Annotated in this window: 38 protein-coding genes and 1 tRNA gene; 28 read left to right on the top strand and 11 right to left on the bottom strand. The window is 55.1% G+C overall.

Going from position 1 to position 57,671, the window contains the following annotated elements:
• The first annotated feature begins 364 nt into the window (after window positions 1-364).
• The 5 genes from DHV10_RS07760 (at window position 365) to DHV10_RS07740 (ending at window position 18,656) form a co-directional block, all read left to right on the top strand.
• Window positions 365-7,519: a hypothetical protein gene (locus tag DHV10_RS07760; RefSeq protein WP_162601304.1), complete on the top strand. Its 7,155-nt coding sequence runs from the start codon at window positions 365-367 to the stop codon at window positions 7,517-7,519.
• Window positions 7,520-7,545: 26 nt separating this feature from the next.
• Entirely contained in the window at window positions 7,546-9,054 is a 1,509-nt protein-coding gene (locus tag DHV10_RS07755) for a hypothetical protein (RefSeq protein ID WP_204101365.1), read from the top strand.
• On the top strand, window positions 9,051-14,432 hold the full coding sequence (locus DHV10_RS07750; protein WP_109485795.1) for a hypothetical protein: 5,382 nt from the start codon (window positions 9,051-9,053) through the stop codon (window positions 14,430-14,432). The genes DHV10_RS07755 and DHV10_RS07750 overlap by 4 nt, the downstream gene beginning before the upstream one ends.
• A 64-nt stretch (window positions 14,433-14,496) precedes the next feature.
• Window positions 14,497-15,630 carry a DUF362 domain-containing protein gene (locus DHV10_RS07745; RefSeq protein WP_162601303.1) on the top strand — a complete coding sequence of 378 codons (1,134 nt, stop codon included), beginning with the start codon at window positions 14,497-14,499 and terminating at the stop codon, window positions 15,628-15,630.
• 1,811 nt (window positions 15,631-17,441) lie between these two features.
• Window positions 17,442-18,656 (top strand): heme-binding protein, encoded by a 1,215-nt coding sequence (locus tag DHV10_RS07740; RefSeq protein ID WP_162601302.1) that lies wholly within the window; start codon window positions 17,442-17,444, stop codon window positions 18,654-18,656.
• 671 nt (window positions 18,657-19,327) lie between these two features.
• On the opposite strand, the gene DHV10_RS07735 is transcribed toward DHV10_RS07740, so the two are convergent.
• Entirely contained in the window at window positions 19,328-21,484 is a 2,157-nt protein-coding gene (locus DHV10_RS07735) for a TRM11 family methyltransferase (protein ID WP_239461534.1), read from the bottom strand.
• Window positions 21,485-22,202: 718 nt separating this feature from the next.
• On the opposite strand from DHV10_RS07735, the gene DHV10_RS26985 reads away from it, so the two are divergent.
• Genes DHV10_RS26985 through DHV10_RS07725 form a run of 3 tightly spaced genes read left to right on the top strand, consistent with a single transcriptional unit; the run spans window position 22,203 to window position 23,720 of the window.
• Complete coding sequence (locus DHV10_RS26985; protein ID WP_162601300.1) at window positions 22,203-22,412, top strand: hypothetical protein; 210 nt, start codon at window positions 22,203-22,205, stop codon at window positions 22,410-22,412.
• Window positions 22,413-22,467: 55 nt separating this feature from the next.
• The gene (locus DHV10_RS07730; protein WP_109485791.1) at window positions 22,468-22,785 is read left to right on the top strand and encodes a hypothetical protein; all 318 of its coding nucleotides are present in this window, start codon (window positions 22,468-22,470) and stop codon (window positions 22,783-22,785) included.
• Between the two features lie 53 nt (window positions 22,786-22,838).
• Window positions 22,839-23,720, top strand: coding sequence for an AbiJ-NTD4 domain-containing protein (locus tag DHV10_RS07725; RefSeq protein ID WP_109485790.1), 882 nt, complete (start codon window positions 22,839-22,841; stop codon window positions 23,718-23,720).
• Between the two features lie 319 nt (window positions 23,721-24,039).
• Here the strand turns inward: DHV10_RS07725 and queE are convergent, their stop codons facing one another.
• On the bottom strand, window positions 24,040-24,672 hold the full coding sequence (gene queE, locus DHV10_RS07715; protein ID WP_109485788.1) for a 7-carboxy-7-deazaguanine synthase: 633 nt from the start codon (window positions 24,670-24,672) through the stop codon (window positions 24,040-24,042).
• On the bottom strand, window positions 24,669-25,379 hold the full coding sequence (gene queC / locus DHV10_RS07710) for a 7-cyano-7-deazaguanine synthase QueC (RefSeq protein WP_109485787.1): 711 nt from the start codon (window positions 25,377-25,379) through the stop codon (window positions 24,669-24,671). The genes queE and queC overlap by 4 nt, the downstream gene beginning before the upstream one ends.
• A gap of 106 nt (window positions 25,380-25,485) precedes the next feature.
• Between queC and queD the strand changes: the two genes are divergently transcribed.
• The 9 genes from queD (at window position 25,486) to DHV10_RS07665 (ending at window position 34,966) form a co-directional block, all read left to right on the top strand.
• On the top strand, window positions 25,486-25,872 hold the full coding sequence (gene queD / locus DHV10_RS28195; RefSeq protein WP_275425899.1) for a 6-carboxytetrahydropterin synthase QueD: 387 nt from the start codon (window positions 25,486-25,488) through the stop codon (window positions 25,870-25,872).
• A gap of 93 nt (window positions 25,873-25,965) precedes the next feature.
• Window positions 25,966-26,847, top strand: coding sequence for a hypothetical protein (locus tag DHV10_RS07700; protein WP_109485786.1), 882 nt, complete (start codon window positions 25,966-25,968; stop codon window positions 26,845-26,847).
• Window positions 26,840-27,976, top strand: a complete 1,137-nt coding sequence (gene dbpB / locus DHV10_RS07695) for a DGQHR domain-containing protein DpdB (protein WP_109485785.1) — start codon at window positions 26,840-26,842, stop codon at window positions 27,974-27,976. The genes DHV10_RS07700 and dbpB (DHV10_RS07695) overlap by 8 nt, the downstream gene beginning before the upstream one ends.
• Window positions 27,973-29,217 (top strand): tRNA-guanine transglycosylase DpdA, encoded by a 1,245-nt coding sequence (dpdA, locus tag DHV10_RS07690; RefSeq protein WP_204101363.1) that lies wholly within the window; start codon window positions 27,973-27,975, stop codon window positions 29,215-29,217. Before dbpB (DHV10_RS07695) ends, dpdA begins: the two co-directional genes overlap by 4 nt.
• Window positions 29,214-30,341, top strand: coding sequence for a DGQHR domain-containing protein DpdB (dbpB, locus tag DHV10_RS07685; RefSeq protein WP_109485784.1), 1,128 nt, complete (start codon window positions 29,214-29,216; stop codon window positions 30,339-30,341). The genes dpdA and dbpB (DHV10_RS07685) overlap by 4 nt, the downstream gene beginning before the upstream one ends.
• Window positions 30,342-30,362: 21 nt before the next feature.
• Entirely contained in the window at window positions 30,363-31,178 is an 816-nt protein-coding gene (folE2, locus tag DHV10_RS07680) for a GTP cyclohydrolase FolE2 (protein ID WP_109485783.1), read from the top strand.
• 265 nt (window positions 31,179-31,443) lie between these two features.
• Window positions 31,444-33,144, top strand: a complete 1,701-nt coding sequence (locus tag DHV10_RS07675) for a ParB N-terminal domain-containing protein (RefSeq protein WP_109485782.1) — start codon at window positions 31,444-31,446, stop codon at window positions 33,142-33,144.
• Entirely contained in the window at window positions 33,145-33,912 is a 768-nt protein-coding gene (locus DHV10_RS28190; RefSeq protein ID WP_109485781.1) for an HNH endonuclease, read from the top strand.
• A 49-nt stretch (window positions 33,913-33,961) separates the two neighbouring features.
• Complete coding sequence (locus DHV10_RS07665; protein WP_162601299.1) at window positions 33,962-34,966, top strand: hypothetical protein; 1,005 nt, start codon at window positions 33,962-33,964, stop codon at window positions 34,964-34,966.
• Window positions 34,967-36,241: 1,275 nt separating this feature from the next.
• On the opposite strand, the gene DHV10_RS07660 is transcribed toward DHV10_RS07665, so the two are convergent.
• A complete protein-coding gene (locus DHV10_RS07660) occupies window positions 36,242-38,563 on the bottom strand; it encodes a DUF3987 domain-containing protein (protein ID WP_275425910.1) in 2,322 nt (773 codons plus the stop codon).
• Window positions 38,564-38,951: 388 nt separating this feature from the next.
• Window positions 38,952-39,593 carry a hypothetical protein gene (locus DHV10_RS07655; RefSeq protein ID WP_109485778.1) on the bottom strand — a complete coding sequence of 214 codons (642 nt, stop codon included), beginning with the start codon at window positions 39,591-39,593 and terminating at the stop codon, window positions 38,952-38,954.
• 1,158 nt (window positions 39,594-40,751) lie between these two features.
• On the opposite strand from DHV10_RS07655, the gene DHV10_RS28185 reads away from it, so the two are divergent.
• Both DHV10_RS28185 and DHV10_RS07640 read left to right on the top strand, forming a co-directional pair.
• Window positions 40,752-40,946 carry a helix-turn-helix domain-containing protein gene (locus DHV10_RS28185; protein ID WP_109485776.1) on the top strand — a complete coding sequence of 65 codons (195 nt, stop codon included), beginning with the start codon at window positions 40,752-40,754 and terminating at the stop codon, window positions 40,944-40,946.
• 114 nt (window positions 40,947-41,060) lie between these two features.
• On the top strand, window positions 41,061-42,227 hold the full coding sequence (locus DHV10_RS07640) for a tyrosine-type recombinase/integrase (protein WP_109485775.1): 1,167 nt from the start codon (window positions 41,061-41,063) through the stop codon (window positions 42,225-42,227).
• Window positions 42,228-42,359: 132 nt separating this feature from the next.
• Here the strand turns inward: DHV10_RS07640 and DHV10_RS07635 are convergent.
• A tRNA-Val gene (locus tag DHV10_RS07635) sits at window positions 42,360-42,436 on the bottom strand.
• Between the two features lie 187 nt (window positions 42,437-42,623).
• Between DHV10_RS07635 and DHV10_RS07630 the strand changes: the two genes are divergently transcribed.
• Window positions 42,624-44,546 (top strand): glycoside hydrolase family 35 protein, encoded by a 1,923-nt coding sequence (locus tag DHV10_RS07630; protein ID WP_109485774.1) that lies wholly within the window; start codon window positions 42,624-42,626, stop codon window positions 44,544-44,546.
• Between the two features lie 149 nt (window positions 44,547-44,695).
• Here the strand turns inward: DHV10_RS07630 and DHV10_RS07625 are convergent, their stop codons facing one another.
• Both DHV10_RS07625 and DHV10_RS07620 read right to left on the bottom strand, forming a co-directional pair.
• Window positions 44,696-46,483 carry a VWA domain-containing protein gene (locus tag DHV10_RS07625; RefSeq protein WP_109485773.1) on the bottom strand — a complete coding sequence of 596 codons (1,788 nt, stop codon included), beginning with the start codon at window positions 46,481-46,483 and terminating at the stop codon, window positions 44,696-44,698.
• A gap of 135 nt (window positions 46,484-46,618) precedes the next feature.
• On the bottom strand, window positions 46,619-47,323 hold the full coding sequence (locus tag DHV10_RS07620; protein WP_239461529.1) for a hypothetical protein: 705 nt from the start codon (window positions 47,321-47,323) through the stop codon (window positions 46,619-46,621).
• On the opposite strand from DHV10_RS07620, the gene DHV10_RS27710 reads away from it, so the two are divergent.
• The 6 genes from DHV10_RS27710 (at window position 47,297) to DHV10_RS07600 (ending at window position 52,466) form a co-directional block, all read left to right on the top strand.
• Window positions 47,297-47,536: a hypothetical protein gene (locus DHV10_RS27710; protein ID WP_239461556.1), complete on the top strand. Its 240-nt coding sequence runs from the start codon at window positions 47,297-47,299 to the stop codon at window positions 47,534-47,536. The two genes, DHV10_RS07620 and DHV10_RS27710, sit on opposite strands and share 27 nt — an antisense overlap.
• A gap of 783 nt (window positions 47,537-48,319) precedes the next feature.
• Entirely contained in the window at window positions 48,320-48,448 is a 129-nt protein-coding gene (locus DHV10_RS27950) for a hypothetical protein (RefSeq protein WP_275425898.1), read from the top strand.
• Window positions 48,449-48,880: 432 nt separating this feature from the next.
• Window positions 48,881-49,633, top strand: a complete 753-nt coding sequence (locus DHV10_RS07615; protein ID WP_109485771.1) for a gamma-glutamyl-gamma-aminobutyrate hydrolase family protein — start codon at window positions 48,881-48,883, stop codon at window positions 49,631-49,633.
• Entirely contained in the window at window positions 49,630-50,280 is a 651-nt protein-coding gene (rsmG, locus tag DHV10_RS07610; RefSeq protein ID WP_109485770.1) for a 16S rRNA (guanine(527)-N(7))-methyltransferase RsmG, read from the top strand. The genes DHV10_RS07615 and rsmG overlap by 4 nt, the downstream gene beginning before the upstream one ends.
• Window positions 50,281-50,623: 343 nt before the next feature.
• Window positions 50,624-51,469: a ParA family protein gene (locus DHV10_RS07605; RefSeq protein WP_109485769.1), complete on the top strand. Its 846-nt coding sequence runs from the start codon at window positions 50,624-50,626 to the stop codon at window positions 51,467-51,469.
• Between the two features lie 76 nt (window positions 51,470-51,545).
• Window positions 51,546-52,466 (top strand): ParB/RepB/Spo0J family partition protein, encoded by a 921-nt coding sequence (locus tag DHV10_RS07600; RefSeq protein ID WP_109485768.1) that lies wholly within the window; start codon window positions 51,546-51,548, stop codon window positions 52,464-52,466.
• 63 nt (window positions 52,467-52,529) lie between these two features.
• Here DHV10_RS07600 and DHV10_RS07595 read toward each other — a convergent pair whose 3' ends face one another.
• Complete coding sequence (locus tag DHV10_RS07595; protein WP_109485767.1) at window positions 52,530-53,939, bottom strand: serine/threonine protein kinase; 1,410 nt, start codon at window positions 53,937-53,939, stop codon at window positions 52,530-52,532.
• 584 nt (window positions 53,940-54,523) lie between these two features.
• Here DHV10_RS07595 and DHV10_RS07590 point away from each other — a divergent pair.
• Window positions 54,524-54,775: a hypothetical protein gene (locus DHV10_RS07590; RefSeq protein WP_109485766.1), complete on the top strand. Its 252-nt coding sequence runs from the start codon at window positions 54,524-54,526 to the stop codon at window positions 54,773-54,775.
• Window positions 54,776-55,490: 715 nt separating this feature from the next.
• On the opposite strand, the gene DHV10_RS07585 is transcribed toward DHV10_RS07590, so the two are convergent.
• Together DHV10_RS07585 and DHV10_RS07580 are read right to left on the bottom strand one after the other, a co-directional pair.
• Complete coding sequence (locus tag DHV10_RS07585; protein WP_162601296.1) at window positions 55,491-56,168, bottom strand: hypothetical protein; 678 nt, start codon at window positions 56,166-56,168, stop codon at window positions 55,491-55,493.
• Window positions 56,169-56,408: 240 nt separating this feature from the next.
• The gene (locus tag DHV10_RS07580) at window positions 56,409-56,954 is read right to left on the bottom strand and encodes a hypothetical protein (RefSeq protein WP_109485764.1); all 546 of its coding nucleotides are present in this window, start codon (window positions 56,952-56,954) and stop codon (window positions 56,409-56,411) included.
• On the opposite strand from DHV10_RS07580, the gene DHV10_RS07575 reads away from it, so the two are divergent.
• Window positions 56,948-57,382: a hypothetical protein gene (locus DHV10_RS07575; protein ID WP_162601295.1), complete on the top strand. Its 435-nt coding sequence runs from the start codon at window positions 56,948-56,950 to the stop codon at window positions 57,380-57,382. The two genes, DHV10_RS07580 and DHV10_RS07575, sit on opposite strands and share 7 nt — an antisense overlap.
• Window positions 57,383-57,671: the final 289 nt, after the last annotated feature.

Here is a 57,671-nt window from a genome sequence, read left to right as displayed (position 1 = left end):
ACGCAATTAGCCCTTAACCCAAAGGAGCCGCGAAACCGCAACAGAAACTGACGACCTTGGGCCAAGGAAACAGGAGTGAATCATCACTCTGCATAGAGGCGGGCGCTTGCACGCCTCGCATCAGGACCTCAAACAACTCTCTTGCTTCGGACGCTTCCGTCCACAACCGTCAAGAACTAGGATGCAAAATCAACTACGGCCCTTCTGGATTGCTAAAGATCCGAAGCACCTCGCACTTAACGCCGGGCCAAACGTGCAAGCTGGCTATTTCGCTTAGTCGGCTTTGGGCTCGCCAACATTGTACGCGCATGAGTGCGCGCCCGGTGTGTTTTGCACGCCCGGTGTGTTTTGGATTAGGAGAGCCTTGACGCAAAGCAAGTATCGCCCGTTGGGATCCCCACCTACCCCAGCTGTTCTGAGCCGCCGTACTTTCCTGGGCGTGAGCGTAGCAGTTCCCACAGCACTTGCCATCGACAGTTCCGCATGGGCATCCAGTCCGCTCGATCCGCCGTACGATCTACGCTTTGTTGAAGATGCGCAGGGCATGAGCATCATCAATGCGCACGACCAGGTCTGGCGTCTTCATCGCCTCGCTTTTGGCCCCTCCACAACCTTTATGTTACGCACTCTACAGACCGGGAACCGTAAGGGGTATGAACTCCAAATCGGTAATCTTCGGTTTGGTTCCCTCCAAGGGCGTAACCACTGGATTGTCTTTCAACGAATCGGAGATGAAGACGACGGTTGGAAGGTGCGCATGCGGTCCAACCTCTGGTCAGAGCCTCAAGGAGAAGTTACTTCGGAAGATGTTTGGTTCCGCGACTTGCTTGCGCCGCCTTCTTCGTCTTCTTCGGAATGGTTTAACTTTCCCCGCGCCTCCTTCGCGGCTTTACGTGCGCTAGAGCGAGCCGTAGAAGGCCATCTACAGGCATCCGGCAACATCGCAATCACTTTGCGTGCGGACTGCAGCTGGCGTTTCACACCTGGCAGCCGAGGCCGACTTACGATCCTTCCTTACGGGTTCCCGCTAGAAAATTTCACCCTAGCATGGTGTGAGCCGGCTCCTCCCCCGACCAAAAACGCTGGCGCCGCCAAACCCGCGCCGCAAAAAGAGGCTGCCGCGTCCGGCCTGGAACACGGCCTAGTAGCCTTGGCGGCGATCGATCAAGATGCAGAGGTCGCGTTGATCGAGCAAGCAACCAAAGAGGGAACAGCTAAGAAGGAAACGCAGGGTCCCGTTGCGCAACCGATTTTCTGTGCCGCGGGTGACATCAAGGTTGGCGATCAGCGGCTGTTGTTTCGCGGAGATACCTCCTTTTCCCTCTTACTCAAATATCAAAGCGAGCGTGATAAGCCAAGCCTCACCTACAACTATCTGCGGGGGAATTGGGATCCCGGCGTTGATATGCCCACCGGGATCGCCGAGATAGCCGTCAAGACAAAAACACCCGAGGAGGAGAAGAAAAATCCGGCCAGGCGTTGGTCCATGACTGCCTTTGCAGGGCGTCAGGTGACCCTGGGAGAGCTGGCAATCGACGACGCCTTGCTTCGGGTTCGGCGGCGAGCAGAAGGCGGGTTCGAGGATGAGTTTGTAGGATTTGCCGCGCCCCTTGAGATGGGACCGCAAACTGGCAGCGGTACTCTGGCGCAGAGCCCGATCGGAACCGTGCAAATTGGGAACTGCCCTATACAGGAACGCACGTCATCCCGCAATCGGACCAGATTTCAGTCCCGTCACGTAGCTGGATCGACTGCTTCTGGCGGGCCCGGCACGCTGCAGAGTTGCTCCGTACCACTAAATCTGTTTGCCTGCTCGGTGTTGCTTCCCGGCGCGGATTACAGCCAATTCACCTTCAACGCAGCTGCCCTGCACGCCGTTTGGTATCCGGCCGGCACGACTCTGGGTCGCATTCTCGCTGACCTAGAGAGCTATCTTTGGATTGGCAGCCTGGCGTCGGTTCAACATCTCCCGGTAATGAGGCTTGACCTGAGCCGAGCGCGTCTCGCCGCTACGCGAAACGGCGATCTTCTGGAAGTCGCCTTTCTGTTCGCCGACCTCTGGCTAGAGATCCATAAGGGAAAGGTGGAGCTTGTTCCTCCTTCATCTTCTTATCGTGTGCTCCGGCGTGAGATACCCTCTCCTTCCGCCATCAACCGCAACTCCATGGATGAGCGTGAAGACATTCTCGATACCAGGCCCGTGCTGGTAGTGGAATTTCCTCCTCAGCACGTTTTTGAAGAGGCCATCTTTAAGACAGCGGCCAGTGACCTGCCCGAGGTGACGCTTCTCAAAGACAAAACGCCTGCTACTGAATTTCAAGTCCCTGAGATTTCGTCGTTTCCTACCGATCCAGTAGCGTTGGTGGACAGACTTGCAAAATGTGAACGCAGCAAACGAATCACCGTACGCTCCGAACTAGCCCGCCAAAAGATAGCGCAGGAGGGCAGTGGCTTGTTTCAAAAGCTGCATGATCGCCTTTTAGCTATCAAGGGAGAAGATCGTAACTGGGAAAACATTGACGACCAGTTCATTTATATCGGTCCATACGGAATGGATCCGGATGTGCGGGCCAGAGCCCGACGCGAATTGGTGCAGATCGTCAAAGAGCAATATAACGGGCGTTCTGCAAAATTGGCCAGATTCACCTCCCGCGTCACGGATGGCTATTTCAATCCCGGCAGCCAAACGGCTACGCTCCTGAACCAGGCTAACGACCGAGCAAAGCAATTAAACAATCCGGGTTCGTACCCTGAAAGCGATCAAGGTATCGTAGCCAGGTTAGCGAGAAGCCTGCTGCCATCGCGGCATGATGCGAGCGACACTACGCCGAATCCACCGCTGGGACCTGCCGATGCCATTCTGCACGAACAGGCCATTGCCGCTTTGCTCCCAGGCTACGATCTGTTTCGCGATTACTACCGAGAAGAGATGACCCGTAAGTGGACTAACGACGCTACGAACAAGCAGGCAAGTGGCGCGCCGGAATACCTTGAGTTTTTCTCTTTGGACAATCGCGGATGGGCGTCCGACGAGCAGAAGACGAGTATGAAAAACCTGCAAACTGAGATGACCCGGAAGTACGACCTGTCGCTTGCTGTCGAACCAGACTCTAAGACGATCATGCGTGCGCGGCTCGCAAATCCTTCGCGTCTTGCTTTCCGCTTGAATCTTGAACCGGGCAAAGCTCTCGGTTTTGACCTCACCTGTCTACTGGATTGGCAAGCCCACGAGTTGGCCGTCTCCGCTCGCGCACGGGCGGTCACCCCCTATGATCAGCAAGGCCGCCCGCGCTTGTCGGAAGACCCGGCCCTCAAAGAAGACAGCTTGGGCGCGGATTTCCAGAAACTATCGCAGAGCCAGCAGAGCGAAGGGCTAAAACGCGAGGATCAAAAAGATCCCAATGATACCTCTGCGGATACTGAACCGGGAACGGCCGCCCTCTCCGGAGCTGTCGAAGATGTTTCGATGCTTCGGTCACTAGGATTTCACTTCGGTGCGACGGTGACCGCCGAACAACGGCTCACGGACGTAGAGGCTTCTTTACGCAGTCCCGGGTTGCTTGAGACAGCGATTGAACTCCCGGCACGTCTCATACTTTCGCCGTCGCAAGCAGCTAAATGGAGAGTTCCGTGGACGCCCGTAGCGGATGGACCGCATCGCCTTCCCCCCGTATGTCTCCGTCCTCTGTGGAGTGTAGAACTGGTCACGGAGTCCGTGGATCCCGCGGTTCGCGCCATCTACTCACCCGATCTACGTCCCAGCTTCGTTCGCCAGACTCTGGAGCGCGCCGCGGCCGCGGCGGCCAAGCCTAAGAACGGTGTGTCCCTTAGTGTTCCAACAGGGGCGCCGCCCCCCAGGGGACCGCGCGCTCCCTGGACGCTCGGTATCGAAGACGGTGGTCCCAAGCCCTCTTCCTCTGCGGAGGTGGCCAAACAACTTGGCATCCCATTCCCGCCGCCGGTTTCCTGTGAGGAGGCGGGAAAGGGTAAGCCAGACTCTCGATCTGCTGAAGAGACCCTGCCGTCGCTCATCCGATACCTGCGCAGGCGAGAAAGAGACCATAACTGCTACAAAAACAGCGCTGTCTTCCGCTCTTCGCTGGATGCCTACGATCGCCATGAAATCGTCATGCTCTCGTCATCTTACGGTCTTCCAGTTTCCGGCAAGCGTGACGCTAAGGGCGGACTTTTGCCCATTTCGATCTCGAGCCAGGCTGAAGCTCCGGAATTGCTCCAACCCATCGACCTCACGCCAGACAGTGCTCTCTATCGGCCGCGCTCTTTGAAGATTAGGGAATTACGCCTCTCGGCTCTGGGCGGGACGTTACGCCACGATACCGACTTTGTGCCGCCTACTGCCGCGGAACACCTTGTCTACGGACCGCTACACGATTCGCTCTCGGTAGAACGGTGGCAGCATTGGGTGGTTCTGGGCCGCGATGTATTCGCGGAAGTTGTCTACAAGGGTTTCCTCTTCCCTATTGGCCACCGCGCTTCCCTTGTGAAGCAAACGGAACGGATATTTTTGCGTGCCAAGGTACAGCGCGCCAGGGGACAGAAGGACGAGAAACCCGCGAGCGATCCCACAGACGGCAGCTTGAACGGGAGCGTTCGGGCTTATCTTCAGCAACGGATCTTTATACGCATCGGCGAGCCGCTCAAAGCATTTCCTGCTCTGGGGCAGCCCAATCGAGGCAGGCAATTTCCTCCTCGATCCGTTCTCTTGTTGACGACGGTGACTCCTGATCTGGTTGACCCATCTCAGGATGACCCTGGGAAATCTAAGGATGAGGATGGGCCCAACAGCGCGGGCCGCCTGCTTGCCAATTTACCTGGACTGGTTTTTTGGCCTCGGACAGCGCGGATCGCTGGATCGGAAGTACGATTCGAAGCCTTAGTAGACGCATCCTTCGTCAAGTTGCCACTTATCTTTGTCGATAATACCGCGGCGCAAAACGCAGAGACACTTTGTAAGCTGACGCAGTATTACAACAAACTTGGTACTCCCGAGGCAGACTACAACGTCAGGCCGCAAGATCTGCGTACGCTCGACTTACAGCAACAATCACTGCGCTACTGTGACGAGGTAAAGCCGGCTTCGGCCTCGCACCGCACCGTGTACTGGAACCTGAAAGCAAGTGGGGGCTCCGACGCAGGCACCCAAACCGAGGCGACCGTAAACAACGGAGAAGGCAAAAACACGCTCTTTCATAATTCCGCATTGGAAGGTGCGGATCAACCCTCGTTTTATCCTGCAATCGAGTCGGCCTGCATACGTCTCGATCAGCTAGAGCGTATGACTGCGAACAAGACCGAACCTGCCCTGGTGCAATTTGACGGACACTACCTGCAATTTGGGTTTCCCTCAAACTCGACGGATCGATCGTTTGACCAGCCGGCCGCCCAGCCGAGCACGAGCATTAGCGGCAGTAAAGATCAACAGGCCGAAGAAGCGGCGCGACAGAAAGAGGCTGACAGAAACCACCTGGAAATCTACCTTAACGTAATCAACGACGTGTCATTTGGCATGGGCGCCGCGGGCGACCGCAGCGGCGGAGTTTTTCAGCCCGGGGGTGGCGTTGCGGCGCTCAGCAGAATGCGCGGTCCTCTTGGGGGTGATCGACAGAGCCGTGAGCGTGGAAGCATTGTCAACGCATTTCAAGAGCGCAAGACGGCCTACCAGAATTACTTTACGAGCAAATCGGGAGCAGGCACGGGCATTCTGGATACAAAGCTTCTCGGCATCCTGAGCCTTAAAGACGTTGTGGGATTCTGTAAGCAGTTTCGGCCCGCCGCCGAGGGACTGCCGCAACTCCAGGAGGTGTTGGCCTACGGTGCCTCTGCCACTGGGGCGACAGAGCAAACGCTTCGAACCAATATTATTCAGCCGTTGGCCCGCGCTATGGCTGAATTAAACACTCAATGGGAAAAGGTGGATCGGCAGCTATCGGAAGCGCAGGAACACAATAGGATCCTTGCGGTTCACCTCAGCAATATCTTCCCGGAACTAAGCCGTGCTAAGAATGATTTCGCGACTGCACTGGGAACTACGCAGTCTCTTGGCGGCGTCGAGTTTCTTACCTCTCTCGGCGATGTGTACGAAACCGGACTTCGCCTGGAAAGCGCATTGGAACAGGCGTCGACCCATATCCCAGAACGTAGCTTTCTAGCCGTCGCAAACGCATTTCCAACGTTTGTAGCAGAGTATTTCGATCTAGACTTGATTGCTACGGTAGTGCTTAAACCGATCGTAGAGAAGGTCGGTAAACAATCTGGGTCTGCCGGGCTGCCGGACATTCATCGTGCGACCGAATATCTGGCTTCCTTGGCACTCGACTATGACGTCCTCGTGAACCGATTTTTCCCTGGCGCGGGCGGGCTGAAAGCCTCCACAGCCGAAGCGTTGCGAAACAAGAAGCAGGAACTGATTAACGCCTTAAATGGCGTATCGAGTATGGCAGCTGTTCTGGCCGCCCAGCAGTTCGCCCAGGCACTCCTCGCTGAACCTGCATTCGCATCACTTGCCGAATCTTGGGCAAGCACGGCGCTGCCATTGTTTGAGGTGGCGCGCGCCCTCGACCAAGCAGCGGCTGCGCCGAATGATCCACAAAAATGGGCAGCGGCGGCCTCGATCATTTTGACGCAGCTCTGGCCTTTGCCCGAAAAGTTGCGGTGCGGGGAGAGCGCCTTTGTTACGGGCGTCAAAGGCATTCTGAATCAGCTCACCGCGATCACCAAAGGCGTTGAGGACACGTGGAAGGCAGCCGGAAACCTTCACCCAAGCCTTTACAGCATTCAATTACCGCCCTACTGCAAGACAAACAGGATAATCGGAGATGAGACCAAGACAGCGGATGATCTTTGTAGTTTCGCTGCTGCTGCCCGGGAGGCTCTCGCCTCGGTAAGGGATAGCAGCGGCCGCGCATACCTGATTGGCGCCGCCAATGCCGCCTTGAAAACTGAAGAACAAGTGCTCATGCTAGCACGTCTGCTGTCGCAAATGGGGAAAGGAGCCAGGCCGCAGGAGATCGTCGATGTCAGTCCGATTTTCTTAACGTCGGTTTTCGATCAAGTCCAGCAATTGATGGATGCGGTAGCTAGTGCTTTGAAGCTTATGCTACCAACTCTGCTGCCTGCGCTTGAAGAGGTCCAGAATTCAAAGTTGCAGGATCTCGCGAAGACGCTGCATGCGGGTATGTCGTTTCTGCTCAGATGCCAGAGTTCCGCTCTTCAGCTGACGGAGGCATGGGTGAAGAACTGGGTGAACGCCACCACAGATGTCGCGACGCTTGCAGCGCTGAAACAGCAACTGCACGCCAACACTCCACTGCTCGAGAGGGCGTTGCAGACCGCAAGGCAGACCAATTCCTGGCAGGCATGGAGAGAGGTAGATCGAGACACCGTGATTCCGCTGCCTGACGATCTGTTCTTGAAACTTAGTCAGCAAGGCGCGCAGTATTTAAAGCTGGCTTGGTCGCAGGCGCTCGCCGTAGAAAGAAAGTGCAGAGCGATTTCGTAACGATAGCTCATTCCATCTTTGAGTCATTGTCAAAATTCTACGAAGACCTGGACAAAGCACGCGCGAGACTAGCGCATAAACTTCCGGAGGCCGAGGAAGCGGTTTCGGTCCCGCTGGATAGCTCCCGCAAGTACGTTACAGAAGTTGATTTCAACGCCAAGCCTACGACGTTGAATGATCAGTTGTTTTATGACAAAGGAGCTTTGGCTGATTTGCAGACGGACAGTTCGCTGCCAACCAACGATCCCGCATACTATCAATTTCTGGACGAATTTCTCCGCGATTGGGCTAGTGGAACCGACACGCCGCACCGCATATTGAAGCAGATTCAGCAGACTCTAAGCCTGGAGAGCGCACGCGCACGCTTGCTGAGCATTGTTGACTTTTCCCGCTTGCGTGACGAACTCGATCACGCCATCAAGCAGCTTATCCCGCACTCTTCCGAGCTCAAATATGCTTTCGACTTCGCGTTGGACACAGAGGCTGTACAAAAGGCAAGCGTGGGTTTCTGCATTCCACAAGCGGGCTGCAAACTTACCATTACCAGCAAAACCAAGATCGATTTCGAAACCGGTAAAACCGAATTCCATTCCGTAGGAGACCTCGGGCCCTTCGACATAAAGCTTCTGGGCGCTATCGCCGACGCAATCACGTTGAAATTTGACGGTGTTCATTTTGAGTCGGTCGGGGGGCCTGTCAGGTGCGACGTCCACTTTCGCTCGGTCGTCATGGGGCCCATGTTCAAGTTTCTTGAGCAGCTGCAAAAGTTTTTGAGTCCCAAGAAAGGCTCGGGGTTTTATCTTGTGCCTCTTGCGGAAGGAGTGGGCATTGAAGCAGGCTACGGACTGAACCTGGGGACCATTTCTTTCGGCAATGTTTCCTTCGCCAATGTATCGCTGAACGCCGCAGCTCGCCTACCGTTCGACGCGCGACAGGCTACCTTTACCGCGGGCCTTTCGCGGCGGGATGCTCCTTTCACGATTTCCATAGCTCCGTATGGAGGAGCCGGTTTCTTCCTCATAGAGGCTTCCGCGCAGGGAGTGACTTCATTTGAAGCTTCCTTTGAATATGGAGGCGCAGCAGCCTTTTCTTACGGCCCACTGAGCGGTCAAGGAAGGGTGATGGTGGGCGTTTATATTCGCATCGGTAAGCAGGGAAAGATCGCCGCTACGTTCTTTGCCGGAGGCGCGGCATCGCTCTGGATATTCTCCTTCTCCGCGTCGCTCTACATTACCGCTGAGTCAAATTCCGGGGAGAGCGCCATTGTTGGCACGGCTACCTTCACCTTTTCCTTTTCGATCGGGTTTATCGACTACGACTTTTCCGTAAAAGCGCAGCAACGTCTCGAGTGGGGTGGCAAGAAAGATGAGCATGCCTCACTGAGTCAGCCTCAAAGACCGCCCGGCTTTGAGCCAAACGATGCTACGCAGTTTGCGACATTGCGTGCGGATACGTGGTGCCAATCGGAACACTGGGGCCGGCATCTGGAACATTTTGATATGACACTAGCGCAGGATGAGGAGGTGTTTGTATGACGGCCTTGGCGGTTTCCGCAGCTAAGGTGATAGCAACTGGCTTCGCCGGCGACGGCCAGTTGCGGGCCACTGTCATTTTGACGCCGCCCACGAGCGCTGAAGATAATGGCCCCAGCATCTCGAAACTGCTGCAGGCCTGGCCGCTAGAGGTAATTCAGTGGCTGTGCTCACACGGCTACAACATCCTCTTGAAAGCCGGCGCTGAACCTCAGAGTCCATCCGAGAATAACAATCTCATCGCCCATGCCTCCGCTATGGCTTCCCTGTGGGGTTCCGACTGCAATCCCGCTTGGGTACAACGACTGTGGGAACAAATATTTTCCTGCGGTACCGACGGTTGGGGAGCGCTCGCCGCGGTGCTAAGGGAGGCTACTTCTCAAGGCGATAGCACGGCACCCATGCCGGATCACGTGAAAGGCGTGCCGCAGACCGACTTGTCCCTCGCTCTCGAGTGCAACCGCGCCTTGGAACTCTGCAATTCTGTGAAAGCAGTCAGCGAAAAGCTACGGTGTAAGCGAGTAGAGGCAAGACAGGAGGAGATAAAATACCTCCCTTTGCCGAGTGTGTCATCGGATTCAAACCCTAGTACACAGGATATTGAGTGTGAGAGCAGCCTCCATGCGAAGGATTATGCCCTTCGAGACAGTCTGGCCGCTCAAGTAGAGACTCTCATCAAGTGCTACCAGAGGGCGAATGCTCCGGATGAGAAGGAACCGACGTCGCCTCCTCCTCCTCCTTCCGCCACGGGGGGCGGCTCGGAAGTAAAGACCAGCCATCAAGTTCAGACCGTAGCCGATTTTCCAGAAGGGGAAAAGATCCGGCATATCTTTTACGCTCTCCAGTCTTCACCGACGCTTTCCCGGTTGTTTGGGCTGGTCATTGACGTCACTCTTCCAGCTTCTTCTCTGAAAGAGGCACCAGTTTTTTTCTACCTATCTGTGTGTTCGGAGGTGGACAAGCAAAATTCACCCTCAGCGGACAGCAACCAAAAGCTATCCTTCGACCCGAGCCATCCTGAGCTCCTGAAGGGCTTCTTACATCCGATCTATGTGCTCACCCAATACGACAAATCAGACTCTACATCTTTTTGGCCCGCGACGACGGAGGAATCGAAGGGCGCTTCTTCTCGCTGGCTTTATCGCGGTGTGGCCGTAAATACCGATTGGGTAATGGAAAAGAACAAAACGGTCAACAAGCCGCGTTTTGAGTTATCGAGTCTGGACGTGCGCCGTGCGGCCGAGGCTGCGATCGATCGCGAGTCGATCCTTCGGAGAGATATCGACGACAAGGATAAGGCAACTGATAGTGGAGGTCAGATTCGAGAGCTGCAGAATTGCGGGGCGCCACTTCCCGAAGGTGCCAGCGACGACGAAAAAAAGCACTGCGCGGATTTGCTCAGAACTAAAGGCGAAGATCTAACCTGCCGTCTCACCACGAAGCAACTCAGTGAACTGGTGTCGAAAACGGCGCTACGGCCAGCGGCTTTGGCCCGCAAGACCTACCACACCGGCGGTTTTACTCTCCTGGATCGTCACCGAGGCGATCAAGGTCAAGCTCAGCGACAGACTCGGGACAAGCATAAAAACGACGTTGCGAACAATTCCCCTATTGTTCTCTGCGCTAACGACCTGCTAACCGGTTACCGGGTGGACGTAGGCGTTCCCACAAAGGCAGAGGCGAACCTCTGCAAGGCGGAAGGGAGTTATCAGTGGCGGTGTCTCATGGCGAGGCGAGTGGTCTATGGCAATCATGGCCACGCCAGCCAGATCGACCGCGTGGCTCCACGTCTTTTTATCGAAGGTCCCGCCAGCTGTGATCCTGAGATGGGCTGGCGAACATGCCTAGAAGATGGGTATCACGGCCTCACCGCCCGGGTGATCAAAAAGACGGCAACGGCTCATGCCGAGGAAGCACTCTTCGCGTGGGCCGCGGAACCCATGGGAGCCCCCACCTCGGGCACAAGGGACGATAAGGTGACGCTCGATCCCATCGGTTGTGGCCGTTTGATCATCGCACCCTCTGCGACGAGCGACGCTCCTCGCCGGATACCGCCGCTACGTTTCGGGAGCCGCTACGTCTTTGCGCTCAGGGCGGTCTTTCCCGGAGGAATATCCCTACCTCTGGCGGTCGCCAGAAAATTCTATAACCGATCCTGCGCGCAGCCGGTCGCCCTGATACCGGCCTGCGTTCCGTCGTGTAGTTCGCTTACGCCGGTCCGCCGCTTTCTGCGCCATGAGCGCATCGACGCCCCATGGCTGCTACTTCCCGAAGAGGTGGCCATGCGACGCCATGGCCCCATGGGTTATGAGAGCGCAGCGCACGCCATCGTCCGCAGGGTTTTCGGCGAAGTGCATGAGCGAGAGCAGCCTACGTTTACCCAACGAATCTTCGTCGCGCCGGGGGTTAGTCATGCTTTGGCGGCCATGCACGGCGTGTTCGATCAATTCCACGGAGCATATCCGCCGGAGGGTTTAAGCGCATCGCATTTCGGGCCCTCGGGTGTTCGCCGCGATCCGCTCCGTGGCGGATTCCCCATGATTGTTACTGATCACATCACCGGCATCAACGGGTATCCCTATCCCGCCGGCCGGCATACCGCTGCCAGCGCCCTGGGCGACGCGGCGGAAGCGGGAGACATGCTTTACTCCTTCGCACCTCACGCTAAGCCAAACCGCGGCAATCGTGATTATGTCAGTTACTATCCCGATCCCGCGGCTTGCGCATTTGTTATCGGCGTTCGGTTTGCCGGCACCGATACCTACCTGAAGGGCCGCGAGCGCGTCATCGATGCCCTGGCTGGTGGCTATCGTTTTCCAGACACGCGGCCGCTGCTGCTCACAGTGGCGCGGACCACGCAAGACAAGCCTCGCACTAGAACACCCCTTCTGGAGGAGATCGTCAGTGTGCCGGGCGATACCCAGTACCACGCGCACCGGCCTTCGGGCGCGGGACACGTCCCCGGGGCTGTTGAGGCGTTAGTGTTGCTTGCGCCCGGGGATGACTTCGAAATAGACGTCTGGTGCATTCCTTCTAAGGAGACACTCGCGAACCGTTTGGCGCTGCTTGAATCGCTGTCGGCTTTATGCCTTCAGGCCGGAGCAGCTAGCGATTCTGCTTGCCAAGCGGGCGCCGATTTGAAATCCGCATTTCTCGCTGGAGTGCAAAGTTTGTTGCCGTCTATGCACGATGCAGTGGTCGCCAATCTTGCGAAGGTCTTCCTAAACCAGGCTGACGAGGCTGCCGATTGGAAGCAGGCTGCCATTGGCCCGGCTGGCCTTACCATCCCGGGACCTAAGGTCCGTCAGGCTCTGGGAACGGCTTTATTTGATTTTCTCACTCAATATCCGCTCGACGAGATCGCTGCGGTCCGTACGCTGCGTGCTAGCCACGCGACCGATCGGCCCTTCCTCCAGCCGCGCCTTTTGGACGAAGGTCCTGGCATGGAGGTATGTCTCAAGCGCACGCCGGGAGTCACCGCGAACACGTATCCGTGGACTCCTCAGGGCAAGGTGGATTTCGACTGGTCCACGACTTCGTCGCTCGAGTTGACGGCAGCCATGGCGTCCCCGACCTCCGACCGGCTGGATGACGTTCGTCGCGGGCGTAGTCTGTTGCAGCGCAGGCATGGCTTGTGGCCCAAGGATATTCACGGCAATGCCCTGTCGCCCTCAAGAGTGTACGGCTTTCATGTGGACGCCAGTGGTGAAGTAACCCTTTGCAAAACCGAAGGTGTTGCCCTGTATCGCCTCGATGATATTCCCGTGCTCGATCGCGAGCGCTTCGAGAAGGATCAAGGCATGAGCTCCGAGCTCAGCCTGAGTGCACGATTCCAGTCGAGTAGTGAGCCAAGTGGAGCGGCCTGGGTAGGAACGGGCAAATACACTTTTCAGTTCACCGATGGCCTCGCCCGTCAACTGCTCCTATCTGTCAAAGCCTATGCGCGCCACCGCGATCGCATGCGCACGGCAGACCCCGATGCGCACAATGGCAAATGGCTGCACCAGGGCAAACCGCTCACCCCGGAGCAGGGAAGCCTCAGCAGCAAGGACTCCGTCCCAGTGTGGCTCCCTTCAAGCGTGCGTCCGGCCGAGCCGGCGACCCGCACCCCCTTTCCGCTTTTCCGGTTGTCACAGGAGCCCAAAGAGCATCCCTGCGCACCTCGCGGGAAAAAGCCGGTGAAGGCCGGCAACCGGCTTAGCAGAACGGTCATTATTCGTATCCCGATATCCCGGCCTTGGTTCTCTTCGGGCGAGGATGAACGTCTGGGCATCGTTCTCTGGCCGCCGCAAATCTTCGACCACGCTAAAGAAGATTTAGAACGGAACTATATCTGGTTGAAAACGCCGCCCCAAGACAGGTCTGGAGCCGGAAGCGATCGAAGGTGGCTCAAGGTAGAGGACTTTCGCGATGAAGACTTAGGCCCCGGAGGAAAATTTATCACCCGTTGGGGAGGAGATCCGACGCGCCTTCCAGCCGAGCACTTGGAAGACGAAGCTCGACCCACAAACACGCGCACGACGCCTTCGCTCATACCTCCGGAAGCTTTTCTCGATCTCTATCAGCCATCCGAGACCGGATTTATACCTGAAAAAATTTCCAATGTGCTCATGCCGATTCGCGCTGACGAGGACAGCCATCCATCGCCCAAATCGAGACCGTCCCAAAACGACGCTGTTATCCAAACCCTCGCCGTTTCATTGCTGACTTACCGACCGAAATTCGATATTTCGGAGGAGCAGTGGTACGTCGACACGGCCATCGAACATCCTTTTGAAGCCGAACCTTTTGTCCGGCTTGGTTTGGTTCGATACCAGCCCCATGCGGAAGAGCCGCTACGGGTCTCCTACCCGGTGGTGCAGTGGACTCAACTGCTGCCTCGCCGAACAGTAGAAGTTCAGAGATCCGGTCGCACGGTTACGGTTCAAATTGAGGGACTGGCAACCGCACCTAGTCAGTCCGAGCTGGACAAAACGCTCCGGGACAAACCCCGTGGGCTATTAGAAGATGCAGAGGAAAGCTTTCCTGTGAGCCAAATGGTTGCCCGCATCGTTCGCGAAGAAAAATGTCTGGTTGGTGTGCCGACTCGGATACTGGAATACGAGCAGGCGTTTAAGGAAAGCGAAATCCAGTACACCCAACACGGACCTGGCAGATACCAGGCAGTGTGGTGCAAAAAAATGGATCTTGAGCGCTTTGACTCCAGGTTGGGCAAGTATTACGTCATTGTGGAGGAACGCGATATGCGGCTGCCTGCCACCTATCCGAATGAACCCGTTAGTCCCGCGCAAGCCAGGGGGAAGACCGAAAGTGGAGGTGTCGACGCCAGCCTGCTTGTACAGTCGGGAATTCGTTTCTCGGTGAAGATGCTGCTTAAGTAGTCAGCAAGCAACTGGAGCGCTAAGCCAAAGAAGTGAGGCCGATCCGGATATGAACCGACGTGTGATGATTTCCCTCACCACTGCGCGCATGCTGTCTGAGCTGTGCCCCCCGAAGCTGAAACGGTCAGTGAATGACCGAGTAGCTTTGGTTTCGTGCAGTGATTACGGTCAGTTCGAACAACAGCTAGGAACGGCCCTCGATTCTATTGGCGACGTAAAAAAGTTGGTGCACGGGAAGACTGTTGCTGTAAAAGTCAACCTCGCGGGCGATCCGCGTGTCTGGCCGTCCGCAGTTCCGGGTGGGGAAGTCTTCAGAACGAATCCACAAAGTGTGCGAGCTACGATCTCTCTCCTCGTCAAGGCAGGAGCACGTCGCATCCGCATACTTGAGAGCTTTTTCCCTGCCAGTCAGGAACACTCGCTCTGGGCTCGCTACCACCTCAGAACCGATCAGATACACCACAAAGGCGTCCCCATAATATGGGAGAACATTCAAAACCTCGGCAATCATAAACATTACGTGCGTCGCAAGCCATGTAATCCGCTCGTGTATCCTGCTTATCATTTAAGTCCGGCCCTGTTTCAATGCGATGTTTATGTCTCTATGGCCAAGCTCAAACAACATTGGCTCGCCGGTGTAACCATGAGCATGAAGAACAACTTCGGCATAACGCCCTGTTCGCTGTATGGTGGGGACTGCGGCCGGGACGGGAACGAGCAGCCAAGAAAAGAGCGTGCCGACGTACTGCACAACGGGATCATCCCCGTGCCTGCCGGCGTCGATGCCGAACTGGATCCCAACTCGCCTCGCGATCCGGGATTTCGGGTGCCGCGGATTGTGGTCGATCTTCTCCAGGTCCGGCCAATCGATCTGGCGATAGTGGATGGTGTCGATACCTTGAGCGGAGGCGAAGGCCCATGGATTCCCGGCATACAGCAAGTTCATCCGGGCATAATCATCGTCGGTCGCAACGCAGTAAATACTGATGCTGTCGGTACGGCCGTCTTGGGCTACGATCCCCTGTCGGAACGCGGTGAACCTCCATTTGTCCGGAGCGATAATACCCTTCGACTCGCGGATGAGGCCCTCCTTGGAACCTGCGATGTGCGAAAGATCGACCTGGTCGGACTCACCCTCGATGATGCCCGCACGAAAATTAGAATTGGCCAGGGGGAGGGCCGCAGGATGGTGACATAAACCCGCGCAAACCCGAAGCCACCCAGGTTAACGATTATCCGAAGGCGTGCGCCTTCGTTCGAATTTGTCCGGTCGGTTCTCGATGGTTTCGTTGCAGGAAGTGAAGACACACCGAATCCGATCGATGCGCAAAGCGGAGTATCTAAGCTCCGCTTTGGTCGCATCGTACTGCCACTGAGTACGGCTTCGACTGCGAATTAAGGGAGGATCGATTTGTGAATGTCGGAAACCAAACCTCGCCCCGTTTGCGTTTCCAGCGCATTGTGCCTCAGACTGTGAACGATCTTTCTAATCCGGCCAACGGGAAAGCGGGAACGCCGTCGAATTTCGTATCGTTTACGCGATTCCCTATCCCGAAATTTCCAAGAAATGACGAAATGAAGGGAGTTGGTTAAGATCGGTCCAAGCCGGAATGCACGTTTTGTCTCATCGGCTAATTGAGATTTTTTCCAAATGTCTCAATAAGCAAACTGAGCAATTCAACGTCCCGTTGACCCAATGTGCTGCACCTTCGCATTTCTTTGCAATCGATCGCCCCTAACGAGTTCAGCTGGCATTCCAGTCGCACGCCGCAGTTGGAAGCAGGCGTTCCGAATGGATTCGTCCGCCGCGCTATCTACTTCTGGACTTCTGGAAGCCGGCAGTAAGTTGAAATACTCATTAGACTCGCAATCAAATTCGGTGTTGTTCTCGATAATCGACACTCTCCATCGAACGGCTCCAATTCGCCAGTGAATGGCGCATATCTCTGGATTCCCGGCTTTCAGGGATGGCATCTGTGTACGTTTTAACGGGACGGAATCTCGATAGCTGAAAGATATATTCGCAGGTGAAAAGCCCACCGTTTCGAGTCAAGCAACCGCAAAGGCTCTATCCTGCGATAGCTACCTGCTCACGACCCTTCCGTACGGGGGAAGAGGTCGTGATGAATCTTACCTTTTCCGAAAGCAATCACCTATCGAACGTGACACAACGCGACCAGGCCAGCGTCGTGATTGCCGAGGGCGAACGCAGACTCATCGATTCATCCGCTTGATCTTCGAGCGAGTGATAGCTGGCGTGGCGAGCCAGTCTGGGAAGGCCGCGATCAGGGTCCAGTCCCGCCTTAAATCGGTCCGACAAAAGCCCGGAAAAAGCAAAGAAACCGCCACCTAAGCCTCACAAAAAGGATCGGCTGGAGGGCTATTCTGAGTTTGTCGTTTAGCCAGAGCATCGCCGTTCGGGACCCTGTCGTCGTTGGTTTGAAGGACCGATGACAGTCCACTTCGACTAAGCGTGAAAACCCGAAAAAGTGATCTTCACAAGAGTTCTGTGTCACCGTCTACAGAAACAGCCACCCCGAGCCGAGTATCGAGTGAGACAGTCAGGACACAACTCTCCAGCTTGAGGTATGCGAAGCTTTTGAAGATCAACCTCGCCGATCTGCCACAGCTGATACAACTGAAAATCACTCAGCCTGTCTAACTGACGATTGCTATTCTCTAAACGAAGTATACGAACGACTTCCAACTCCTCCGGATTCAGCTTTTTGGGGACAATATACATCTACGTGTTCCTTCGCGCAGCTATTGGCGATGTCGCCAGTCAGATCTAGCAGGTTCGACCTCTGGCACGCGCAGCTACTAACGATGCGATGACCCCCGGCGACTCAAGGGATGCTTCCACAGATTTTCTGGAAACGCTCTTGTGGTTCATATCACTAGCTATTCAAGTTCGGTCGCCATCGCTCAGGAGTAGTCGGGTCAATACACGCGTCGCGACGAGTGCCCGGACAAACCTCACTCAAAACCTGCGATGGGAAAGGAGTGCCTATGGCACGCATATCAAGCACACGTATAGCCCCGGACAGTGGGACTGTCCTGAAGCAGCTTGGATTGTTGGGTGAACTGGTGGGGAACTGGAAGGGACATGGATTCAACCTGATCGCACGTCCCGACTTCCACGATAACACCGATCTTTACCTGCAACTAAATCAAACCCGCGAGACGCTGAAATTCGAAGCGATTGGCTCACCGATTCCGAACCGTGGATTCGGCCAAGACGATATCGAACTGTTTGGGCTGACCTACCTGCAACAGATCGCGGACGCCGGGAAAGACGGGGCGCTCCATATCGAGCCCGGAATTTGGATTACTCAGCCAAACACGAGCTTTCCGCCGGAGAGTGTACCAGAGCCCCAGCAACTGGTCGCGAGAATGGGTACGATTCCTCATGGGAATTCTATCCTCGTAGAGGGGGTGGCAGCGCCTTTCGTGGGCAGTCCCGTTCTGAAATCGGGCGGCAGCCAGTACAGTTTTTCTCTGTTTCCCTCCTTCAACAGCACCCCATTCGGGGTGCAGCCGACTGCACCTGGGGCGGTGTTCAATGCAGCAGGTTCATCTGAGAAGTTGACCGCGCCAACTGTGCCCGCAACACCGTTTCCTCAGTACGACACGACGATCCCAATCGGGCCAATCCCTCCTGGTCCGCTGAATCCTCCGTTCACGCTAAATACCCGTACACCTTTCGACACGAACCCACCTGAGCCTCCGCTGCCAGCAAACATTAATGGTGTTCCGATTCAAGACGTCGTCAACGATCCCATCACGCTTCTACAGAAAGATGTTCAGGATCTGGTCAACCAGGGATACACGTTTGAAGGCGTCTCCTTGAACATCTCTACTGAAACGCCACTGACCTTCCTAACGAATCCCAACTCTGGGCCAGGCGGTCCCAAGACTACGGTGAATGTGCCCCAGTTTGGCGGTGGAATCGAAAACATCCAGTTCCTCGCCGGGGAATCTCAGAACATCGGTGGTACACAGAAGCCTGTCGAGAACGCGGACACAGCAATCGTGTACGCGACGTTCTGGATCGAAAAGGCGCACAACAAGAACACGGGCCACAGCTTTATCCAGTTGCAGTATGCGCAGATGGTGGTCCTGAACTTCCCGATCCTCCACCTGCTCAAAGGGACGCCGCCCACGTATGTCAATCTTGGCTGGCCCCACATCACCGTGGCGACTCTGAAGAAGAGCTTCAGCTAAAGCTGCGTGATTCAACCTTTACTTTTTGATACGGCCGGATAGTGGAGAGGTCCGGCCGTTCATTTTGAGAAGCTTTGAAGATGGCTCCTCCGATGGCTTTCGTCACACCTTTGCAATCATGTGCTTGGACCCTGATCGGAAGTGCGCTGCTCCCTGAGGCCTTAAGTACGTGCTTTCACGGCTTCCCGTATGGGGAAGCGGTGAAGCGCTCATCCCTGCAGAAGGACTGATGGAACCTAAAATCGCTAACTGATTTGGAGTACGCACAATTCGCACGGTGTTTGAGCCGGAACCGGAAGTGATGATCTCGAACTCAGCAAAACCGCCCGGCTACTGGACGATTTAGGACCCGGCTGTCCGTCTGGGCGAAGCGGAATGCCGCCGTGCCGAGTTCCGTCCGTCGAGTTTTCCACAGAGACTGGGAGGCGCAAAGGCCCTATACACTCCACCTCGAAATGGAACCCCAGCATTTGTGAATTGATCTTCGAGCCAAGACAATCTAGCTGAGTCGATGCCTGCCCAAGCCCGCCAACCCTTGATGCTCTCCAATAAAAATGGAATCAGCGTTCTACGCTCTTCATCTGTTAGCTTATCCCATTCTTTGTAAGCGTCCGCGAGCCTCGGCCTTAGCTCAATGGAATCAGGACACATGGAAGTCCTCCTTCCTATTTTCACTGTAACGTAAGCCCCCCGGGTCCGCTTGTCAATTCTCTTGGAGGCGCTTGAGAATCCCTTCGGTACTCTGGTCGTTTTCTAAACCTGAAGTGCAGAATTGCTCTCCTCAAAGCTCTTTCTGACTCCCAGTAATAGGGAGCGACCGGAACCGTCTTGGTAATCTGCTCTGCCGACGTGATGATCTCTCGGCCTTCCTGTTCTGCAATCGTCACTACCTGATGCGTGATGAAGTCTTTGAGTATGAAAGCTGGCAGCCTTCTTCCCGTATGAGACCAATCTGGTAACGCTAACACCAGCTGTCCCCCGTCTTTCAGTGATTTCACGGCTGTCCTCAGGAATGTGCAGTAGATCTCGGCGAGAGCCTCTGGATCCTCCGTCGTATTAAACCCGTAAGGCGGGTCAGTAACTATCAGATCGAACTCCGTTCTTGGCCTCCATTTGAGGCAGTTCTTGCTCTTCACTCGCTTGAGAAGCTGATTTGAAAGGGACTTCAGTGCAGCTTCAGCGATCGATAAGCTCTCCGAATAGGCCCCCTGAAAGATCATTCGCCGGCCATCTGATTCCCCGCTTTCAGTCCTCTGACGAAGCCCGACCAGCTGCTTCAGTTCTTCTTGAAGTGTGCCGAGTTCCTGATGCAACGCCTTGTCGATCGTGTACGAACCGCTCGTAATTGCTGCCTCATAGCGCCTCGCGCCCTTTAGCTGCGTGTAGAAGAGAAGACGCACAAATGGAGACACTTCCCGAAGCGACTTCACGAGGGCTGGAGTCGATTCAGGAGACTTCGTTCTCCTCTCGAGCCATCTACTAAAGAGCTTCCTGGCCTCTCCGAATGCCATCCCTGGTTCTGACAAATCCCACTGTCTCGCATAGGCTGGCGAATCGTCCGAAGAGACCAAATAGTTTGCTACTTCTAGGACGAGCCCTTCATACTCTCTCAGTTTCTCTACGGATAACGAAAAAAAGTGGACATTGTCTTCAATCAGAAGAGGGCTGATGGGTTCATAGTCGAGCCCGCTGCAGATAATGTCGTCGCATTTACTCGCTTCCAAAAGCGTCGTCCCGCTTCCCACGAAACAATCGCAAACAAACAACGGGCCGGATCTTCGTGGCCAAAACGGTCTCGAGATATTGATCATCGCTCCCGCGAGTGTGTGAGGAAGCGTAGTATGGTCGAACCACGCCGGCTTGTCCTCATCGAACAGATGGAAAGGATTTTCATTGATGAACTCCTGATCGTAGCAAATTATGAAATGTCGATTACCCCTTAGCTGAGTATTGCCTTGTGGCTGCTCGTTCAATCTGGTGGAGTGGTCCATGATCAGAAAAAGTGCGTTCCTATGGGCAAAGTCACTAGACCTTCTTAGTCCGTTCAACAATCGGAAATCGTTATGATAGTCACCTGGACCCGGAATCTCCAGCCTTCCCTGAAATACCGATCTCATCTCCTCGATCACGTCCGCAATACGATCCTCCCCGAGGAAATATTTCTGAACCGAAAGCTTCACATCATCCAAGCCAAATTTTAGGCTTTCCCTCTGCTTGCGATCGAAATCAGTGAAATCCTCATTCGAGTAAGGACGAAAGAATACTCGCTTGCCTGCATACCTCTCGCCCAAGTACCCCTCGAGATTGGCGAAAAACTCATTTTTGGCTGCCTTGTAGACATTGCGGATGTACACATTTCGGCCGCATGAATGTATATATCCTGATTGGGAACAAACCGCTTTCAGATCGATCACCACTCCGGGTGGCAGATAAACAACGCAGGATCCATACATCACATCGATAACCGCCGCGTCACAGATCAGGTCTCCGTATTTGCTCTGCAGAGCCCGGGACTTTGTATTCCCTTCCGCAAGTACGACCTTTAGGCTCTGCGCGACGTGTACAAGGAAGTCCTTATACCCCTCGACCGAACGGAATGCGAGATCGCGTCCGCTGTCCAATCTGTACGACCGAAGCAGCGCTATCAATTCCGCGACCTGGATGTTGGTTACCCGTAGATTCTTTTTAAATAGGAACGAATATATTGTGCCCCGCTTACGAAACCACTCAGTGAAGAACTTGTCGCCTGGGAAGAGTGGTCCGTCCGACAGCTCCTTGTCATCGATAGCATCCTTAGCCCGCTTCGGAGACGTGACTAATTCAAGCACCTCCAATAATGTGCTTGAAACCGCGCGAGATTGAGATGATGCGTACTTGACCAACGCCATCCCTAGCCAGAAATGATTGAGTAGATTATTGTTGCCGATTTTCGTCCTATCACATCCACTTAGTCAAGTGCGCACACACACTGTACGACGCCCAGGCGGCCAGGGAGATCGCTCATGAACGCGGTCCTCTATCACTTCTGAGAGACTGAAAGACTCCTCCTTGCCCTTACATAGCGCACAATACGGGAATACACACAATGCTTCCCGTACGAGGAAGAGGTCAGTTTCGGCCTACTTCTAAGCGCTAGCCGATCATGAGCTGTAATCCACCGCGAGCGGAAACCATTAGTTTCCCGCTCGCTTTATAGACCCGCGATTTTCGGTAAATGCGGCAAATTCCAGTCATTGGTCCTGACCTGCGGTTCAACTGGAAGAGTACCTCAGCGGGAATGCACCCTCGAAAAATCAAGCGTGTTTCGGGAAGCCGCATAAGGCGTTAGAGCTTGCAATCATCGACTCGGCGGCTTGCAAGGTACCCTTGAACGGGCATTCTGAAGCTCAGAAGCAGCGATCGTACGGCACTGGGGAGAAGCACTCTTCCAGTAAGGCCTTCAGACAATGAGTTCCAGGTCCTGGGTCCGATAGCTAGGAGCAACTTTGTCAACGCTGCTCCGAGCTTGGCATAACAAGCTCTTACGCGGAGCATTGCTTCAGGGATGTGGCGAAACACAACCTTGCGCCGGTCGTTCGTGTCACGCACACGGTCTACCACGCCCGCTTTCTCCAGGCGGACCACATTGCAAATAAAATAGTTGCTCTAGATCCCAAAACCTACGATTGTTGCCGAGCGATCGGTCTCGGGCTTACCGCCGTTGCATGGATGGCGCTGGAGTTGACAACATCGCATACGTACGGCTATACGTATTGATATTCGTATCGATATTCGAATCCGCCACGAACTTTTGGAGAGGAAAGGAGAATCGATGTTTTACATTGAGCCCGCAAGGGTGGTCTCGCCGAAAGCCAATTGGCGTCTGGTCGACGTGGTCCTCGATCGGGGGCCCGGGGATTGCGCTTATGCCCTGGGCATGTGGGATAACACCCGCCGAGTCGGGTTCCGCTGGAATGGGACCAAGGCCAACCCACTCGGAAATCCCCAGAGTCGGGGACTGCCGACTTGGACGATGCTTGACCCGAAGCTTCACCGCTATGTTCTCCGGCTGGTCAAAAGAGAGAATCCCGGAAAGGCGCAGATTGTGCTGGCATTTTTCGGTAAGCCAATCGAGGAAGCCGAAGACTGAGATGGGCGGCTCCATGCGTTCTTCCTGCCCAGAGAGTTCAGAGAAGAAAATCGGTGAAGAAGCTTTTTACAGAGAGGCATGGCCTGGCGCTGCCAAGGATCGGCGAGCAACTGACTCCTGAGGCGGCAACCGCTTTGGTGGGGCTGGTCAACGCCCGCATCGACGAACACTGGTTTGGTGAACAGTTTCCGGACTGGTGCCCGGACGGCTCCGTCAACATCGGTTGCGACCCGCGAAAACTCGAAACTGCGCTCGCCGGGTACCGCGTCATCTGGCCCAAACACTGGCCCGATCAGCACGGCCACTTCCCAACTGACCTGCAGATCTTTGATCTTCTGGAATTTGGCTATGAGCACGTCGCGCTTCCCAGAGCCTATGAACATCACGGGTTCTTCCGTCACGATCATCTCGTCTACGACGCTGGAGCGGGGCGCGGAAAATTCGCCCACGACGTGAACCGCATCTTCGAGCGCCAGGGGCTGGCGTTTGAGATGAAAGAGGGTGAAATCGTTCGTCTCGCCCCGACCGGACTCCAGGAGGCTCTTGCCATCGCCATTTTTCGAACCGGCGATGCTGATCTGGATCGGCTGCTCGAAGTGTCACGGGAAAAGTTCCTCAATCGGGAACTCGCCGTCCGCAAGGAGGGACTGGAAAAGCTTTGGGACGCGTGGGAGAGGTTGAAGACGATGGAAGCGGGCAGGGACAAAAGGGCGCAGGCATCGGCCCTCCTCGATCGTGCCGCCGCCGAGCCGGTTCTTCGAGAACGACTGGAGTCCGAGGCCAAAGAGCTCACTTTTCTCGGAAATAACCTGATGATCCGCCACACCGAGATAGGAAAGCCGGCCATCGCCGAATCGACTCAGGTCGACTACTTGTTTCATCGCATGTTTGCGATGATCCGCTTGCTCTTGAAATCGAGCCAACGCGGAGGTTAGAGGCACAAAGGCATGACAATCGAATAAGACCGAAAGAAAGGATCAAGACCTGAGTGCCTGAGCGTCGAATCGTGGGGACGCGCCACAGCCGACGAGATGCGGAGTTTGGTCGAGGCCTTTGCATCTGCGGATTTGCAAGCAATCCACAAGCGAGAGAAGGATATTCAGATTGGGAGTTGCCAATTGAGGCAGCACACCAGTGGCATGGACAAATGGCCGCACGACGAAAATGGAGGTATCGTAAGAATCGACAGCAAAGCGATTACTGCTCAGATTAGAGATAACTGGATAGCCATTCTCGCATGGTGAACTGAGAGAGTTACCGGATGCCGACAAACTTGTGCGTTTGGAGACTCAATCTCCACTTCGGATGTGATTTGCAGAAATCTATCGCATCTGCTACGGCTTGTTCACGATTGGGTCCGTCCATTGGTTGGACGAAGAAGTGATCGAATCTTAGTGCATCGTATTCAGTCGGGTCCACTGCTTGCGGGAAAACAACCTTCAGTTCATCTCCGCCTTTCACTTTCAGCTTGCTACCCGCCTTAGGACTGACGCATAACCAGTCAATTCCCATCGGAACAGACACGGTTCCATTTGTCTCAACCGCTACTTGAAACCCTTCTTGGTGAAGTGCATCAATGAGGCCTGGGTCGAGTTGGAGTAGTGGCTCACCACCGGTGCAAACAACAAACCGGCGATTGAGATTGTTGCTGGGCCAATGACTGCCGATCTCGGTTACGAGCGAAGCGGGCGAGTCGAATTTGCCACCTCCCGTTCCATCTATACCCACAAAGTCCGTGTCGCAGAATTGACATATCGCTCGCGATCGATCAGCTTCGCGCCCGCTCCAGAGGTTACATCCGGAGAAGCGGCAAAACACTGCCGGACGACCAGTATGGTATCCCTCTCCCTGCAACGTATAGAAGATCTCCTTAACCGCGTAACTCACGACGCCACAGTCTCCGCATAAACGGCGGGATCTGAATGGGACACCTCTTGAAATCCTTTAAGTCGTAATTGACATGAATCGCACATTCCGCATGCGACTCCGGATGAGGAGGGATCGTAGCAGGTGAGCGTCTTCCGATAATCCACACCGAGCGAAAGTCCGGTCGCTATGATCTCGTGTTTCGACATAGCGATTAAAGGTGCATGGACCCGTAACTGCGCACCTTCAGTGCCGATCTTCGTGCCGAGATTCGCCATTTTCTCAAACGCTCGGATGAAATCTGGACGACAGTCGGGATACCCGCTGTAATCGAGGGCATTGACTCCAATGAATATATCGGTGCATTTCAGGGTTTCAGCCCAAGCAAGCGCGAGCGCTAGAAAAACCGTATTCCGCGCGGGCACGTATGTGGCAGGAATGCCCTGGCCCATTGCAGCTATGGTGCGCCCCTTCGGAATTGGATCACTCGAGGTCAAAGCAGACCCTCCGAACGTTCGCAAATCGACCCGACTGATGAGGTGAGCGGCAACTTCGAAATCTCGAGCGATCGCTGCAGCGCATTCCAGTTCAATCCTGTGGTTTTGTCCGTAATCAAAGCTCAAAGCGTACAGGTCGTATCGCTGACTCTTTGCTATCGCAAGCACAGTCGTTGAATCCAACCCTCCACTTAGGAGTACAACTGCCTTTTTCCGGTCTGGCGAATCCATCTGCTACCACCTCCAACGGAACTATCCTGTAATTTCTGCGGATACTCGTCAACGGAAATTACGTTTCAAACAATTTACTCGCATTCGTGTATTTACGTCGAGTAAAATGCACCTCGTAATGGAAATTTTCAAGGAGTTCACATTTGAAGCGGCTCATCGCCTGCCGAGAGTCCCGGAAGGGCACAAGTGCGGGAGACTACATGGGCATTCGTTTCGAGCGGAGATTCACATCGCCGGCCCGGTTGATCCAGAAGCAGGCTGGATCATGGACTTCGGAGAGATAAAAACGGCATTCGAACCGATCCTCAGGCGTCTTGACCACTATTACCTCAATGAAATTGAGGGACTCGAGAATCCCACGAGCGAGGTCTTGGCACGGTGGATCTGGAATTCACTCGAACCATCATTGCCAGGGCTGTGCCGAGTTGTGATTCGTGAGACGTGTACTAGCGGTGCTGCATATTCAGGTAGGGGAGACAAGTTCGCAATTTAGCGAGTGACTCGTATGGACAAAAGTCGTAGGAGAACCGTCAACGTAGTAGTCACGTGCACCGCTAGGAAGAGTGCATCTGCAAGCGCTCAGTTGATGGTTCGGAATCTTCCTTACACGGGTGACATCTCGACAAAATGTGAACTGTGGAAGGAGCGCCTACTCTCGGTCGGTTCAGACAAAAGGCTACCTGCTTTTGATCTCTACCAAGGCGACTATTGGGCCAATATTCGCCGAATGGTTGGTGCAGTGCAGACCAAATCATGTATCGATGTGAGGCTGTGGATCGCGTCAGCAGGATGCGGCCTGATCTGCCCCTCTACTTTGATCCCACCATACTCAGCCACTTTTGCGCCGTACGGTGCTGACACTGTCTCATCCGAGATTGGTGAACTAAGGCAATGGTGGAAACTTCTGAGTTCCATCCGAATCGGCAACGAAGCACACAGATCGATCTCGGGACTCGCGTCAGAGGATCCAGAGTCACTGTTGCTGGTCACAGGTTCTCCGGCGTACCTGCAGGCTATGGCTGATGACTTGCAGCAAGCAGTATCCAAAATTCGACATGGTGCGAACCTCACTATCTTATGCCGTCGCGGAGCACTCCCGGGCGAATTGGAACAGTTCAAAGTTCATCTTACCGCCAATATGAGATCTGTCGTTGGAGGCGCTCTTATATCGCTGAGTGCTCGAGTTCTTGCGTGGCTTGTTTGCAATCATCCCTTGGCTTTGAACAGGCCCGGAATAGAGACTGCGCTTCGCCAACTCAATATGGACAGCGGGGAGTTTGTGGTGCCGAAAAGAAAGAGAGCGACCGACGAGGAAATCAAAGATTTCATTTCTGATCGAATTGAAGAGGACATCAGAGTTTCGAGATCGTCAGTTCTTACAGCTTTCAGACGCTCAGGTAATGCAGCAGAGGAGAAGCGATTCCAAATGTTATTCCGCGAAGTTAAGGAGAAAGTGAACGTTGCCTAAACAAAAGCGCTACGTCACCCGACGTGCAATCAGATTGGCCCAGAGCGCGAAACACCCTTTGTACATGTTCGCACTCACCGGGGCCGAAATTCTGCAGGTGGCGGACATTTCTCGCCTGTCTCGAGCCGACGATGGAAAACTGATTGGCTATCAAAGGCCGGAAGTCAAGAAGCATATTCAGGACATCGTGGATTACCTGGAGACAGATGCGGGACTGTTTCCAAATTCCATTATCCTTGCGCTGTCATCGAGAGTGAAGTTTCGCGCCAGCAGAGGACCTAAAGTCGCCGATGGACTTGCAGATGCAGGCGAAATTGAAATTGAGATTCCGCGCGACGGGGAGCAGCGTCCCGGCTGGATTGTCGATGGACAGCAACGAGCCCTAGCAATCTCAAAGTCGAAGCGTAAGGAGATGATGTTCCCTGTGAATGCATTCATCGCGGATGATGTCGAGATCCAACGTGACCAGTTCTTGCGAGTAAATAACACAAAACCGCTACCACGAGGACTGATCACAGAGTTGTTGCCTGAAGTGTCGTCCTCCTTACCATCCAGCTTGGAGGCAAGAAAGATTCCATCCGCATTATGTGATCTCCTAAACACGCAGGAGGATTCTCCATTCAAGGGCCTCATTATCCGCACCTCAACTCCTGCAGGGGAGCGGAAGTCCGCAGTTGTGACAGACACTTCGATCGTGAAGATGCTGCAGGAAAGTTTAACAACTCCCTCGGGCTGCCTTTTTCCTTATCGAAATATTGCGACAGGTCAATCGGATACTGACCTGATTTGGACGATTGTTTTGACCTATTGGAAAGCCGTTCGAAATTCGTTTCCGGACGCTTGGGGTAAGGCTCCTGCCAGGAGTCGATTGATGCATGGTGCAGGAATTCGATCTATGGGAAGGGTTATGGATCGTGTGATGCCCTCGATCGACGTCAGAGATTCGAAAGCGGTTCAAAGAGTCGAAAGGGAAATTGCATGCCTCGTTCCGATATGTCACTGGACATCTGGCCGATGGGACGGACTTGGTGATATTGAATGGAACGAGGTTCAAAACGTTCCCCGACATATTCGGGTTTTATCGAACTTCCTGGTCCGCGCGTACGTCCAGAAGGGGCGAGGAGCATGAAATTCTTCTTCCCCGACAGTCAAGACCAGATCGATCCCAGTTTCGATTTCGAAACCGAAGGTAGAACGCGCCTCAGATTGCGACACAGAGAGGACTTGTATGCTCACGAGGCCTTCTCGAAAGCGCCATTCGACGGAGTTCTAGTTTCCAAAGCAGTTTTGCAAGCGGGACGTTATAGTTTGGCGCAAAAGCAGAGGATGATGCGTTCTGGCGTGCGAGAGTTTTTTCGCATCTCGGATCCTAATCTCCTTACGATGGGTGACTGTGGCGCGTTTGCGTATGTGCGCGAGGAGAAGCCTCCATACTCAGTGGAGGAAGTTGTCGATTATTACCAGGCGATGGGGTTTGATTTTGGGATGTCAGTCGATCATATAATTTTTGGCTACGATCCAACTGAAACGCGAGTTAATCCGGACTGGCATGATCGCCAAGAACTGACCACATCCCTCGCGAAAGATTTCATGCGCGAGCACCTCAGAAGTGGATCTCGATTTACCCCGATTGGGGTGGCCCAGGGCTGGAGTCCGCGCTCTTATGCGCATGCAGTCCAAGAGCTTCAAAACATAGGCTATACCTACATTGCCCTCGGCGGGATGGTTGGCCTGAGGACGCGGGACATTCTCACTTGTCTAAGCGCGATCCGGGAGATCCTGCGAGCGGGTGTCCGGCTGCATATTCTGGGGGTAACTCGGTTAGACAGCATGCAAGATTTTGCAGATCTTGGGGTCGCTAGCATCGACAGCACCTCACCATTAAGACAGGCGTTCAAGGATGAGCGGGACAACTATCACACAGAGGACAGAACTTACACCGCAATTCGTGTTCCCCAGGTAGACGCGAACCCGCAACTCTTGCGAAAAATCAAATCCGGGAAGGTGAATCAAGGAGAGGCGAGGCGCCTGGAACGAAATTGCTTGCTCCGCTTAAATGAATTCGAACGCGGAGAATGCAGCGTATCGCAGGCTCTCGAAGCGATATTGGATTACGAGGCGCTATACAGTGTTGGACGGAGCTTCGAGAACGCTTATCGGGAGGTCCTCGCGGACACACCATGGAAGCGATGCCCATGCGATATTTGCAAGTCAATCGGGATCCACGCGATTGTCTTTCGAGGAGCAGAGCGAAATCGACGCCGAGGCTTTCATAATCTTTACATTTTTTATCAGAAGCTCCAAGCCAAGAGGGTCCCGCAACCTGCCTTGATTACTGCGTTGGAGCAGGAAGAAGTTGCAACGGCATGAAATCCGCTAACGAACTCGTATTGCCCGCCGTTGAAGTCAAACAAGGTGAAGGACGCGTACTTTATGCCTTCGCCGTAGATGGAAAGACTCTACCAAAATTCGCCGCGATTTCGAGAATCGCACGAACAAATCAATTGGCTGTGGACGGGTACCAGCGACCTGAGGTTCTGTCTCATATCACAGAGATTCGGAAGTACATCGAATCAGAGTCGCCTCTAATTCCTAACGCTGTGGTTCTCGCCTTCGACAAGAGGATCGAGTTCATCGCAAATGGTACAAGCAAAGACAGCTTCAGTCGAGGCGGACACCTCAAAGTACCCATGCAATCCGACTGGTCAGAACACGAAAAGCCAGCTTGGGTCGTCGATGGGCAGCAGCGCATAGCCGCTATTCGGGAAGCGAGGGTCGAATCATTCCCAATCTGTGTTGTCGCGTTTGTGGCCCAGGATGTTGAGCAACAAAGAGAGCAATTCATTCTGGTCAACTCTACAAAGCCGCTGTCAAAGGCTCTGATTTACGAACTCTTGCCGACGACCCAAATGCTTCTTCCGGAACTGCTTGAGAAGAGGCGCTTCCCATCGATGCTCCTCAATAGACTCAATTATGACCCCGATTCACCTCTGCGACTCAAGATCAAGACCGCTACGAACCCGGACGGAGTCATACAAGACAATTCAATTCTTAAGATGCTTGAGCATAGTCTCAGTGACGGGGCGCTGTATCGTTTCCGCGAACAAGATGGCGGCGGCGATGCGGAAGCGATGCTAAGTCTCTTGAAAGCATATTGGTCAGCGGTAACCGCGGTGTTTCGGGATGCGTGGGAGCTGCCGCCTAACCGCTCTCGACTGGTTCATGGCGCCGGGATCATTGGCATGGGATTCATTATGGACGCTATTGCGGATCGGCACCATCGCGAAGCATCGGTGACACTCGAACAATTCCGGCAGGATCTCGAGGGCATAGAACCATTCTGCCGATGGACTAGTGGTTTCTGGGACTTCGGCGGAAATGTGACGCGCAAGTGGAATGAAATCCAAAACACAACGAAAGACATCCGACTGCTTGCGAACTATTTACTCCTACAATACCGAACCTCAGTTTGGCACCGAAAGACTGCAAGGTAGTTTGTGGTTGGGAGGGCATTGATGCACGACGTCCAAAATCATTCCGATGAGCGAGGAATTCCGATTGATCGTGTAGGAGTCTGCGGTCTGAAGTATCCGATCATCGTTCTGAATCGCGACGGTCAACGCCAGCCAACCATAGCGACCATTTCAATGTCCGTTGATTTGTCGCATCGGTTTAAAGGTACACACATGAGTCGGTTCATTGAGGTACTGAATCGATACCATGGTGAGATTGCGATGCGAACTTTTCCATTGATTTTGGATGAATTGAAATCTCGCTTGCAGGCCAAGAAGGCACACATCGAGATGAAATTTCCATATTTCTTACAGAGGTCTGCTCCCGTGTCCGGTGCGAAGGCCATGATCGATTACGAATGCAGATTTAGCGCGGAATGTAACGCTAGCCGCGATGATTTCTTCCTTTCGGTCTCAGCGCCGGTTACGACTTTATGTCCGTGCAGCAAAGCCATCAGTGATTACGGCGCGCACAACCAGAGGGGCGAGATCACAATCGACGTTATGATTGAGACCGGCGGCAGGACTGTCTGGATAGAGGAGATTATCGAAATCGCGGAGGCTTCTGCTTCTTCGCCGGTCTACGGGCTACTGAAGAGGGCTGACGAGCGCCATGTGACAATGCAAGCCTACGATAATCCTACGTTTGTCGAAGATATTGTGCGAAACGTGACAGTTCGTTTAAAGGGAGACGAGCGGATCATGTGGTTCAAGGTCCACGCAATAAATCACGAGAGTATTCATAATCACAATGCTTTTGCAGAAATACATTGGCAACGGCAACAACTTGCTACTCTAGCACGTAAGGGCGACGTTTAAACTTTAGTGGTCCTCTGAACTACTGGTCCAGGAGATCCCAAAGGGCCATAACGCCCTCGCAAATACGGTGCGTGATACACGGTTACGATTGCGGTCAGGGGCAACTGCGGTTAGGGAACGATAGACGTGCTCGGATGAGCAATTTGTTCCAGCCACAGAAAGCTTGCACGAAAGTCGTATTCCGCCCGATGTCCGTGCGGAGCCCCGCCTTATTTATCTGATAAAATCGGCCCGAAGTATCGATTCCTGACATAAGGCATCTTCTATGACACAGAGCAAGGAATATTCTGCAATCTTCTTTAAGCAGCGGGAAAATGCGCCACTTCAGGTTGCGTTTGTCGCCCCTAGCAGCGAGATAGATGCTTGGGCGCGCGTACCGACGAAGAAGACGGGAAATGTTCGGAATTTCCAGCGGGCAGAGATTCCAAGTCACATCCAAGAGGTTCAACGCTTCTTTGAGAATAGAGACAATTCATCGCCCACAGCGATCGTCGTGGGATTCGACCCCATCCGCGCTAAGTCGAGAGTGGCCGCACTTACTCAGGATCGAGAGCGCCTCAATGACCATGACCTCACGCCGGGGGAGACTCGTGAAGGGGTTGTTAGGATCACTTGGGAATCCGATCGCGATCCGGAAACAAAGGACGAATCCATCGAGGCCCTACTCGCGCAATACAGCGATCTGGAAACGTACATTTTCGACGAACTACTGGATATCAGCGGCGGTCAATTGAGCCGTGATTCATTGCGAAGGGTTGCCGACGCCTTTCGCGATCACGCAAGAAATGGTGAACTGCCTGAATTGCCCGACGGAGTACAACCCGAACTCGACGGGGCCTCGGGAGAAGCAGAAACGCCGAACGAGGACCAAGATGTTTCTGATGACACGATCCCCGCGGAGATCAGAGATGAACTCAAAGGCCTCTCTCCAAGCCCTAAACAGGTCGTAATCGGGCGTCTCCTGTTCCTGAGTCGGTTGCAAAAGGAAATCCTCGGAGCGATGCCAGACTCAGCCGTGGTTGACATCTACCGAGAAGTTTGTGACGAGCTAAAACCAGGAATACTTATCGATGGCCAGCATCGAGTGATGGGAACGAAGAACTTCGCCAATATTCCTTTTCTCGTCACAGCACTTCCGACCGCATACTGGCCTGAACTAGCATTCCAATTCTTGGTAACAAATCGCACGGCACGACGTGTTCCCGAGAGTCTCCTAATTGCCATCGTCGGCCAATCCCTTTCTAAGGAGCAACGCTCCGTTATCGAGGAGCGTTTGCGGGAAGCCAATATTCGCGTCGGCTTGATTGAGGCTGTGATGAAGGTTCATGAAGATGAACAGAGCCCCTTCTTCGACATGCTGGCCTTTGGGATCAAGAATGAGTCGGGGTTCATTGATGCAGCTGCCATGCAGGGGAAAGTGATTCAGTTATGGTACGAACGGAAAGCACCGGTCCGCGAACTGTTTGATCATCGGTGTGAAGGCAAGTCGCTAAGCGAGCGCACAGAATTCTGGAAATCCGAGGAGCTGTGGTTTGAAATGTTCATCACATTCTGGGCTGCTGTGAAGCAGCGATATGAAGGCACTTCTGTCTTCTCAGATGAATTGCTTGACAAGAACAAAAAGACTCCGGCATCAAGGCTTATGACTGCCACGGTCTTGAAGGTTTTTCAGGAGACCATTCTGGAGTTTCTCCTTCAGCACCTGAAACAGAAACAGGCCACGGAGGGAATTCCGATTTCCGAATCGATTCCGGATTCGAGAACCTTCTCTAAGCTCGTTGAGCGCACACTCGAGCGTCTGACTCCGGAGTTTTTCACGGAGTGGCAACTGACGGGGTTTGATGGAAGCAAGGGTGCCCGCGACGATTTGGCCGACGCGATCAAAAAAGTCATCAGCACCGAGAAGACCGTTAGCCAATTGAAACTTAGTGCTCGACCCCACCGGCTATTCAAAGCGGAAGAATAGATGCTACCGGCGCCGATTGTAACGTTGCTGCAACTATATCCAAGCATACCCGATCTGTTGTCTATTCTGCAGAGATGGAGTGATCGCTCTGCTGATGACGCTGAGCAGGAATTAAAAGAACATTTGGCTTCGAGAATCTTTTTCCTCTTGCTCTCGGATATCGAAACTGCACCGAACTTTACTGCCGCTTGTCGGCGCATCGAATCACGTCTCGGCCTCTCCGCGAACACAGCAGAACAACTTACTGAGGAACTGTCAATCATCGCATCGCGCTTGAGGACATTGTCATCAGTAAGAGCTTCTGGACTCAGCGACTTGCCATACACCGTGCGGCGTAAACTTCTGGACAGACAGGCACACCGCTGCGTCGTCTGCGGTTGGCATTTCAGAAATCAAGCCCTCCACAATCGCCAACCCCAGCATGCTAGCCCCACGCTCGATCACATTGTGCCTTATCGCATCGGTGGAGATGGCCTCTCGAACCTTCGAATCATATGCGGGCTCTGCAACGCCGTTAAGGGCGACCGGATGCATATCGGTGAGCGAGGCCGCGTATGGTCTGACAATTTCATTTTCCTCCATAATCTCAAAGTCGTGGCGTTCTGGGCTATGGTGAGGGACGGACGCTGTGAGGTTGGAGGGTGTGCAGCCACTCCGGAACAGACTCGGCTATTTGTAAGTAGGCGCCTTGGTAAGGGCCAATTCGTAATAGACAATTGCATCACCAGGTGCGAGTTGCATGCAAGTGCCGATGTAATCGACTATTAAGCCTATGGCCCATGCAGACCTTGAACAACTCCGGAGAGCTTTCAGGGACGTGCTCGGCGAGAACTACGAGCACGAGATTCGTGCTCTCGTCGATGGAAAAGCGTGGTACAGAAACGACATTGGGATCGAAGAGGTATTCAATCTTTGGATCGCAAGAAGTATCGAAAGCGCCTTGGATGCCTCGTGGATCTTCGAGCCGCTTCGAGTGAGCGAAAGGAAGTTCCTTTGCGAGCACTTCGGTATCGCGCGTCCGGAGATCATCGGTAAAAGCCCGCGAGAGCTTGCTGAGAGGCTACTGCAAATCGCTGGGTTGCCAGTGTTTCGGATGACCGGCAATCGTGCCATGTTGGAAAGTTGGCAGCATCTCCTTTCACTTGTAAACAATGACGATGATGATCGTGCTGCCGTTGCCGCCCGTCAGCGTGCCGAGCGTGTGCTTCGCAAAATACTTTTCTTCTACTGTGCGACCGGCTATTCAGAAGAGTTCATACGGATGCTGGAAAATCCCGGTACACTTCGCGTTCCGCAGCGTCTTGCAACAGAGCTGAAAAACTCAGATCTCGAGAGACGCGCGAGAATCACAAATCTGTTTACTGAGGATGGATGGGCGGATCTAGGCTTTTTGGCCTTAGCCTTGCGGAAGTTTTCAGAAAGGCTGCTGGAAGCTCACGCTTTACATGTTTCGGGAGCTCAACTGAAGCTGTACACGGCGCAAGAGCATGAGGCATTCAATAGGTTGGGATCTGCTCTTCAGCCTTACACTCACGACCGACCATCCAAGCAGGAATCAAAGAAACAAGATCTTCGAGATGCCCTTTTAGAAATTGTCGCTGCATTGACTACCATGATCGCGAGAGGTGTTGTTCCTGACGAGGCCCTTGTCATCGAGACGGGAATCTCAATACTAGGGGCTGTTTTTAAAATCTCATTCGAAGCCCAAACGAGCCGCTATTTCAGGAGTAGCGAGACGCCCCCAGTGGGGAGTGTGATTTTAGTGCTGTCTAGCACGAATTGCGATTATGCTAGTTGCAACTGGGTTGCTTCCCCTTGGTGAGATTCTGATCTTTGCCCCTTTTGGCTGGTGCGACAAGGTTCACCAATTCGCATCTGTGGCGAAGCTAATTTGGGTGTCCTGGAATTCCCATTCACATCACCATCTTTCTGCAGCCTTCGACTTGACAAGATCAAGTTAGGGGGCCTTACAGGCGTGAACTCACAGGTGAGAAGCCCTAGAGAACCCGAGGGGAGTCATGAGGAACTGTTCATTCCAAGACGTACGCCCTTTTCCGTACGTAGCCACTGTTCCATGCAGCCGCGGGGTTAGTCTCAGGCCAGATTTTATAGGTGAAGCGGTGAAGCAGCGGAAACAGCTGTAAAAAGGCTGTTAGAAACTGCTCAAGCTTAGTTCTAGACCTCTTCGGCATTTAGGAGCCGACCCACAAGGAGTACCAGGCATCGGATAGTCTCTTGCGGAGAAGCTTGTGGCCAGATTTAGCCGCGGTCCTGAGTGAATGCCTCCGAGTCGAGCATTCACCCTCGACTCGCGGAGGACACCTCCAATCCATCAGCGACATCAAAAGCCATTGACTGCAGAGGGCATGTATTGCTCGCGATCGTGTATTGGATACGAGAGACATTGGCGACCCGTCAGGTGAGGTAGGAAGCAGCGGTGATGGCCCAGGGGGCTTCCCCTCTCCCCCGTTCTGCGAAAAAGGGGACCCTAATTGCCCAGCAGTTGAGCGGAATTCACAAGGACTCGAGGACTCAAGAACTCTAATCCGCAGCCAATCGGGCGTCTGTTTCAATCGGCTGAGCCATACCGGTGCCTCGGGACGTTGGATTCCCGTTATCTTGCATGCCTCTCAGACTCCCAAACGCTTCCGTAGTAGGGCAGCGGTCTCGAGACTAAGTGAACTGCAGATGGAAGAAGGACTCCATTACTTGTCCTCCTGAAAGCACTGGTGTACTCTCATCGCCGGCACAGTGCGAAATTCGCTAGAGCGACATAACAGGAACCATTCCGGTCCACACTGACGGATCGTACTATGTGTCGGTAAGTCGATCTAAGTCTTAGTGTGGCAACATAATTTAGCAAACACCAGAAGTGCTAAATGTACGTTAGCCAACAAAAAGGAGTGAAATCATCAATGACATTGGTCAAGTGCTTGCATCCCATTCGGGCTGAGCGAAAGACACGAGCCAATCGTCGCTCGCACAATCAATTCGATGTTCTTTAGGATAATGCCCTCGAGGAGAACCGACAAAACTGACAGAACGGATTTCTGGCAGTTCTGTCAGTGCTTGAGGCCGAGAATTAGGCCAGCAGCCGTCAGACCTTCTTTCTTAGCTTGGGGTTGATCTCATACCTTTCACTTGGCCGACCAAAAGAGGTCGCATTCTCTACTTGCCGCACCCAGCGGTATTCCTCCAGGATCCTGATTGCATTTCGGGCCTTTTCCGGAGAATCAAGATTGGTCCAATCATTGCGGTATACGTCTCGCAGAGAAAAGCTTCCTTCTTGGCACCTCCAGCCTCTCGCAATGCGTTGACTCAGGGAGATCGCCGCTGCGCGCTCTGGGCCGACTTGGGAGGCATAAACGCGCCGCGCATGTGACTCCAAGTATGCGCAGAACTCGCGAGCCATTTGGGCGTGCACGAAGGGCACAAATTCACCGTTCCCATCTGCGAGAGCAAAGAGCAGGGCTAGTGCCGGCATCAAACTCCGATATTTAGCAAGATGTGCGTGCATGTGTGGTGATTCTTCGATCTGGATTCTGTGCTCCAAATCGGTCAGCCACTGCTCGAATAGCTTCAGAGCTTCCTCGTCAAATCTAAAATACAGGGGGGAATTTGAGTCTAGCGCAACGATTCGATCGAACACGGATTCCGTCAGTTTTAGAGCGTCTTGATCGGGACTTCGATCGACGTATTTCCACGTCGTCGGCACATCAGGCCACACTAGCAACTGGAATCGTTGGATAAGGCCGTCATTCGATGGTCCATCACGCAATGCGTCAGCCAAGTACGAGCGCAAGCGGGCTGGCTGGATCCCACCAAAGAGCGAAATACAAGCATGAGGTACATGCACACTCCCGCGGCCGATGCGGTCAATGGTGAAGGCTGAATCGCCGTTCCAACATTCCAAGTAAAAGGCTCGCTCTTGCTCTCGTCCCTGCCTCTCTAATCCGGCAAGCCATCCCGTCAACTCATCCCGGAGGACAAACAGGCCTGCCGGATTACCCGATAACACCTCATGAAGGCTCTCGAAGGTCGCGTCGTTCGTAATGAGGCGTTTGAGCACTGGCTCGGAAAGTGTCGATTCCGGCTTGGCAGGCTTCTCCATATTTTTTCTGATTGCCGCTTGATACCGATTTCTCCACGCCTTCATATCTTCTTCCTGCAATTCCAATTCGGACTGATATGCCTTGATTTCCTCTTGGTACACCTCACGCCATCTTCTTTCGACGGCTAGCGCTGGGCGCGTCATCGAGGAGATTACCGGAGACTTCAACATTCCCGGTGAGGCAACGATCCCACCCCAGAGATTTGGGACTACAACCCAGGAAAAATCTCTCTGCTTGGGCTGAATCACCGCCCGGCGATTTGTGATGCCAGCAAGTGTGGCAATCGCCGCTACAGCAGGAAAATCGAGAGGGACCTGGAGTCGATCAGCTATGTCCTCTATCAGGGGCCGCAGGGATATCGGCATCCACTCCAAATGGCATGTTGCCACATTCGGAAGGATTTCCTCAAAGGGCTCGGGTTCTTCCCAGTCGGGCGATGCCGTCTTTAGTTGTGGAAGGCGACCCGCCGGGTACTGCGCTACACTTCTCGCAATTGTGCGGACTTCTTCGTCCAGCAAAGGTGGGCTGCACCGCTGACGATTCTCCTCGAGCAACGCGACCTCCATGGCGAGCGGAGACATCCCTTTGTTGCGCATCGATCCGGCAAGACTTGTTAGAGTGCTGTTTCGGGTGCCTTCGGGTATTGGGTCATTAAATGAGGTCTTCTCATTCACCCTCAAGTTGGAGGGTTCACACAGTCTGTTCAGGAGCCATTCCGGTGCTTCCGCTATCTCCGCACTTGGATCTTCGTATGCGTAAATCTTCCCATTTGGGTGAACTGAACCAGCTGTCAGCACGTATCCTCCCTCCCCCCGAACGTCCAAGCCCTTGCCGAGTTTGCCCGCGGAGTTTCGTATTGCTTTTCCGACAGGACGTCGGAAATACAAGTGTTTTCCCCGTCCCGTTTTGACCGTGAGCGTCTGCGGCAGGACATATCCGTTTCCAGCAAGCAGCGATAGTTCGGCTGCTCCATCGAGCCCGTCGATATCAACCACGATGACACCAGAAGGTTCCCCCGTCGCCATTCCCCAGTTACATCCCGTGAATCGTTCGGCCCAGTGTCTAAGCTGTGTCAGATCGTTACACGCCATTCGCGGCCAGTGTTTGATCATCGATGCCTTGCCTTTTGGCACAACCGGAAAGAGTTTCCAACCCCGCCGCGCAGCCTCGACCACTTCGGCCGGGACTTTGCTCTGATTAGGCCTCACAAGTTCACCTCTTTCGGCAGGATTAGAGCACCGTTCGTTCTTTCCGTTTTCTGGAAGACATTGTGTAGGGGATTGCGGCGATCCGAGTCTGCGTCCCATTGAGTAGGTTTTTGCACCCGCTGTTGGACTGAACCAGGGCTCCACCATCGGGAACGCGTTCTAGGTTGAGTGCGTTTTTCAAACCTTCTCGGGGAGATTTGATCGTGGATCTGAGACATCCGAGGCCGGCAAAGGCCAGAATGCCTTGCGACCTGTTGCACAGGCGAAAAGCTCTCTTCACTATTCACAGTCGCCACTTCTTTCCGTTCAGCGATTGCCACCGCTCGATGCGGCGCAGATCCAATACTGCTCGATCCTGCTGTACCGAAATAGATCGGGGGGTACGAAAACTCACACACTGGTCCTGCAGAAACGGGTAAGAACGTTTCAGGGAGGGATGACTCAACCTCAACACGTCAGGGATGATCTTCGAAGTTGCTGTGAGTCGTCACTCCGTCTTGGGGGCGCCGCCCTTCGGGGACCAATTCGCGACCTTCGCGACCTCCTCGATCCCCAGCTCATTGGGGCTACCATCGGCTTTGACAAGCGCAAACTCGGAGGCGTGTTCCTTCAACCACTTCGTTATCGCCGCTTTCGCTGATTTGTGTTTCAGCAAGCCAGGTTTGTTCGTTACGGCTTCCCACGCTCGTATAGCAGCGACGAGCTTTGGTGCGCGATGTTCATGGTGTGGATTCATGTAGGGGGGGATAGACGAGTGATCGACTGAGGTTTGGTCAGGAAGGAAGAACGTGCTTCGATAGTCGCGCTGCCGCAACCACTCCTTGATGTCTGAAACCAAAACTGTGACTCGATGGGGCCAATCGAAGTCGCCAACGACTGGGAGCTGCCACTTGTGATTCTCATCACGCCGGCCACTTCCATTGTCTGTTGCCCTTAGCTTGCCAGTGTTTATCGCGACAGCCAGTGCAGTCATGACGGGCTCTAATCCGGCCGGGCGGTGATTAGCGTGTTGGATCGAATACTGCACCCCATCTGGGTCCACTCCGATGATGAGCAAAGCCGCCTGGGCGACTGTGAGCGCCTCTGCGAGTCCCCAGATCTCGAACCGATCAATCGTAGCCGATTCCATTCTGCCCTCACGTAAAATCGCCACGCGAGAAAACAAGCGTTGTTCCTCGAGCACCTCTCATTGTTGACTGGACTGAGCTTATCGTGGTGATGTGTTTAGATACCCCATAGGGATGTTATGGTCCTCAAAAAGTGACCTTCTCCACCGAAAAACGCGATGACAGGGTTGTCGTCTACGCGGACATTCTGGAGAGCCTTGTCCTCATGCTCAATGGCGAGGACGTGTTGAAACGTGCGCCAACGAAGCGAACGAAGGCAGCGACAAGAAGCTCGCGTTTTCAGAAGTTGCTCCATGCTCATTTCGATGGATGGATTGAGGATGGAAAGCCAGATCTGTCGTATGACCGTTACGAAGTGCTAAGTTCGTCTATGTTGCTACGTAGTCTGAACGGTGAAGGAGAGATCCAATTCTTTTTGGATTTCAGTTCTCCCTCTGGAAGTGATTCGCCGCTGTCAACCAAAGCTCGAGCTGCGAAGTGGTTCCAGCTTTTCCAAACAATCGACGGGCGGAAGTTGCTATCCAAGTGCTCGAAGTGCGGGCGGTACTTTCTCCGTAAGCGACTGCGCAAGCGAACCCTGGCACAAAGGTACGGCGAATTCTGTGCCGAGCATAAGTCTCAGGTTCGGGTTCGGAGCACGAGAGAGGGCCGCGAACGTGAATTGGGCCGTAAAATTGAGGCGGCAGCAGCGTTGGCAGCGCAATGGGATCCCAGACGGCGCAATCGAATGGGTGACCGTTGGGGATGGGTTGTTAGAAATTCGAACGGCCAGATTACTAGATCCTGGATCACTCGGCACTTGAAAGAGATTGAATGTAAGTTGAGCGGCGCACGCGGTTGAACCCAATTTGGCGCGCTCAGCTTTTTCCATTCGGTGGCGAAGGAGCAGTTGCTGCTCAGGCGTGAAGATGCGCTTGTGTCTCGGGTGTACGGTTCGCGGCAGTGATGCAGAACTCACCTACCCATTCCTGAGAATTCCCACCTGAGTCTTCTCTATCCCAACCGTCTATTCACGGAACACCCAAAACGGCAGAATCGGTGCAGGTCCGAAAGCGCTGGCCCGTAGGATTCTCTGAACGTGAGGTAGAGAAGGGAAACTAGCGTTTGTTTCTCGCGCGTAGCGATGCGGCATTGCTGAAAGGGCCTCTGGAGGAGCCTGGGTGAACGAGAACTTAAATCCTGAACCATTCGTCGATGCGACTCGAGCGGCTGAGTTCCTCGGCATCAAGCCTCGCCGGCTGCTCGAAATGGCGCGTGCGGGGCAGATTCCTGGGCACCCGCTCGGAACCGGTGCGCGGCGCACATGGCGATTCAGACTGAGCGAGATCGCGAGAGAAGTTGAATCTAGCAGGTAAGGATCTTCCGATGCGAAGCTCCGACGTCCGGAATCAAAATAATGTGTTCCTATTCGTGCGATTGGGAAATAATCGATTGCAGGCAGTCTCCAGCGCCACAAGGAGACATCTGAAATGGCGCAACGGGGATGGATTACTAAAGAGCAACGCAGGAAGACTGGTCCAGTCTGGGTGTATCACTGGTACGTTCTCAAGCCGGAGACCGGAAAGAGAGTCGAGCACACGCGGGTGATAGGCGCAGTGGCTGATTTTCGATCCGACAAAGACGCTTGGCGTGAGATCGATCGGAGGCACCTCAAACCACAACTTGTCGACCAAAAGCTAGTCGCAGCTGGCCGGCTCACCTTCGGCGATCTCGCCGCCAGCTATCGGGAGAACGGTATGACGAAGTTGGCGGTCACAACTCAATACACGGTTCAGCACTACATCGATGACTACCTGCTGCCTCGTTGGGGAAAGAGTCTTGCACTCGAGATCGAGCCGCTCGCAATCGAACAGTGGCTCGCTTCGATCGCGCGCTCGAACCCGACGAAGGACAAGATACGGCGCATTATGTCCGTCATCTACACACGGGCGCAGAAGTACGGTCTGGTGCCGCGCAGCGAATCGTCGAATCCGGTACGTTGGGTTGAGCAATCGGCGAAGTCCAGCTACAAACCAATCGTGGTGGATCCCGCAACGGCCGCCAAGATCTTCGCGCTTCTCTCCGGCATGGAGCAGACGCTTGTGATTCTGGTGGCAGCAACGGGGATTCGTATCAGCGAGGCGATGGGCTTGAAGTGGGAGGACATTGATTACCACTCTAAGCAAATCAACCTTCGTCGGGTCTGGGTTCGGGACACGGTAGTGGAACGCATGAAGACGGACGACTCCGCGGCCCCTGTACCACTCACCGATCTTTTGGCCGACTGCCTGCGCAACTGGCAACGAGAGACGGTGCACGCTCGGCCGACGGACTGGATCTTCGCGAGTACGAGAACGAAGGGACGGCAACCGAGATCGAGTAGTGTGCTCACTTCGGATCATCTTCGCCCGGCGGCCATCGCTGCCGGGGTAAAGCTGAGAAAGGGCCAGCGGTTCGGGTTCCACAATTTCCGCCATGGACTGGCAAGCTGGCTGGTCAATCAAGGAACGGACGTGAAGACAGTGCAAGGGCTGCTTCGCCATGCGAACGTCTCAACGACACTTGGGCTCTACGCGCACCAGGTGAATGCGTCCATGATGGCGGCTCAAGACTCCATCATGCGCGCTATTCAGTCTGGCTCGCAGACGGTTCAGTGAGGCCGCTGAAGCGCGCGCAAAAGGAAGCAGTCAGGGCATGTCAGAGGGGGTCTTGCAGGTGAACAGGTGACGTTTTGCAGGTGAGATCTCACCTGTCGACCATTCTCAAGATCTGTAAGTGATTGATAAGAATGGTAGGCACGATTGGATTCGAACCAACGACCTCTTCCGTGTCAAGGAAGCGCTCTAACCAACTGAGCTACGCGCCTTCGCAGGTCAGCCTTAAGTTTAGCAGCAGATTGCCCCCAACGAAAAGGCGCGCTCAAACCCTCTGCGAAGCTGGCCACTTCTCGCCCTCCACGGCGGACGGCTTCCTTTCTCCCACCCTGATCAGAAGCGACATCTCGTTTCGCGCCCGCCTCCGCATCTGCGCTGCAGACGGTTATCATTGCCCGCATGCGCTCCGCTTTGCTTGTCCCTGTGTTTCTGGCTGCATCGGTGTTTTCTCCCTCGCGCGTCCTCAACCCTGTGCTGAGCGAAGTCGAACTGTCGTCGCATCTGGTCCCGGCTGTTGCCGGCAAGCCTGAGACGGCCTCCCACACCTTCGCCGTCGTGGGCGGCCAATTCCAATACGACGGCAAGCCCTACCAGATCCTCTCCGGCGAAATGCACTACCCCCGCGTGCCGCGCGCCTACTGGCGCAACCGCTTCCAGATGGCCCGCGCTATGGGACTCAACACCATAACCACCTACGTGTTCTGGAACCTCCACGAGCCCCGCCCGGGGGTTTACGACTTCGCCGGCCAGAACGACGTCGCCGAGTACATCCGCGAAGCCCAGCAGGAGGGCCTCAACGTCATACTCCGCCCCGGCCCCTACGTCTGCGCCGAGTGGGATCTCGGTGGCTACCCCTCATGGCTCCTCAAAGATCGCAATCTCACCCTCCGCTCCACCGATCCCAAATACCTCGCCGCCATGAACGAGTGGTTCGCGCGCCTTTCCAAAGAGCTCTCGCCGCTCCTGCTCCACAATGGCGGCCCCATCATCGCCATCCAGGTCGAAAATGAGTACGGCTCCTTCGGCAACGACCACTCCTACATGAGAGCGGTCAAGGACGGGCTCCTCAAATCAGGCCTCGCTGCACCTGACACGCTCCTTTACACCGCCGATGGCCCCGAGCAGGTACCCAACGGCTCCCTCCCCGAACTCCCGGCCGTCATCAATTTCGGCACCGGCGACGCCAAACAAGCCTTCGACACCCTCAAGAAGCTCCGCACCACGGGCCCTTATATGACCGGCGAATACTGGGCCGGATGGTTCGATCACTGGGGCGAGCACCACCACACCACCGCCGTAGCCGCCAACGCCTCCGAATACGAGTGGATGCTCCAACAGGGCTACTCCGTCAGCATGTACATGTTCCATGGCGGCACGAGTTTCGGGTTCATGAACGGCGCCAACAGCAACGGCTCCAACTACGAGCCCGACACCACCAGCTACGACTACGACGCGCCCCTCAACGAAAGCGGCCAGCCCACGCCCAAATTCACCGCCTTCCGCGAAGCCATCACCCGCGTCACCGCCGAGACTCCGCCCACCATCCCGCCCTCAATCCCGGCGCAAACCTACCCCGTCTCGCCCCACCCCGAATCCGCCTCGCTCTGGTCCAATCTCCCCGCACCCCTCGAATCCGACAAACTCCTCACCATGGAGGACCTCGATCAGTCTTACGGCTACATCCTCTACCGCACCGAAATCCCCAACGGCGCTTCCGGCCAACTCACCATCGACGGCCTCCACGACTACGCGCAGATCTACATCGACCGCAAACTCATCGGCACCCTCGATCGCCGTCTCGGCCAGTCCAGCCTCGCTCTTCCGCCAACCCTCAGCAAAACTACGCTCGACATCCTCGTCGAAAACTCAGGCCGCGTGAACTTCACCAAAGTGATTCGCACCGAGCGCAAGGGAATCACCGGGTCCGTCACCATCGGAAATCAGCAGCCGCAGCACTGGCAGATCTACTCCCTGCCGATCTCCGACCTCGCCGCACTCCACTTCACGCAAGCCCCGTGTGAAGGCCCCTGCTTCTACCGCTACTCACTCACAGCGCAGTCATCATCCGGTGCAAAGACCCCGATCCCCGACACTTTTCCGGACACATTTCTGGACACGCACACCCTCTCCAAAGGCGTCGCGTTCCTCAACGGCAAACCTCTCGGCCGCTTCTGGTCCATCGGCCCCCAGTTCACGCTCTACACGCCCGGCCCCTGGCTCCGCACCGGCCAGAACGAGATCGTGCTCTTCGACCTCCAGGGCTCCAAATCCGAATCCCTCAAAACCACCAACCACGCCGACTACGGCCCCACGGTAAAGTAGTCGTCAATTCCTAGGCTGGGTGCCCCCGATCCCTCGCACCTGGGGACCGGGGAATCAGCAGAAGACAAGAAACTCGGGTGCCCCATAGCTTGCCCTGAGCTTGTCGAAGGGTCTCCCGCTGTTGGAGACATGGGATACCAGGCCGCCGCCTACTTCACCGCCGCCCTCTCCACCTGCGGCTTCAACGGCAGCCTCACCTCCAGCGCCCCTGTCCGGTCGTTCGCCGTATTCCGCACCACCACCCGGATATACGCCGCCCCCGGAGGCACCTGCAATTCCTGCACCGCCTGGAACCGGTGATCCACTTTCCCTTCGGGCCGAGCCCCGTTCGAAATCTCGCCCTTGTTTAAAATGCTGTTCAGCATCGTGCCATCATTCGCGTACGCGGCCGCTGCAAACTCCAGCACAGTCGGCTGCTGCTTCCTCATCGCCGCCGCCCGCAGCGCCGGATCAATCACGTCATAGTTGATCACGTACTGCTGCAGCTTCACCGGCGCTAGCGGTTTCGGGTTTTGGTTATGCTTGCGAGTGCGGAAGAATGCCGGCGAATCCTCCAGCGCTCGCATTTCCTCCGCTGTCGCCGTCCTCGGCTCACCCACAGCCGACATATGCGCGATGAACAGCAGGTCATGGATCATCGGCGCCCCGTGCTCCGCCGTCGCATACAACGTATCGGCTGCCTTCGCCGCCAGGAACCTTTGCTGCACCACATCCTTCTTGTGTGCATTCTGCACCGCATCATCTGACACCGCGTAATACACACTCCGATACGTCAGCCGATACTTCTTGCCGTCATCCGCCAGCGCAACATGAATCCGCCGCTCCGATCCATCGAAGTTCGCATTCTGCGGCGCATAGCTCAGCGTGTAGTAGCTCTCCCCGTGCTCCACCGCTTTTTCAATCAGCTCTCCCGAGCGATTATTCCCGTAGAAGGCGCGTCCTCCCGTCGATGCTGCTATCGAATCCAGGTTCTGCCGATCCACGATCGCATCCCCGCCTCCCACAACAACCGCGTCATTGCTTCCTGTAACCCCCGACAGGCTTACCGGATAGAGCGCCACCCGGCTGCGCATCAGCGAAGCATACGTGTTTCGAATCCTGTCCCGTAGCAGCTCCGACAAGTCCAGCGTCGCCGGCCCGCCCATCCCGCCCACACTCCCCGGCATGGGTGGTGATGACGGCTTCGTCGTATCCGTCCCCACCACCGTCGGTCCCACCGGAATCGGAAAATAGCTCGCCAGCCAGATCAGATTCTTCCGATCCGGCAAGCCGGCCAGATACTCCGCCATGAAATTGAAATTCGCCAGCGCCGCGCCCGCGTCATACCTCCCGAACGTTTCCCCAAACAAAAACACATCCGGTATCGAAGGCGGCGGCCCCTTCCGCAAAATCGCCTCCCGCAGCAGCGCGTGATCCGTCGTGAACCCCTGCAGCATGTGTAGACCCTTCGCATTCACAAACAGTGCGATCCGCGTACCCGGCGCCGCATTGTCCACAAACTTCAGCAGCTCCGCGCGAAACGACATCTGATCTTCTTGCGACGTGTTCACCATGTCGTAGTAGAGGATGTACAGCGGCCCGCGCTCCGGCTCTCGCGGCATATCTACAAACGTATTCGGCGGCATCGGCGGCAGCTTCGGCGGAACGAATGCAGCAGCGGTTCCATCTGACGCGTCAAACGTCAGCACCCGCTGATCCTTCCCATCCTCCTGCACTTTGAAGTCGCTCTGCTTAAGCCCTCGTACCGGCTTGCCGTCCTTGTCCTGCACCACCACATCAATCGGAACTCGACGCACCGTCGAACGAAATACATAATCGCCGCTCGATTGCGGTGCTTTTGACGATGGGTCTGTCTGGGCAAATCCGGTGGCGATGAATCTTGACCAGGAAACAAGGACGGACAGCGCAACTATGGCAACAACGCTCAAATGCTTCATCTCTCTCCCTTGCTGAGGAGCTCAACCTTCACCGGAAACAACAATGTCACCGACTCTGCAACCAAGCATTGTACCCCTGTCTCCGCTTCGCGCAGCCTCCGCGCCAGGCTTCATCGCCACTCGTTCAATCCCAGTTCAATCGTCCTCCTCTGGTCGAACCGCTTCACCACTGCTGCCGCGTCTCGGAGGTGTCGGCTTGTTCACAGTGATCCCCGCCGTGCCCTCGTCTTCAGACTCATCCACGGGCTCATAGCTCACCAATCTCGCCGTCAAGATCCCAAGCCTGCTGAACGGCGCGGTAAGAAGTCCAGAGAGCGGCAAAATGGCCGTGATCTCCGTCCACTCTCTGGCCGTAAGCCAATCGTTCAGCATCTGGCTCTGCACGTTCGCGAAGCCCTTGGAAGAGATAGAGACTCCGTTCTCATCGCAGAAAACAGGCTTGATGCTGGCGATGCGTCCGCCACGCCGGCCCACTGCATGCTCAATCGTTTCCGCCCACATTTTCTGTACTTCGTATGAAGCGATCACTATGGGTTCGAGCACGACAGGCGAGCACGCCCTCGCAGCATTGCGAAACGCCGTTGCGCCTGCAATTTCGAACGCCTCTGGGTTCGAGTCCTCAGCATGGTAACTCCCGTGTACGAGATACGCAGCTAAATCAACTGCCGGATGCCCTCTCACAACACCCGATAGCATCGCGCTCTGCACTCCGCGATCCACCGCTTTCACAAAAGCGTCGGGCAGGTCACCGCCAACCAGGCTCGCAAAGGAGTAGCCCTCACCCCGCGCTCTTGGCTCGAGCCGCAACCTGCAGTGTCCATAGTTCCCGGAGCCGCCCACCTGCCGAATGTACTTTCCTTCTCCTTCGCCGATATTCCGAATCGTCTCGAGCAGAACGGGCCGGGGTCCATCAACGCGAATTGCAACGTAATGGTTGCGGATGCGATCACAGACCGAATCCAGGCGCGCTTTGCTCTCTGCCTCGACAATGTGAGTGATCCCAGGCGCTTCACAATGCACTCTGATTTCAGGGTCGCGATCGGCGATCTCTAACAGAGCCTTCTGGAGTCGCTCGTCATCGGTTGCCGCCTGCGCACAGATCGCAATCGATAGGAAAAACCGACCTTTGCTTGATCCGGCCAGCACGCTCCACCCCAGCTCGATTCTAAAAGGCTGCCTGCATCTGTCTCGGTTCGGCAATTCACGACCACAAATGGCCGTCAGCAAAAAGCGTCAGGGCACGACTTCACAGCTTGCTGCAAAAGTCCGAAACAACTGGGTTTTGAAAGGGCACAGATTCATCTGTGCCGATAAGCGCTGCAAATAGAGCGCGGCTTTAGCCGCTGCGGGACGGTTTCGATGAGTCCTGGCAAGACCGGCGCATTTCTCAGCAAGCTGTTCAGTCATGCCGAAGGTACAGCACAAATCAGAGATGGGCTTTATAGCCCCTGCCCAGCCGAAGTCTACCGAAACCACCAAACATCACCATGCTTCAGTTACTGCACTGAGCCAACTCCTCAAATCACGACCACGATGGCCGTCAGCAAGATGCGTCAGGACACGACTTTAGTCGTGCCGGAACGCGCCGTTACGCGCAAAGGTTGTTAGCCCCGCGCTTCAGCGCGGGGGTTCGTAGATAGGTAGTCGATTTAAGTCCTGTAGGGACGGTGCATCGGGCCACGACTTTCAAGTCGTACCTCCAAGTGGCTCAAATGAGCGCGGCTTTCAGCGCTGAGGGACGTTTCTCCCATTCAGGGGCCAAGCTCAATACGCAAACAGCCTGGACCGAAAAGGTCCTCCGAAAACCGCTTAGACTCAGAAGCAGAGGGAATCGCAGTGAGCGACGGACGAGAAGAGCGAGACGAAGAGGAGAAACGGCGCGAACGCGACAAGCGGAAAGATCACGAAGACTGGATCGATCGCGACCTCAAGGACCAATGGGAGCCGGAGCGGACCGATTCCTAGTCCATTTACCGATCGGTTAAATACGCTCCTGACCCGCCGAGATGTCCCGTCGAAACGCGCCTGAGCAGGGACAAGACCGTCTCATTGCAGGGGTGCACCTCACATAAGTCAAGCGGCGAAGCAGGTCCGATCTACCCTAAGTTGTTGATTCAAAGCCATTAGAATTTCGTGCCGGAGTTTGCAGTCTAATACGCAGATTTCGTCATACTTGAGATATGAATCCACATCTCTTGTACCCTCGTTCCCTTGTTCCTGCACCTAAGTCATTTAGTTTCAAACACCTTGTGGCTAAGTCCATTGTTTAGATACACTTAGAACGTCCGCCGTCTCGTAAGTCGCAGAAAACAGAGTACTTTGTCACAAAGAATAGGGGAGGGGGAGGGGGTAGTCACCTTCGCGTTTCAACTTCCCGACCGCTTGTAAGATTGATCAATGCCGATTCGTATAGCCATACCTGAGCCCACATCAAGGGACCCGGAATACAACACCCGTTCGCTGCCGCCCTATATTGCGGCACTGCAGGCATGTGGCGCCATACCAACTCTGGTTCCCCTCCACGAGCGGCAGGACCGCGTCGCTCAACTGCTGGCAGGCACTCAGGGAGTGTTGCTACCCGGAAGTCGATTCGACGTAGATCCGGAACGCTACGGCGACTCTCGCATTCCAGAGTGTGGCCCCTCAGATCCGGAGCGTGCTGCTGTCGATGAGCTGTTGCTTCAGGACGCGTTTAATCTTCACAAGCCCATCCTCGCAATCTGCCACGGTATGCAGACACTGAATGTCTGGCTCAACGGCACGCTCATCCAACACCTTCCTGCCGTAAGTTCGGTCGACCATGCGCCCGGGCGCGATGTGATCGATGCTCACCTGATCCAGATCGAGGAAGGTTCCATGTTGCAGCTGTTGAACGACAAAGGTGAAGCAACCGACTTCGTGAATTCCAGCCATCACCAGGCGATCGCTCGACTGGGCGACAGGCTTACGGCGAGTGCAGTTTCAGGTGAGGATGGTGTGATTGAAGCTGTCGAGATCGACGCTTTAGGCCAGTTCGTGCTCGGGGTTCAATGGCATCCAGAGCGCACATTCGCCGCTAAGCCATTATCTCGTGCCATTTTCAAGTCTTTCGTCGACGCCGCATCTCGGTGGCAGCCAGCGCCATCAACCGTTGCAGAGGCCGCTCGGTGAACGAACAGCACCACTCACTTTTTGGCCTGAATGCGCTGCTCGGAACATTGGGCCTCGCCCCGCTTTCTGCAGCTGAGGAAGTTCAGTTCAACAGCTATCTCGATCTTCTGATGAAGTGGAATGCGCGCATGAATCTGACGGCGGTTCGCAGTCGGGCGGAGATCTTGCGGACACACTTCGTCGAATGCATCGCGTGCGCTCGGGCGGTCCCGCAGGAAGTACATTCGCTTCTAGATCTCGGGAGTGGAGCCGGTTTCCCCGGCATCCCGATCTCGATCTGCAGGCCGGAGATTGCGGTCATGCTTGTGGAATCGCAGACCAAAAAGGCGGCTTTTCTTCACGAGGCCGTGCGATCGCTCGGGATTGGCGCGAAGGTCTTGGCATGCCGCGCGGAGACTATCACCGCAAAATTCGATTGCGTGACATTGCGGGCCGTGGATCGAATGAGTATCGCGGCCGCGACGGGTGCCCGTCTACTGCAAAACGGTGGATGGCTGGTTGCTCTTACTACTCGAACCAGCATGGAAGAAGTACAGAAAGCGGCTGGACCGGTACTCAAGCCCGAATGGATACAGATTGATCTACCCGGCTCAGAGCAGCGGCTTCTTCTGATGGCGCAGGCTGCAGCGACGACGAGTGCGATCTAGGTGAGTGTTCCACGTGGAACATTTCAGGTTTGACCGAGACATGTTCCACGTGGAACGCCGCGCATGTGCGATGACATAATTTGACCACCCCGCACCTATTGCAATGTTCCACGTGGAACACTCACATATGAATGCGCCGCAACCCGCGGACCACAGTTTTCCACTGGGTTGCCTTCAGTTCCTCTAAATTTTTCGCGCTGCTTCCCCGTGGCATATCTCTCTCATAACGCGCCACATCTACTCGCCGACCAACTCCCTCCAATTTACCTTTCCACAGCCTTTCCGGTTTCTCCACAGATGCACAGAAGCAGAGAAACGGCCCCTTCCTTTAACCTGAAAAGCCATGGGAAAGATTTTAGGGGTGGTCAATCAGAAGGGTGGAGTCGGCAAAACCACCACTGCTATCAATCTTTCCGCCTGTCTCGCACTGGAAGGCTTGAAAGTCCTCCTCGTCGACTGCGACCCTCAGGCAAATGCGTCTTCCGGCCTCGGGATCGGCCGAGATGACAACCGCCACTCCATCTACGACGTCCTCGTCGGCGACTCCGATGCCGCACAGGTCATCCTGCCTACCACAGTCGAAAATCTCTCTATTCTCCCGGGATCCAAAAACCTGACCGGCGCAAACATAGAACTTGCTACCGCCGAAGACCGCGCCGTCCGCCTCCGGCACGCCCTGGCCGCTGTCAAAGACAAATACGATCTCGTCATCCTCGACTGCCCTCCTGCGCTCGACCTCCTTACCCTTAACGTCCTGGTCGCCGCCAATGCCCTCATCGTTCCCATGCAGGCCGAATACTTCGCTCTCGAAGGAATCACAGAGCTGATCTCGACCCTCGAGCGAGTTCGCGCCGCCTTCAACCACGACATCCAGATCGAAGGCGTCCTCCTGACCATGTACGACGATCGCACCAACCTTGCCCAGCAGGTTCGTGAGACTCTTCGCCAGCACTTCGGCGATCGCATGTTCATCACCGTCATTCCCCGGAACATCCGGTTGGCAGAAGCCCCTAGCCACGGCAAGCCTGTGGCCCTCTACGACTCTCGCTCCCGCGGCACCGAAGCCTACTTCGAACTCGCCGGCGAATTCCTGGCCCGCAATCGAATCGAGAGCCCAAAGGCGCTCGAGCGGAAAGTCGCAGCGAAATCCAAGACCAAAACCGAAGTACGCTTCTGGCCTTACTCCTGAGCGGCACGCGCACCACGTGCCCGAACCAAATTAGATCCATAGCTCTATTTCGAAACTGATGTCGAGGTACTCTTGAATGACCACCGCAACTGCTGACAGCAAACGTCGCGCCCTCGGCAAAGGGCTGGATTCGCTACTGCCTCGCGTTCAGCAAACTCCACCTCCAGCGCCTGTTCAAGCTCCAGCTCCCGCCGCGGAAACGGACAGCGGCAAGCCGCGCGAGATCCCAGTCGACGACGTCGATCGCAATCCATTCCAGACTCGAACGCATGTCGATGAAGCAGAGCTCTCCGAACTGGCAGCATCGATTACCGCCAACGGTGTCGTGCAGCCGATCCTGGTTCGGCCGCAGGCGAACGGCCGATTTCAGCTCATTGCAGGCGAGCGCCGCTGGCGAGCCTCGAAGCTCGCCGGCAAGAAGACGATTCCGGCCATTTTGCGGCAGGTTTCCGATGAGCAGGCTCTCGAGATCACAATCGTCGAGAACTTGCAACGAGCGGACCTGAATGCGATGGAGCAGGCGCGCGCGTTCGAGCGTCTTTCGCGCGAGTTTCATATGACGCAGGAACAGATTGCGACGCGAACTGGAAAGGATCGCGTTTCGGTATCTAACTATCTTAGATTGTTGAGTTTACCGGAGAGTATCCAGAAGCTCGTGGAAACGAGCCAGTTGAGCTTTGGTCATGCTAAAGCATTGATGGGATTGAAGTTCCATCCGGATTTGGAAAAGACGGCTCAGCGAGTCGCGAATCTTTCGCTTTCTGTTCGCCAAACTGAGAGTCTTGTTCAGGGAATGCTGAACCCGGAGAAGAACAAGAAGGAAGCGAAGCCAGAGCCCGAGGTGGACCCGAACGTGAAAGAGGTGGCGGAGCGGCTGCAACGCGCGCTCGGCCTCAAGGTTCACATCGAGGACAAAAGCGGTCGCGGTCGCGTGATCATCGAGTACGCGAACATCGCGGACTTCGATGCACTGCTCGAGCAACTCGCGGGTGACTGATTCCGAAGAGCAACCTTATGGTTGCTCTTTCGACTATTCCCGTTCTTGCCGTTTGCTTCTTTGCTAGCGTCTTGTCTGAATCGGCGTGACATCAACGCCGCCGCGGCGAAACTTGTAATGCAACAGCCAGGAAGCGGGAACCGCGCGGCCGTCCTGTTGCGGCGGTTTGAATTTCCATTTGCGCGCAGACTCGAGAGCGATGCGCGCAAAGTAGGCGCTGGGGCCGCGCGTTGCGTACTCGGCGCTGCTGACTGCGCCGCCTGCATCGACATCAACGCGAATGGCAACGCTCACCGTGCCGTGAATCGTGTTGCTGGCGCGCTGCGGAACGTTGGGAATGTCGCGGGTGAGGACCTCACCGTCTGAGGAGGGTCGAGAGCTCGCGTGTGCGGTGCCGGCCGGGGGTGCGGGCGCCACGGTTTGCGGCGCGGGCCTCGACGCTTCCTGCGTTTCCGGTTGAGCGGGCTTCGATTCGAGTTCCCGAGGCGGAGCCTGATGCGCAGTTTCAGGCTGAAGAGGAGCGGTCGCTGTTGCTTTGCGGCTATGTATTCGCAGCCCGATGATGATCGCCACGAGAAGCAGGAAGCCGATGACAAGCGGAAGAAAGGGCATGCGCGCGGGCAGAGGTTTGTCGGGAATACGGCTTTGAGCAGATGTCGCGGCCGGGGGTGGTACGGCCGGGGTCGACCGTGCGGCGACCGGCTTTTGGGGAGGTTCGAGCAGAGACCGAATACCGGATACGGTGCAGCGGCGTTCGGGCTCGGGTTGGAGACACTGACGCGCGATCTCGGCGAAGGGTGCCGGGATGGACCCAGGCACAACAGGCTCGGCGTCGGCAGCGGCGTCCCAGATGGGGAGCTGCTGCGTAAGAGCTTCGACCAGGGTGACGCCAAGCGACCAGATGTCGGAGCGGGGGTCGGCAGGACCGGTGGCGAGCTCTGGAGCGTTGTGCAGGTCGTTGGTGATATCCGAGATGGGGTGACCGATGGCGACCAGCGCATCGGAGGAAAGCCGAATGTCGTTTTCAACGACGAGGACGTTGGATGGCTTGAGATGTGCGTGGACGTAGCCGGCCTTATGAAGGTAGTCCAAAGCGCTCAGAATGGGGTCGAGCATTTGTCGCGCTTCGTCGCCGGTGAGGGAACGCTCGGGAATGATCTGCGAGAGCAATTCCTCGGCGAGGTCGGAGACCAGGTAGACGCAGGAGTTCCCGCTGACGTCGGTGCGTCCGAAGTGGTGGATCCGAGCCAGGTGGGGGTGGGCGAGTTTGGAAGCGGCGACCCAACCGGCGAGACGATCTTCGGACTGCGGCGAGGACGGGAGGAGTTTGAGGGCGGCTTTCTGGGAGCCCAGGCCATCGAGCTCGGTGAGGAAGACGCCGCATGCGGCGGATCCTCCGAGCCACTCGAGGAGGGGGTATCTTCCATCGATGACCTGACCGACCCATTCGCCGCGAACTACAACAGCATTCATGGCTTACCTAGTGTAGACGAGGAGAGGGCGGGCGCAGCGCGCCGCCGGCTGCCGATTCGTGGTTGATACTTCCAGTTCAGAATGTGAGGTTTCCGCATGGTGCGCAGCACCAGTGACTACCCCCTCCCCCTCCCCTATCCCTTGTGACAAAGTACCTCTACTTTCTATGACTTACGGAACGACACCGGCGCTAAGTGTATCTAACCATTGAAGTTAACCACATTGTGTTTGAAAACAAAGGGGTTAGCGTCAGGGACCAAGGGACCAAAGAACCAAGGGAACGAAGGAGGAAGGGAGCAAGAGACCGCTTCGACCTGTTGAAGTGTGGATTCATATCTCAAGTATGACGAAATCAGCGTATTAGACTGCAAACTCGGGCACGAATTTCTAGAGTCTTCGAATCAGCAACTTAGGTCTGTTCGGACGTACTTGGCGGCTTGACTTGGTGTGACGTGAACCCCTCTCGTGAGACAGGGAGGTGTGTACCGAGCGGGCGAAGCGCGGGTCAAGTTATTGTCCGGCTTACCTTTGTAACGCGAAAGTCGCATTGTTGGCGCATTTGTCGCGTGTCAGCATTGCCACGGATGGAAGAACAAGAGAAGGCGGGCTCGAACCGGGCGGACATTCTTGGGTTCATTGGGCTCGCTTTTGCGGTGCTGGGGCTGGCCGATGTTGCGCTTTCGTATCGGCTGGTGTGCCTGACGGCGGCATTGATTTGCCTGCCGATGTCGTTTCATCGTCAGAGCGCGTGGCCGGGTTGGGTGCGGTGGGCGCTTTCGCTGGGGGCGATTTCGTTTCTGGCCTATGTCGGGTGGATGACCATGCGAGAGCGGTAGGTAGTCGGCGATTGCCGGGCGAGCGCGATGAGGAGTTTGTGGGCTAAGCGGGACGAAGGCGTGCAGAGTTGAGATCGACTGTCGAGATCCTCTGGGCCCTTGCAGCGCGTTGTAACTTCCGGTTAGGCGGTGACTCGAACCTGGACCGAGGATCAGATGGGCCACGCGATCCGAATCACTGCGATCACAAGCACTCCGTATTGATCCAAGAGCCATCGCAAACAGGGCAATTCTTCTCTCGTGCGTTGCCCAAGTTCCGCGCTAACGAAACACGAACGCTGCAAGGGTCCGGGATGGCCGCCAATTTGGACCCGAGTCAGCAACTCAACAACTTGTCTCCATTCCCTTACAACGTAATGCCCGCACTCATTCCCCTCAATCTTGCAATCTGCAAGTAAGATTGCACGAAAGCTATCCGGTGGTTCAGTCAGCCACAAGCCCGCTTACCATTACAACTGGTTCTCCACCCTTAACTGCGGATTACAACAAATCCCCCAACTCGATGTAACGATATGCCCCCACCGGAAACAGTGATATACCCCCAACCTGTACCACGTTATGTTTCCGCTAATGGAATGCTAGAGCAGCATCATCCCAGAGCAGTGAGGGGGCTAATGGGCGCGCTTCAGCCATCTCCCCTGTGGAGAGGGGCAAGTTTTTGACCTCAGTGTCTGGTTGGCCGGTAATCCGCTCGGAACAGGTCCGCCGTGGATCATTATGGAATAGGCGTCAGGTAGTCTACGCGGATATTAGACGGGACCTCGATGCATTCCAACACGTTGTTCTCCAGTAATGGCTCGATGAGAGCTGACGTTCCACCAACGAGCGTGAACTCTAGGTCGTAGTCCGTGCAGACACACCACGAGTGGTCGTGTGACCACCAGTATTCGGGCGTGAACTGGAACTGGCCGTTAACGAAGAAATCTTCGACCTCGTTCAACGTGCCGGTGAAGAGGAGGTTTTGATCTGTCGCGATGAATGGCATTTCCGCAAGGCGAAAGTAGCACTCTTGCTTTCCGGTCGCCATCGTCAGCACGGAAACGAGTTCGCGGCATTCGTCGGCTTCCAATGCTCCGCCTGCTGGCCCATAAATGTACCTTGGCCAGCACTCTGTATGCGGCTTTAAACGGATCGAGAACCATCTGTGCTTGATCTGAGGCGCGTAGGGAATTCCCAAAGCATTTGCTGCTTCCTTCCAAAAGATTCTCGATGTGGCCGAGGAGCGGCGCTTCTGAATAACCAGTTCGCGGACTATAGAACAGTCGGGCAAGCCGAGGATGGCGATCTCTTCGCTGCTGAGCGGGTTGTCAATGTTCTCGTAGTGCCCATCGAGTCTATGAAGGATTTTCGCGTATCTCTCGAACTGAAGCGGTAATACACATGATAGTTCCACGCCGCTCGTCGCAGGGACTTCGTCAGAATGTGGAGTGGCCGTTCGAGCACTCGTAATCCACTCAAATGCAGAGTTGTCATGAACAGCGATCACATCAGGATTCTATGGCTTCAGCCCTTCCACCGCTCTGGATGGTGCCTTGTTCCCGAGTAGTCGGCGATGGGGTACTTGGCAACTTCTTGCTCTCAAAACGATGGTGGCCGGTGATTTATCCGCAAGGGTGGATGAGGTTAAGCAATCTTAGGTCGCTTCATGATTCTTCTGACAACGGAAACGACCCAGAGCATCGCGTACAAATCCGCGATTCCGATTGGAATGATAAGGAGAACTGGTATCCATTTGGCTGTCCAAGGAATAAACAGAATCAGCGGGATGTGAAGTACGGCGAGAGAAACCATCGTTATCCAAAACCAAGCGTGGCCCCTTCAGCTTCCATCTCATTGCAACCGCGATGATGATTATCGAAATAGAAAAAACAGTAGGACGCGCAAGAACCAACTTGCCAAAGTGATCAAACAAGGCAAAGAGTACAAAAGCGCCGACCGGGATTGCGACATATCCCCAGACTGGCAAGCGCATTCGCCTGTCTTCCTCGTTTATTATTCGTGCCTTCGCCACGTCGTTCTCGCTAAAAGATTCGACTTTCAAGAAGTCTACCGCTGATTCCGAGAATGTTGTGGGCGACTCGAAACCGATCCAAGATCCGCCAGGGTTCGAGTTGCCGGCAACTCGCCAGTCATGGCTGTCCAGATCGACGGTATTAGCATGGAGAAAGGAATATGGCACATCCTGACCTCCAGGCTTTGGTGGATTCCCTACTCCCGTTCGCACAGTCCCTCTTGCGTAAACAAGGTGACTTTCATCCATTTGGAGCATGGATGAATTCAGATGGTACGATCCGATGGATCGCTGCAGATTCGGGTGAAGAGTTTCCCGACGCCCATACTCTCATCAACATGATGACGGAAATGATTGAGAGAAAGGCCGTCGCTCTCGAAATTCGTGCCGCAGCAATTTGCTATGACTGTTTGACGGTTCCGCCCGGAGACAGCATCAAGACTGATGCCATAGGGTTCAATCTGGAACGTTACTCAGGCGAATCACTCAGCCTTTTTGTCCCCTACGTGAAGCGGGGTGAAGAGCCTCATTTCGGTACGACATTCGCGACTGCGGGGACAACACATTTCTTCCCTACGTCCTCACGTCCTCACTGAGATTCGTGATCTTTTTGTTCGCTAAAAAGTGGTCACGGTAGAGTGGTCCGGCCACTCGGAAGTTGAGGAATTTGGTTTGCGACGGAAAAAACAACTGCCGGTTCCTCCACTCCGCTACGCTCCGGTCGGAATGACGCTCTGTATCGGAGAAGCGAACTGTTGAGCGCAACTGTCTTATCGACGCCCACTCGGAAGTTGAGGAATTTGGTTTGCGACGGGAAGAACAACTGCAGGTTCCTCCACTCCGCTACGCTGCGGTCGGAATGACACTCTGTATCGGAGAAGCGAA

Source organism: Occallatibacter savannae (assembly GCF_003131205.1).
GTDB lineage: Bacteria > Acidobacteriota > Terriglobia > Terriglobales > Acidobacteriaceae > Telmatobacter > Telmatobacter savannae.
This window is presented reverse-complemented; position numbering and strand designations above follow the sequence as displayed.

What these genes read in the sequence shown, in the direction of transcription:
- DHV10_RS07595 (WP_109485767.1), bottom strand. Translation starts at nt 53,939, where the DNA reads ATGAATGCTGTTGTAGTTCGCGGCGAATGGGTCGGTCAGGTCATCGAT.
- DHV10_RS07630 (WP_109485774.1), top strand. Translation starts at nt 42,624, where the DNA reads ATGCGCTCCGCTTTGCTTGTCCCTGTGTTTCTGGCTGCATCGGTGTTT.
- queC (WP_109485787.1), bottom strand. Translation starts at nt 25,379, where the DNA reads ATGGATTCGCCAGACCGGAAAAAGGCAGTTGTACTCCTAAGTGGAGGG.
- DHV10_RS07745 (WP_162601303.1), top strand. Translation starts at nt 14,497, where the DNA reads ATGATTTCCCTCACCACTGCGCGCATGCTGTCTGAGCTGTGCCCCCCG.
- DHV10_RS07615 (WP_109485771.1), top strand. Translation starts at nt 48,881, where the DNA reads ATGCCGATTCGTATAGCCATACCTGAGCCCACATCAAGGGACCCGGAA.
- queD (WP_275425899.1), top strand. Translation starts at nt 25,486, where the DNA reads ATGCACCTCGTAATGGAAATTTTCAAGGAGTTCACATTTGAAGCGGCT.
- DHV10_RS07575 (WP_162601295.1), top strand. Translation starts at nt 56,948, where the DNA reads ATGGCACATCCTGACCTCCAGGCTTTGGTGGATTCCCTACTCCCGTTC.
- DHV10_RS07730 (WP_109485791.1), top strand. Translation starts at nt 22,468, where the DNA reads ATGTTTTACATTGAGCCCGCAAGGGTGGTCTCGCCGAAAGCCAATTGG.
- DHV10_RS07600 (WP_109485768.1), top strand. Translation starts at nt 51,546, where the DNA reads ATGACCACCGCAACTGCTGACAGCAAACGTCGCGCCCTCGGCAAAGGG.
- DHV10_RS07605 (WP_109485769.1), top strand. Translation starts at nt 50,624, where the DNA reads ATGGGAAAGATTTTAGGGGTGGTCAATCAGAAGGGTGGAGTCGGCAAA.
- DHV10_RS28190 (WP_109485781.1), top strand. Translation starts at nt 33,145, where the DNA reads ATGCTACCGGCGCCGATTGTAACGTTGCTGCAACTATATCCAAGCATA.
- dpdA (WP_204101363.1), top strand. Translation starts at nt 27,973, where the DNA reads ATGAAATTCTTCTTCCCCGACAGTCAAGACCAGATCGATCCCAGTTTC.
- DHV10_RS07675 (WP_109485782.1), top strand. Translation starts at nt 31,444, where the DNA reads ATGACACAGAGCAAGGAATATTCTGCAATCTTCTTTAAGCAGCGGGAA.
- DHV10_RS07590 (WP_109485766.1), top strand. Translation starts at nt 54,524, where the DNA reads ATGGAAGAACAAGAGAAGGCGGGCTCGAACCGGGCGGACATTCTTGGG.
- dbpB (WP_109485784.1), top strand. Translation starts at nt 29,214, where the DNA reads ATGAAATCCGCTAACGAACTCGTATTGCCCGCCGTTGAAGTCAAACAA.
- DHV10_RS07660 (WP_275425910.1), bottom strand. Translation starts at nt 38,563, where the DNA reads ATGGGACGCAGACTCGGATCGCCGCAATCCCCTACACAATGTCTTCCA.
- DHV10_RS07700 (WP_109485786.1), top strand. Translation starts at nt 25,966, where the DNA reads ATGGTTCGGAATCTTCCTTACACGGGTGACATCTCGACAAAATGTGAA.
- DHV10_RS07640 (WP_109485775.1), top strand. Translation starts at nt 41,061, where the DNA reads ATGGCGCAACGGGGATGGATTACTAAAGAGCAACGCAGGAAGACTGGT.
- DHV10_RS07740 (WP_162601302.1), top strand. Translation starts at nt 17,442, where the DNA reads ATGGCACGCATATCAAGCACACGTATAGCCCCGGACAGTGGGACTGTC.
- DHV10_RS07625 (WP_109485773.1), bottom strand. Translation starts at nt 46,483, where the DNA reads ATGAAGCATTTGAGCGTTGTTGCCATAGTTGCGCTGTCCGTCCTTGTT.
- DHV10_RS07655 (WP_109485778.1), bottom strand. Translation starts at nt 39,593, where the DNA reads ATGGAATCGGCTACGATTGATCGGTTCGAGATCTGGGGACTCGCAGAG.
- folE2 (WP_109485783.1), top strand. Translation starts at nt 30,363, where the DNA reads ATGCACGACGTCCAAAATCATTCCGATGAGCGAGGAATTCCGATTGAT.
- DHV10_RS07750 (WP_109485795.1), top strand. Translation starts at nt 9,051, where the DNA reads ATGACGGCCTTGGCGGTTTCCGCAGCTAAGGTGATAGCAACTGGCTTC.